At 70.4% G+C, this 44137-nt stretch carries 37 protein-coding genes, 2 tRNA genes and 1 pseudogene; 26 read left to right on the top strand and 14 right to left on the bottom strand.

From position 1 onward, the window contains the following. Positions 1 to 103: 103 nt before the first annotated feature. Positions 104 to 991 carry a cytochrome b N-terminal domain-containing protein gene (locus tag ACRDTB_RS18195; RefSeq protein ID WP_431431756.1) on the top strand — a complete coding sequence of 296 codons (888 nt, stop codon included), beginning with the start codon at positions 104 to 106 and terminating at the stop codon, positions 989 to 991. A gap of 1529 nt (positions 992 to 2520) precedes the next feature. Next, on the top strand, positions 2521 to 3645 hold the full coding sequence (locus ACRDTB_RS18190) for a reverse transcriptase domain-containing protein (RefSeq protein ID WP_431431754.1): 1125 nt from the start codon (positions 2521 to 2523) through the stop codon (positions 3643 to 3645). A gap of 18 nt (positions 3646 to 3663) precedes the next feature. Here ACRDTB_RS18190 and ACRDTB_RS18185 read toward each other — a convergent pair whose 3' ends face one another. From ACRDTB_RS18185 to ACRDTB_RS18170, 4 genes are all read right to left on the bottom strand, one after another. Further along, the gene (locus ACRDTB_RS18185) at positions 3664 to 4212 is read right to left on the bottom strand and encodes a hypothetical protein (protein WP_431431753.1); all 549 of its coding nucleotides are present in this window, start codon (positions 4210 to 4212) and stop codon (positions 3664 to 3666) included. A gap of 5 nt (positions 4213 to 4217) precedes the next feature. Beyond that, a complete protein-coding gene (locus tag ACRDTB_RS18180; protein WP_431431752.1) occupies positions 4218 to 4475 on the bottom strand; it encodes a hypothetical protein in 258 nt (85 codons plus the stop codon). Between the two features lie 1087 nt (positions 4476 to 5562). Then, on the bottom strand, positions 5563 to 5814 hold the full coding sequence (locus tag ACRDTB_RS18175; protein ID WP_431431751.1) for a hypothetical protein: 252 nt from the start codon (positions 5812 to 5814) through the stop codon (positions 5563 to 5565). Between the two features lie 591 nt (positions 5815 to 6405). Next, positions 6406 to 6481: transfer RNA gene (locus ACRDTB_RS18170), tRNA-Lys, on the bottom strand. 192 nt (positions 6482 to 6673) lie between these two features. Here ACRDTB_RS18170 and ACRDTB_RS18165 point away from each other — a divergent pair. Then, positions 6674 to 7879 (top strand): L,D-transpeptidase, encoded by a 1206-nt coding sequence (locus tag ACRDTB_RS18165; RefSeq protein ID WP_431431748.1) that lies wholly within the window; start codon positions 6674 to 6676, stop codon positions 7877 to 7879. Between the two features lie 371 nt (positions 7880 to 8250). On the opposite strand, the gene ACRDTB_RS18160 is transcribed toward ACRDTB_RS18165, so the two are convergent. Together ACRDTB_RS18160 and orn are read right to left on the bottom strand one after the other, a co-directional pair. Further along, positions 8251 to 8323: transfer RNA gene (locus tag ACRDTB_RS18160), tRNA-His, on the bottom strand. 63 nt (positions 8324 to 8386) lie between these two features. Further along, positions 8387 to 9004 carry an oligoribonuclease gene (gene orn / locus ACRDTB_RS18155; RefSeq protein ID WP_431431747.1) on the bottom strand — a complete coding sequence of 206 codons (618 nt, stop codon included), beginning with the start codon at positions 9002 to 9004 and terminating at the stop codon, positions 8387 to 8389. A gap of 57 nt (positions 9005 to 9061) precedes the next feature. On the opposite strand from orn, the gene ACRDTB_RS18150 reads away from it, so the two are divergent. Further along, positions 9062 to 10540, top strand: coding sequence for a glutamate--cysteine ligase (locus tag ACRDTB_RS18150; protein ID WP_431431745.1), 1479 nt, complete (start codon positions 9062 to 9064; stop codon positions 10538 to 10540). A gap of 7 nt (positions 10541 to 10547) precedes the next feature. Here the strand turns inward: ACRDTB_RS18150 and ACRDTB_RS18145 are convergent, their stop codons facing one another. Next, positions 10548 to 10724: a hypothetical protein gene (locus tag ACRDTB_RS18145; RefSeq protein WP_431431744.1), complete on the bottom strand. Its 177-nt coding sequence runs from the start codon at positions 10722 to 10724 to the stop codon at positions 10548 to 10550. A 145-nt stretch (positions 10725 to 10869) separates the two neighbouring features. Here ACRDTB_RS18145 and ACRDTB_RS18140 point away from each other — a divergent pair, with 145 nt between their 5' ends. The 3 genes from ACRDTB_RS18140 (at position 10870) to ACRDTB_RS18130 (ending at position 14518) form a co-directional block, all read left to right on the top strand. Next, the gene (locus ACRDTB_RS18140) at positions 10870 to 12102 is read left to right on the top strand and encodes an NAD(P)/FAD-dependent oxidoreductase (RefSeq protein ID WP_431431743.1); all 1233 of its coding nucleotides are present in this window, start codon (positions 10870 to 10872) and stop codon (positions 12100 to 12102) included. Positions 12103 to 12117: 15 nt separating this feature from the next. Continuing rightward, positions 12118 to 13272, top strand: coding sequence for a tetratricopeptide repeat protein (locus ACRDTB_RS18135; protein WP_431431742.1), 1155 nt, complete (start codon positions 12118 to 12120; stop codon positions 13270 to 13272). A 73-nt stretch (positions 13273 to 13345) separates the two neighbouring features. Then, complete coding sequence (locus tag ACRDTB_RS18130) at positions 13346 to 14518, top strand: lactate 2-monooxygenase (protein ID WP_431431740.1); 1173 nt, start codon at positions 13346 to 13348, stop codon at positions 14516 to 14518. A gap of 23 nt (positions 14519 to 14541) precedes the next feature. Here ACRDTB_RS18130 and ACRDTB_RS18125 read toward each other — a convergent pair whose 3' ends face one another. Further along, a complete protein-coding gene (locus ACRDTB_RS18125) occupies positions 14542 to 16284 on the bottom strand; it encodes a bifunctional 3'-5' exonuclease/DNA polymerase (protein ID WP_431431739.1) in 1743 nt (580 codons plus the stop codon). Positions 16285 to 16437: 153 nt separating this feature from the next. Here ACRDTB_RS18125 and ACRDTB_RS18120 point away from each other — a divergent pair, with 153 nt between their 5' ends. From ACRDTB_RS18120 to ACRDTB_RS18060, 13 genes are all read left to right on the top strand, one after another. Then, complete coding sequence (locus ACRDTB_RS18120; protein WP_431431757.1) at positions 16438 to 18024, top strand: acyl-CoA synthetase; 1587 nt, start codon at positions 16438 to 16440, stop codon at positions 18022 to 18024. 461 nt (positions 18025 to 18485) lie between these two features. Then, positions 18486 to 19676, top strand: coding sequence for a S8 family peptidase (locus ACRDTB_RS18115; protein ID WP_431431737.1), 1191 nt, complete (start codon positions 18486 to 18488; stop codon positions 19674 to 19676). 82 nt (positions 19677 to 19758) lie between these two features. Then, complete coding sequence (locus ACRDTB_RS18110; RefSeq protein ID WP_431431736.1) at positions 19759 to 20979, top strand: acyl-CoA dehydrogenase family protein; 1221 nt, start codon at positions 19759 to 19761, stop codon at positions 20977 to 20979. A 73-nt stretch (positions 20980 to 21052) separates the two neighbouring features. Beyond that, positions 21053 to 21850: an SDR family oxidoreductase gene (locus ACRDTB_RS18105; protein ID WP_431431734.1), complete on the top strand. Its 798-nt coding sequence runs from the start codon at positions 21053 to 21055 to the stop codon at positions 21848 to 21850. Continuing rightward, a complete protein-coding gene (locus ACRDTB_RS18100; protein ID WP_431431733.1) occupies positions 21847 to 22896 on the top strand; it encodes a phosphotransferase family protein in 1050 nt (349 codons plus the stop codon). The genes ACRDTB_RS18105 and ACRDTB_RS18100 overlap by 4 nt, the downstream gene beginning before the upstream one ends. A gap of 127 nt (positions 22897 to 23023) precedes the next feature. Then, positions 23024 to 23689 carry a histidine phosphatase family protein gene (locus tag ACRDTB_RS18095; RefSeq protein WP_431431731.1) on the top strand — a complete coding sequence of 222 codons (666 nt, stop codon included), beginning with the start codon at positions 23024 to 23026 and terminating at the stop codon, positions 23687 to 23689. Positions 23690 to 23711: 22 nt separating this feature from the next. Beyond that, positions 23712 to 25373, top strand: coding sequence for a serine/threonine-protein kinase (locus ACRDTB_RS18090; RefSeq protein ID WP_431431729.1), 1662 nt, complete (start codon positions 23712 to 23714; stop codon positions 25371 to 25373). A gap of 221 nt (positions 25374 to 25594) precedes the next feature. Continuing rightward, complete coding sequence (locus tag ACRDTB_RS18085) at positions 25595 to 26554, top strand: SMP-30/gluconolactonase/LRE family protein (protein ID WP_431431727.1); 960 nt, start codon at positions 25595 to 25597, stop codon at positions 26552 to 26554. Between the two features lie 586 nt (positions 26555 to 27140). Next, positions 27141 to 28457, top strand: a complete 1317-nt coding sequence (locus ACRDTB_RS18080; RefSeq protein WP_431431725.1) for an ABC transporter substrate-binding protein — start codon at positions 27141 to 27143, stop codon at positions 28455 to 28457. 73 nt (positions 28458 to 28530) lie between these two features. Continuing rightward, the gene (locus ACRDTB_RS18075) at positions 28531 to 29541 is read left to right on the top strand and encodes a carbohydrate ABC transporter permease (protein ID WP_431431723.1); all 1011 of its coding nucleotides are present in this window, start codon (positions 28531 to 28533) and stop codon (positions 29539 to 29541) included. After that, the gene (locus tag ACRDTB_RS18070; protein WP_431431721.1) at positions 29538 to 30377 is read left to right on the top strand and encodes a carbohydrate ABC transporter permease; all 840 of its coding nucleotides are present in this window, start codon (positions 29538 to 29540) and stop codon (positions 30375 to 30377) included. The genes ACRDTB_RS18075 and ACRDTB_RS18070 overlap by 4 nt, the downstream gene beginning before the upstream one ends. After that, positions 30378 to 32975, top strand: coding sequence for a hypothetical protein (locus ACRDTB_RS18065; RefSeq protein ID WP_431431719.1), 2598 nt, complete (start codon positions 30378 to 30380; stop codon positions 32973 to 32975). A gap of 58 nt (positions 32976 to 33033) precedes the next feature. After that, positions 33034 to 34119, top strand: a complete 1086-nt coding sequence (locus ACRDTB_RS18060) for a TolB family protein (protein WP_431431718.1) — start codon at positions 33034 to 33036, stop codon at positions 34117 to 34119. A gap of 168 nt (positions 34120 to 34287) precedes the next feature. Here ACRDTB_RS18060 and ACRDTB_RS18055 read toward each other — a convergent pair whose 3' ends face one another. The 3 genes from ACRDTB_RS18055 to ACRDTB_RS18045 all read right to left on the bottom strand — a co-directional run bounded on the left by ACRDTB_RS18055 (position 34288) and on the right by ACRDTB_RS18045 (position 36858). Next, positions 34288 to 34800 carry a hypothetical protein gene (locus ACRDTB_RS18055; protein ID WP_431431716.1) on the bottom strand — a complete coding sequence of 171 codons (513 nt, stop codon included), beginning with the start codon at positions 34798 to 34800 and terminating at the stop codon, positions 34288 to 34290. Positions 34801 to 35120: 320 nt separating this feature from the next. Further along, positions 35121 to 35897 carry an ABC transporter permease gene (locus ACRDTB_RS18050; protein WP_431431715.1) on the bottom strand — a complete coding sequence of 259 codons (777 nt, stop codon included), beginning with the start codon at positions 35895 to 35897 and terminating at the stop codon, positions 35121 to 35123. 4 nt (positions 35898 to 35901) lie between these two features. After that, positions 35902 to 36858, bottom strand: a complete 957-nt coding sequence (locus ACRDTB_RS18045; protein ID WP_431431713.1) for an ATP-binding cassette domain-containing protein — start codon at positions 36856 to 36858, stop codon at positions 35902 to 35904. Positions 36859 to 36974: 116 nt separating this feature from the next. Between ACRDTB_RS18045 and ACRDTB_RS18040 the strand changes: the two genes are divergently transcribed. The 3 genes from ACRDTB_RS18040 to ACRDTB_RS18030 all read left to right on the top strand — a co-directional run bounded on the left by ACRDTB_RS18040 (position 36975) and on the right by ACRDTB_RS18030 (position 39124). Continuing rightward, positions 36975 to 37742, top strand: coding sequence for a TetR/AcrR family transcriptional regulator (locus ACRDTB_RS18040; RefSeq protein ID WP_431431712.1), 768 nt, complete (start codon positions 36975 to 36977; stop codon positions 37740 to 37742). An 88-nt stretch (positions 37743 to 37830) separates the two neighbouring features. Then, positions 37831 to 38490: a DUF998 domain-containing protein gene (locus ACRDTB_RS18035; RefSeq protein WP_431431710.1), complete on the top strand. Its 660-nt coding sequence runs from the start codon at positions 37831 to 37833 to the stop codon at positions 38488 to 38490. 10 nt (positions 38491 to 38500) lie between these two features. After that, positions 38501 to 39124: a LysE family translocator gene (locus tag ACRDTB_RS18030; RefSeq protein WP_431431708.1), complete on the top strand. Its 624-nt coding sequence runs from the start codon at positions 38501 to 38503 to the stop codon at positions 39122 to 39124. A gap of 580 nt (positions 39125 to 39704) precedes the next feature. Here the strand turns inward: ACRDTB_RS18030 and ACRDTB_RS18025 are convergent. Next, positions 39705 to 39876 (bottom strand): annotated as a pseudogene (locus ACRDTB_RS18025) (IS481 family transposase); the annotation flags it as partial. Between the two features lie 75 nt (positions 39877 to 39951). Continuing rightward, on the bottom strand, positions 39952 to 40935 hold the full coding sequence (locus ACRDTB_RS18020) for a hypothetical protein (protein ID WP_431431706.1): 984 nt from the start codon (positions 40933 to 40935) through the stop codon (positions 39952 to 39954). Between the two features lie 138 nt (positions 40936 to 41073). Between ACRDTB_RS18020 and ACRDTB_RS18015 the strand changes: the two genes are divergently transcribed. Next, a complete protein-coding gene (locus tag ACRDTB_RS18015; protein ID WP_431431704.1) occupies positions 41074 to 41496 on the top strand; it encodes a DUF6319 family protein in 423 nt (140 codons plus the stop codon). Here ACRDTB_RS18015 and ACRDTB_RS18010 read toward each other — a convergent pair. Then, positions 41493 to 42077, bottom strand: a complete 585-nt coding sequence (locus ACRDTB_RS18010; RefSeq protein WP_431431702.1) for a DUF1361 domain-containing protein — start codon at positions 42075 to 42077, stop codon at positions 41493 to 41495. The two genes, ACRDTB_RS18015 and ACRDTB_RS18010, sit on opposite strands and share 4 nt — an antisense overlap. Positions 42078 to 42120: 43 nt before the next feature. On the opposite strand from ACRDTB_RS18010, the gene mgrA reads away from it, so the two are divergent. Further along, positions 42121 to 43158 carry an L-glyceraldehyde 3-phosphate reductase gene (gene mgrA / locus ACRDTB_RS18005; RefSeq protein WP_431431699.1) on the top strand — a complete coding sequence of 346 codons (1038 nt, stop codon included), beginning with the start codon at positions 42121 to 42123 and terminating at the stop codon, positions 43156 to 43158. A gap of 285 nt (positions 43159 to 43443) precedes the next feature. Continuing rightward, on the top strand, positions 43444 to 44137 hold a 694-nt coding region (locus ACRDTB_RS18000), incomplete at its 3' end, for a ribokinase (RefSeq protein ID WP_431431697.1).

The following is a 44137-nucleotide window of genomic DNA, read 5'->3' as shown; positions in this document are numbered from 1 at the left end:
CGGTGGTGCATCCCCTGGGACGAGGAAACCCAGGCCATCTACCGACAGCAAGCCGCCAAACCCACATCGCGCGGCAAGCGAACAACCCCAACAACCGCAGGAGGTGCAGTATGAAACGACCGTCGGGGTCCTGATCGGGCTGCTCATGCTGCGCACGGCCGTGCAGCGCCGCGCCGGGCCGGCTCAGTTCCGGGGACATCGGCGGACCGAACGTAACATCGTCGGCGTCCGGCTGGTGCCCGGGTTCGCACCCCGGATGGCGGCCATCTTCCTGGCAACGATTGGCGTGCTTGCCCTGATGGGAGGTCTGTTCCAGGTCAACCCGAGTTGGAACTACGGGCCGGGCAACGCGGCACACGTATCGGCGGGCTCGGCGCCGCCGTGGTATCTAGGTTGGGTCGACGGTGCGGTGCGGCTGTTCCCGGCGTGGGAGATCCACCTCGGTGAGTACGTGATACCGCCGTCGTTCTGGCCGTCGATGGTGTTCCTACCGTTGAGCTTCCTGGCGCTGGCGCTGTATCCGAGACTCGAACAGCGGTTCACCCGCGACGACGCTCCGCACAATCTGTTGCAGCGGCCGCGCGACGTGCCACGTCGAACCGCGCTCGGCGTGGCGGTGGTGGCCTTCTACGGCTGCCTACAGCTCGCCGCCGCCATCGACGTGCTGGCGTTCCGCTTTGACCTCGCGGCCGAGACGATGCTGTGGACCGCCCGGGTCGGGGTGCTCGTGCTGCCGCCGCTGGCGTTCCTGGCGACCTACCGGCTCTGCCTCGGACTGCGCCTGCAGGACCGCGAGGTTCTCGAGCACGGCATTCCGACCGGGATCATCAAACGGTTGCCGCACGGCGAGTTCGTCGAGGTGCACCGGCCCCTCGGCGGCCCGGTCACATTGGAGTACCGCGGCACCCCGGTGCCGAAGAAGGCGAACAAGGTTGGCGCCGCCGGCCGCCCGGTTGCCGGCTCCCTGCTCCGCCCGGATCCACCCGACTGAGCCAGGCCCGAACCGGCAACTCGTGGGGATCAGGAGAGCATGAGGAGGCAGTCGCCGCCTTCGACTTGTTGGAGGGAGCCATGGCTAGGCCGTGGACGGTGCCGGCCTCTTGGGGCGGCGATGGACGCTTTCCATTTCATCGCCTCGATGGTCGCGACGTGGCTCCGGCTTCGACCTCGCCTTCAGTGACGGCGACGCTCACCACGCCGGCAAAAGGGGGCCGCAATGCCGGTCAATGCCAACTCACCCGGTCATACAAGCCCAGCACGGCCCGGACCTCCGAGCACACACGACGACTCACAAGTACCGAGAGCCCGCATCGATCCACGGCCCAGCACCAGAGCGACCAGCGGCCGCAGCACTCCTATGTCCCGCTCCCAACTCCCGACCGCAGCGTAAGCACCCCGGCTGCGGGAGAGCCACATTTACGCTGGTCACAGCGACACTCGGGGTGCGACCGCCTACCGACACGTCGGTCCAGTTCACGTCGCTGCGCCTTCTCGCAAGGCCCTCGCCTGGTGGCGATGTGGCCACGCCGGTCAGTCGGCCGCGTACCTGGCCGCTGCTGCCTCGATGGCCTCCGCCGTCGAGGAGGCAACAGTCCGCGACGAGTTCCCGGCGCGGTGCCGGGCAGCCGTCGCAGTGCGTCCGTTCTGGGGATTCCCGCGATCGTTGCGAACCTCGACCACCCGAAGCGTCGGCCAGCTACCGCGACCGGGCCGCCGTGAAGCGCGGGTCTAGCGGGCCGGCGGGAGACGCACCTAGGTCGACCAGGACCACAGCGTCTCAGCACTGATCACCGAAGGCTCGAACTCCCCCGGCACTGGTGAAGTGTCAGTATTCGACATCTGCGGGTGCGACGCGAGGTCGCACGTGGTGAGTGAGCTGACTGATGGAGGTTCGTTGATGACGAAGGTTTAGCTCTGGGTCGGTGTTCGTGGACCTGTCCTCAGCCTGACGTGCGTTGCGGGTGACTGCGGGGTGCGGAGCTCAGGTGGTTAAGCCCAAGTGGTGCCTGTTCCATCCGGGTGTCACAGGTGAAGGGGAAGGCTGGACGGGCGAACGTGAGTGAACCCTTGATGATGCCTCGTAATTCGAGACCCCGGGGATGGGATGTGGGACCGGGGTGCAGGGCTGGCCGTTGGGAAGCGGCAGGCGCCGGCTGGGTATTGCAACACAGCCGGGAGGACACCGCAGCCCCGGGTAAAGAGGGCGTCCACCCCAGCCGTATCTCACACGTGCGGAACGCGGTAACCCCGTCGAGGTCCTGCGCTCTTGGTGAGTGTTCGGGTAGGCCGACCGTGAGGAAGGTTCAAACCCTCGGTGGGGACAGGATGACCCAGGAAGCGAATGCCGGTGCGTCGAAAGGCGACAGGAAACCGGGACAGCGTGGCCGATCCCTTCGTCGGCTGTCCTGGATAACTGGCCGGATACCGGGCCGGGTGCCTGGGCTCGAAAAGGGAGCTGACGTGGGTTGGGTGGGCCTGTGACGACAACGATGATCAACGACGCTGGCACCGAAGGACAAGTTGGACACCTCGAAAGTGGTGAACGGACCGGAGGACGAAGTCCTTGACTGGCACGGTATTGACTGGCGCCGGGTTGAGGAGGACGTACGGCGTTTGCGGCATCGTATCTTCACGGCATCGCAGGCGGGAGACCTGGCGAAGGTCAGGAATCTGCAGAAGTTGATGCTCCGTTCCCGCGCGAACACGCTGGTCAGCGTGCGGCGGGTGACGGAGATCAACGCTGGCCGCGAGACGGCGGGCGTTGACGGCAAGGTGGTGCTATTAGCCCAGGCCAAGGCGGAACTCGCTGCCTGGGCGCAGAAGCGCGGGATGTCGTGGACGCCGAAGCCCGTCAAGCGGGTGTACATACCAAAACCAGGCGGCAAACAGCGTCCATTGGGGATTCCGGTGATCGCCGATCGTGTCTTGCAGGCACGGGTGGTCAACGCGTTGGAACCCGAGTGGGAGGCCCGGTTCGAACCCCGTTCCTATGGGTTCCGGCCGGGTCGTAGCTGTCAGGACGCGATCTCAGCCATCTATCTGACGTGCAAGGGGAAGAACCCGGCGCGGCAATGGGTACTGGACGCGGACCTGAAAGCGGCGTTCGACCGCATCGATCACGACCTGTTGCTGGAATCGCTCGGCACGTTCCCCGCACGGGATCACATCGCCGGGTGGCTGACAGCGGGCGTGATCGACAAGGGCTGGTTCTCGCCGACCGAGCGGGGAACCCCGCAGGGTGGTGTGGTCAGCCCCGTGTTGCTGAACGTCGCACTGCACGGCCTGGAAACGGCTGCGGGCGCCCGGTATCGGCGTTACGGCTCGGATGCCGTCAACGCCAAGCCGGGTACTCCTGTGCTGGTGCGATACGCCGATGATCTGGTGGCCCTGTGTCATTCCCGAGAGCAGGCTCTCCAGGTCAAGGCGCGGCTTGCTGACTGGCTGGCGCCCAGGGGTCTTGTGTTCAATGATGACAAGACCCGGGTCGTGCACCTCGGCGAGGGGTTCGACTTTCTTGGATTTAACGTTCGCCGGTATCGTAACGGCAAGCTGCTGATCAAACCGAGCACGGCGGCCGTGAACGGATCAGGCAACGGCTGTCCGCTGAGATGCGGTCCCTTCGCGGGGCGAACTCGGCGGCGGTGATATGCGCCCTTAATCCCGTCATGCGACGTGAGACAATGCCTGGGTTTCGGGGGTGGCGATTCCGAGGCCGGTAATGAGGTGCGCGGCGGGTGGGCCCAGCGGTCCCCAGGGGAACGCGGCGATGGCGCTGCGGATCACACCGGGCGTGCTGTTGGTCCACGTTGCTGCCGAAGTTGCGAATACGAGTTGGTCGGCGCGGAGCCACGCTGCAACCTGACATTTCCTTTGTGGCCTCGTCCGTGTCTTGGTCTTGTCGGTTGCCAGGTGGTCGTTGCTCTTGCATTGTGCGACGGTGAGGGTGTCGTCGATGTAGGTGATCAGGTCCACTTCGACCTGCGGGATGCCGTTGATCGCGAACTCGAGTTCAGACACATCGTGGAAGTTGGCATTGTTGGTACCTTGGGCCGCGAGGTGCGCATTGGGCATGGCGGGAACGTCGCCATGGTCGCGGAGGAGGTGCCGGGCGACTGGGTGCAGGTCGTAGAACCAGACTGGCTCGTCTTCGGGCTTCTTCCATGCCGCGCGGCTCAGGTCGCCCGAGGCGTCGCATCGGGCACAGGTCCACATCTGACCTATTGTCGACGGGCGCGACGGAGCACGCCGGCCCGCAGCACGGCGTCGAGCTGGTCCCGCAGCTGGTCGAGGTCCAAGTCCGGTGCACGGCTGCTGAAGCCGGCGAAGCTGAGCACGCCCTCACCGGCACTGAGCGCGACGCCATCGTGGTTCGGATACGCCTCGCTGGTTGTGGAGCTTGCCGGAAGGAGGTCTCGGAGTGCGGGCAGCAGGGGACCGCTGAATAGGTCCACGAACTGCCGTCGACCGCCCAGCATGCGGGTCAGCAGGTTGGTTCGATGCCGGGCTGGGCTGGGTCGCGTGGCGAATTGGTGTTCCCGCCCTTTCGCCTCAATCCAGGCGGCGAGGCATAGGTCGCGCACGGCGGGTCGGGCGAGCTTGTTGACCTCGGTAATCCGTGGACGACGAAGTCGTACCGATGGGACTGGTAGGAGATCCCGTTGCGGCTGCTGCGGCCCCAGGTCAGCCGAGGCGTCGTCTCAGGGGTGAACACTTCCTGGCCATCCAAACCTTGGCCTCGCACCATCTGGTTGGGCCGCCATCCGAGGTCCACATGCCAGGTCAGCCCGGCGGGCGGCGCCAGGTAGCGAGTGTGCACGATCGGTGTGGGCAATGGCGCGGCCATGCTCCGTGTGCCCGTTTCGTCGCTAAACGTTGGAACAGTGTGGTAGCTGTCAAACTGCTCGCCAATACCAAGGTGAGTCGTCGCCGCTGCGTCCAGGCCAGGTCGGCAGCGGCCACAACCGTGGTGACCTCCCGGCCAGCGTCTGCCATCCAGTTGGTGCCGCCCAGGAGTCGTTCGTGTACCAGCGCGACCTGTTCTACTGGTCGTGATGTGGAGGTCAGCACGAGCGTGCTCGCCTCCCGTCGGTGGCGATAACCCGTGTCAGCCACGGCATGGGTAACCTGCCACGGCGGGTCGTCCTGGTCTGTGCCCAGTATCGAGGGCAGCCACCGTCCGAACCCAAAAGGTCAGCTGCCACAGTCGGGTGAGTGCGAAGTCCTCGGGCTCATCCCCCAGCACCAGAAGGCCGGTGCGCCGACGGGCTGCGCTCGTCACCGGCACTAGGCCGGCCATCGACCGAATGTGCGCGACGGGTGTCGGGTCCAGATGGACCCTCATTCCTTCGGCCTGTGTCCACAGCAGCTCATCCGGCGCGGATCCGCCGGGTACACCGAGCAGCCAGGACATGAGCTGAGCGCGCACCGTATCGCTCATACTCGGCTCGGTCGCGGCCGGATCGGGTGCTTCGACGACACCGGCAGACGACGCGGTCAGGGCTCCCAGCACACCGCCCCAGGTGGGCGGGCACGCCAAGACCGACAGGTCGGCCCCGCTCAGCATCATGTCTGAGCCAGGAAGATGCCCGGCACGGACAGCGCATCGTGGAACGACCGGTCGCCGGGCTGTAGGAAGCGAGCGTCTTCGTCCCAGGATTCGGCGTCGAGCTTGGTGCGATATGGCGAGCAAACCTCGGCGATCAGGTCCTGTGCCGCCATGTCGTCACCGGCCTGCGGCGCGGTCTGATCCTTGGCTTCCTCCAGCACTCGATCCCGCTCTGGACCGGTCAGGAGTTGCCCGTCTGCGCCCTTCACCGGCAACTACCCCGGCCGCAGCTGCTCAACCTCGCCGACCGTCGGTGGACAGACGACCACGTAGTCGGGTCATACGCGCGGCACGCACGCAGCAGTATCGGATCCACTTGCCCATTCCGATGCGGAACAAGCGCGAAGCCGCAGCCACCCCACACCTGCCCGCTCCGGAACAGGAAGCGACGAGCCCAATACGTCCAGTCGCCACCGTTGAACACCACCACGACCCTTGGCGGCCGTGGTGGCGCTTACCCAGCAGCCACAGGCGCGTGGGACGAACAAGGGATCATGGCCCGCGCCGCCGATGTAGCCGGCGAGTTACAGGAGTCGGGCGGCTGGCGAGATGCTCGCCCAGTGGGCCAAGCGTGGCCCTCCGGCGCGAGCGTCACCGTCTCCGCGGCCACGTCGCACCGCGCCGGCGGTTGCACAATCGTGATGGAACTCGCCAGGCGGGACAGCCTGTTGATCTTGCCCGTCTGCCGGGGAGCACCCACGGAGCACCCATCACGCCAAAGTGGACGAACAGGTGGATCATCGAAGATCGTTTACAATTACAAAACCGCAGGTCAGCATATCTGCTGACCTGCGGCTTGGTGGTACGCCGCCAGGGACTCGAACCCCGAACCCGCTGGTTAAGAGCCAGCTGCTCTGCCAGTTGAGCTAGCGGCGCGTGCGGAGGAAGTCTCCAACGCGACGGCGAAACGGTAACACGAGGCGTCCGAGCGCCTGAAACCGGATTGGCTGAACACGCTTGACGGTCCGTGTTCACCCTGTTGCCCACATCGGGCACACTATAGGGAGATCAGCATCAGGCGTCGGAGCGGATCGAGACGGGGTTCACATGGCGGGAAGGGCTGGGGGTGTGTCGCTCGGGCGGGTGGTCGCGGCCGCCGCGCTCGGGTTGGTCGTGCTGGTGATTACCGCGTGCAGTACCAGCACGGCGGCCGAGTCCAAGGACGATTCGGGCAAGAAGGATGACGACCGCACCTCGACCAAGCCCGCGCCGCCGGCGGAGCCGGTGAAGCTGTCGATCTCGCCGAAGAACAAGGCGGCCGAGGTGGCGCCGGGCGACCCGATCACGGTCGCCGCGATCGGCGGCACGCTCACGAAGGTCGTGCTGACCAACGACGCGGGCGAGCGGGTGAAGGGTCGCCTGTCCCCGGACGCCACCACGTGGCAGACCGCCGAGCCGCTCGGCTACGGCCGCCGGTACAGCGCGACGGCGACGGGGGTGAACGGGGACGGCAACCCGAACACGCTGCGCTCCTCGTTCTCGACGATCGAGCCGCCGCTGCGGGCGGACCTGTCGATGAACCCGACGGATGGCCAGACGGTCGGTGTCGGCCAGCCGCTGGCGTTCTACTTCGACGTGGACATCGCGGACAAGGCGGCCGCGGAGCGCGCTATCCAGGTCACGACGACGCCGCACGTGGCGGGCGCGTTCTACTGGTTCAGCGACAGCGAGGTGCACTGGCGGCCGCAGAGTTACTGGCCGGCGGGCACGAAGGTGTCGGTCAAGGCCGCGATCTACGGCAAGAACTTCGGCAACGGTGTGTACGGCAACGACGACCGCGTCGCCAACATCACGATCGGCCGGTCGGTGGTCGCGGTCGCGGACGGCCGCTCGCACAAGATGAAGGTGACCGTCGACGGCAAGATGACGCGCGTGATCCCAATCTCGATGGGGAAGCCGGGCCACGAGACGCCGCACGGCACCTACGTCGTGATGAGCGAGCACACGAACTACACGATGGACTCGAGCACCTACGGCGTTCCGGCGGACGCCCCGGAGGGCTATCGCACGACCGTGGACATCGCGAGCCGCATGTCGAACAGCGGGATCTTCTTCCACTCGGCCCCCTGGTCGGTCGGCGACCAGGGCCACCGCAACGTGAGCCACGGCTGCATCAACATGTCGACGGAGAACGCCACCTGGCTCCAGAGCATCTCGAACAAGGGCGACGTGGTAGCGGTCCGGAAGAGCGGCGGCCCGAAACTGGAGTCCTGGGACGGCCTGGGCGACTGGCAAATCCCCTGGAAAGAATGGCAAAAAGGCGGCGCCAAGTAACCCCGGCCCACACCCCACCGTCCCGAACGCCAACTCGCGCCCCCGGAACGCTGAACTCGCGGGTTCGGAACGCTGAACTCGCGGGTTCGGAACGCTGAACTCGCGGGTTCGGAACGTTGGACTCGCGTGTCCGGAGCGTTGGACTCGCGGGCAAAGGGAAAGCCGAGCGACTCGATAACCCGAACCAACAGACCCAAACCAAGCGAGCGAGCGACCCAGAACCAGATGTGCTGGTGAATGCGAAACGGGACCGCGCTGGGTCGGGAGGAGCTCGCACCGTGGGGGTCTGGGGGCTCGGCCCCCAGGGCGAAGGACGATACCCGCCAGACGGGAAGGTGGCCCCGAAGGACCACCGAACACGCGTCGCCGAGGGTGAGTGACGGGACTTGAACCCGCGACATCCTGGACCACAACCAGGTGCTCTACCAGCTGAGCTACACCCACCATTGCCGCCCGGAGGGCGGCGCGCACCATCCTAACGTGCCGTCTGACCGGGCTGGTACTCGGTTACGGTTCTAGCGGCTGGTCGGCGCCGAGGACGGCGTCGGCGACGGCTTTGGCCTGTTCGCTGGTGGGGCCCGGGGGTGGGACGAACGCCGTGCCGCGGTAGTAGATGAGCTCGCGGATGGACTCGCGGATGTCGGCCAGGGCGCGGTGGGCGAGGCCCTTGTCCGGCTGTGCGTAGTAGATCCGCGGGTACCAGCGGCGGCACAGCTCCTTGATCGACGACACGTCGACCATCCGGTAGTGCAGGTGCGCGTCGAGGGCGGGCATGTCGCGGGCGATGAAGCCGCGGTCGGTCGCGATGGAGTTGCCGCACAGGGGCGCGGTGCGTGCCTCGGGGATGTGCCGCCGCACGTAGTCGAGCACCTGCTTCTCCGCGTCGGCGAGCGTCACGCTGGACGCTCTCACGGCGTCGGTGAGCCCGGACTTGGCGTGCATGTCGCGCACGACGTCGGGCATCGCGTCGAGGGCGGTGTCATCGACGTGGATCACCACGTCGACCCCGTCGTCGAGGATGTTGAGCTCGGAGTCGGTGACGAGGACCGCGGTCTCGATCAAGGCGTCCTTGCCCAGGTCGAGCCCCGTCATCTCGCAGTCGATCCACACCAGATTGTCCGTCACGCGAGGGAGCTTAGCCCGGGTACGCTGGTTTGATCTCGGAACCGGAGGCGAGATGCGATGGGCAAGGACGTCGAGCGGACCGAGTTCACGCGGGCGGACCGGCAGCGGTTCCGCCAGAAGGTCCGCCAGTGCCTGGACGTGTTCGCACAGATGCTGGCCGAGTCCCGCTTCGACACCGATCGCCCGATGTCGGGTCTTGAGGTCGAGCTGAACCTGGTCGACGAGGCTGGCGACCCGGCGATGCGCAACGCCGACGTGCTGGAGGCCATCGCCGACCCGACCTTCCAGACCGAGCTCGGCCGGTTCAACATCGAGATCAACCTGCCGCCGCGCGAGCTGCGCCCGGACGGGCTCGCCGGGTTCGAGGACAACGTGCGGATGAGCCTGAACGAGGCCGAGGGCAAGGCGAACTCGGTCGACTCGCACATCGTGATGATCGGCATCCTGCCAACGCTGCGCCGCGAGCACATGAGCGCGGAGACGCTGTCCGCGAACGACCGCTACCGGCTTCTGGATGAGCAGATCTTCGCGGCCCGCGGGGAGGACCTGGAGATCAACATCTCGGGTGCGGAACGGTTGGTGACCCAGGCGGACACCATCGCGCCGGAAAGCGCGTGCACGAGTGTGCAGTACCACCTGCAGGTGGCGCCGGAGACGTTCGCGCAGTACTGGAACGCGAGCCAGGTGATCGCGAGCGTCCAGGTGGCGCTCGGCGCGAACTCCCCGTACCTGTACGGCAAGCAGCTGTGGGCCGAGAGCCGGATCGTGCTGTTCGAGCAGGCTACGGACACGCGGCCGGACGAGTTGAAGGCGCAGGGCGTGCGGCCGCGGGTGTGGTTCGGCGACCGGTGGATCACGTCGATCTTCGACCTGTTCGAGGAGAACGTGCGCTACTACTCCGCGCTGCTGCCGCTGTGCGACGACGAGAACCCGGCCGAGGTGCTGTCTCGCGGCCGGACGCCGCAGCTGAGCGAGCTGCGGTTGCACAACGGCACGATCTACCGCTGGAACCGGCCGATCTACGACGTGGTCGACGGGCGGCCGCACCTGCGGGTGGAGAACCGGGTGCTGCCGGCGGGCCCGACGGTCGTGGACGTCATGGCGAACGCGGCGCTGTACTTCGGCCTGGTCCGCGCGCTCACCGACCAGGAGCGTCCACTGTGGAGTCAGATGAGCTTCTCGGCGGCCGAGGAGAACTTCCACGCGGCGGCGCGCGAGGGCATCGGCGCGCGGGTGTACTGGCCGGGGATCGGCGAGGTGCCGGTGACCGAGCTGGTGCTGCGCCGGCTGCTACCGCTCGCGCACGACGGGCTGGACTCCTGGGGCGTGGCGTCGGCGGACCGGGACCGGCTGCTCGGCGTGATCGAGCAGCGTTGCATCAGCGGGCGGAACGGGGCGACCTGGCAGGTGGACACGGTCCACTCGCTGGAGCAGACGACGTCGGTGAACCGCGAGCAGGCACTGCGCGAGATGACCCGGCGCTACGCCACCCACATGCACACGAACGAGCCGGTGCACACCTGGCCGGGGGTCTGAGCGTGCCTCACGCACCGTCCTCCCTCGAGGCGTCGACAACGGCGTCGCGGAGGGCCGCCCGGAGCCGGCCGACGTCCAGGGGCGCCAGCACCGCGGTCTCGCCCGGCGGCGCCACCAGCACGACCCGGCCCTGCCGGACGAACACGGTGATGTCGCGACGCCGGCCGGCGACATCGCGACACATGATGGACCATTCTCTGTGGTTGCCCACTTTTCATTCCTCCGGCCGTTGCGGCGGTCTCGCTCGCTGGCGATGCTCATCAGAATGACGCCCGCACGCCGCGAGCGTGACGTTGTTTTCTCCGAATTCTCGAAGGGCTTGATCTCCTATGGGCGATCCTCGTCGCATCGTGATCGTCGGCTCCGGGTTGGCCGGCGCCACAGCCGCGGGCACGTTGCGGGACAAGGGGTACTCCGGACAGGTGCTGCTGCTGGGCCAGGAGCAGCATCGGCCGTACGAGCTGCCCGCCTTGTCCAAGGGCATCCTGCTCGGTGACACCAACGAGCCGGACTGGGTGCACGACGAGGCCACCTACGCCGACCAGGACATCGAGCTGCGTCTGTCCACGGTGATCAGCGAGCTGCGGCCGGACACGCGCGAGGTCGTGGAGGCGGACGGCACGACGCATCCGTTCGACCGGTTGCTGCTCGCCACCGGCTCCCAGCCGCGGCGGCCCGTCATGACGGGCGTGCACCTCGACGGTGTGCACCTGTTGCGCACCCTGGACGACGCGCGCACGCTTCGGGCGGAGCTGCTCGCGGGGCGCCGGGTGGTGATCGTCGGCGCCGGGTGGATCGGCTGCGAGGTCGCGGCGGCGGCGCGCCGCAACGGCTGCGAGGTGACGGTCGTGGAGCCGCTGCCGCTGCCGCTGTACCGGTTGCTGGGCGACACGATCGCGGCGGTGTTCCGTGACGTGCACGCCGAGGAGGGCGTGACCTGGAAGCTGGGGGTCGGCGTCTTCGGCTTCACCGGGGACGGCCGGGTGTCCGGCGTCAGCCTCGACGACGGCAGCGAGCTGCCGGCGGACGTCACGGTGGTCGCGGTCGGCGCGGCGCCGCGGGTCGAGCTGGCGCACTCGGCGGGCCTCGAGCTCGCCGGCGCCGTCACGAGCGGAGGGGTCGATGTCAACGCGTGCCTGCGTACGACGGCGCCCGACGTGTACGCGGCCGGTGACATCGCGGCGCACTTCCACCCGCGCTACGGCCGGCGGGTGCGGGTGGAGCACTGGGCGAACGCGAAGGACCAGGGCGCGCACGTGGCCGGCAACCTCGTCGGCGGGGCCGAGCCGTACACGGCGAGCCCGTACTTCTTCTCCGACCAGTACGACCTCGGTCTGGAGTTCCGCGGCATCGCCGACCCACTCGCCGACGACTTGGTGGTGCGCGGCGACCTGGCGGCTCGCGAGTTCACCGCGTTCTGGGTGCGCGGCGACGAGGTGCAGGCGACCCTGAACGTGAACATGTGGGACGACGGTGACGTACTGTCCGCCCTGGTGGAAGGTGATACGAGAGTGGACAGAACGAAGCTCGCGGATGGAGATCTCGCGAGCCTGTTGGGGTAGCCCCGGGGAGGGCGCATGGCGGGTCCGGGCGGGTCGATCGACTCGGTGCTGGTCCACGCCGCGCGCCTGACGGCAGAGGGCAGGCCGGAGTCGGCGATCGCCGTGCTGCGGCCCGTGATCGAGCGGTATCCGGACAGTTCCGCCGCGTGGTGCCGGCTGGCCGCGGCGCACCTGGACGCGGGCGCGCCGGCCGAGTCGCTGGCCGCCGCGAAGCGGGCGATGACGCTCGGCGAGCGGTCCTGGGCGCACCGGCTCGCGAGCCTCGCCCTACTCGAGCTCGGCCGGTACGCCGAGGCCGTGGTCTCCGCGCGCGAGGCGGTGCGGCGGGACGCGGCCGACTGGCGGTGCCACGTGGCGCTGGCCGAGGCGCTGGTCCACGACACGCCGGCGGAGGCGGTGCGGGTCGCCCGGGAGGCCGTCGCGCTCGAGCCGGACGAGGCCCGCGCACACGAGGTCCTCGGCGACTCGACGGTGGCGACGCACGACTGGCTCGCGGCGGAGCGCGCGTACCGGGCGGCGCTGCGACTGGACCCGGGCAACGACGTGGTCGCCGCGAAGATCAGCCGCCTGGCGCGGCGCCCGCCGGAGCGGCCCGCGCCCCGCCGGCGTCCTGTTCGGCCGGCCGCGCCGCCGTCGGCCGGCGAGGCTGGGGTTGGTTGGTCGCGCGTCGGGCGGGGGTTGTTCGGGCGGAAGCGGTCTGGTGGGGCGCGGTTTGGTAGAGCGTGGTTCGGCCGGGTGCTGTTCGGTCGGGGGCAGCGGTTCGGCCGAGCTCAGCGGGTCGCGCTGTACCTGGCCGTGCGCCGTGCGGCGGCGTGGGAGGCGGCCGGCACCCTGGTGTTGCTGATCGCCGGGCTGCCGTCGCCGAGCGGGCTGCTGGCGTGGGTTGGGCTGGGGGTCGTGGTTTTCGTCGTGGCGCTCGCCGTGCATGGGTGGCTGGGGCTGCCGGAGGGCGCGCGGGTGGCGCCGCGCACGCTGTCCACACGGGAGCCGCGGGCGGCGGTCGGCGCGGTGCTGCTGGGCGTGTCGGTGGTGGTGCTGCTCGGATGGACCGTTCTGCTGGCGCTGGGTGCCGGGGTGTGGCCGATTCTGTTGGCAGCACTGGTGTTCGCGGCAGCCGCGGTGGCCGCCTGCTCGCTGGGTCTGCGGCGGATCTGGGCAGCCGACCGCTGAGGCACGCCGCGGGCATCGGTCGGAGGACTCCCGGGGCTGACAGCGGTGCCCGACCCGCGAGAGACTCCCCGGCATGACGAGCTTCGGCAGCTACCAGAACGAGATCTACCTTCAAGGACTCGGCGACCAGGTGCCGATGTTCACCACCGACGGCACGCGGCTGGAGGACGCCGCGCGGGAGCGGCTGGATCCGGGGCCGTTCGGGTACGTGGCCGGCGGGGCGGGCTCCGGCGCGACGATGCGGGCGAACCGGGAGGCGTTCGACCGGTGGCGGATCGTGCCGCGGATGTTGTCCGACGCCACCAAGCGTGACCTCGCTACCACCGTGCTGGGCACCAGCATGCCGGCGCCCGTGCTGCTCGCGCCGATCGGGGTGCAGTCGATCGTCCATCCGGACGGTGAGTTGGCCACCGCGCGGGCGGCGGCGGAGCTGGGCGTGCCGATGATCCTCTCGACGGCCTCGTCCCACTCGATCGAGGACGTCGCCGCGGCCAACAAAGGGTCCAATGGGGACGGTCCGCGGTGGTACCAGCTGTACTGGCCCAACGACAACGACGTGACGATCAGCATCCTGTCGCGCGCGAAGGCGGCCGGCTTCACGACCCTGGTGCTGACGCTGGACACCTGGACGCTGGCCTGGCGCACGATGGACCTCGACCAGGCCTACCTGCCCTTCATCCGCGGCATCGGCACGGCGATCCCCTTCTCCGACCCGGCCTTCCGCGCCGGCCTGGAGAAGTCCCCCGAGGAGGACCAGACCGCGGCGATCCTGCGGTGGATCCCCACGTTCACCGGCACCGACAAGCGGTGGGACCAGCTGCCGTTCCTCCGCGAGCACTGGGACGGCCCGATCGTCCTCAAGGGCATCCAGCACGTCGACGACGCCCGCCGCGCCCGCGACGCCGGGATGGACGGCATCGTCGTGTCCAACCACGGCGGCCGCCAGGTCGACGGCGCGGTCGCGTCGCTGGACGTGCTGCCGGAGATCGCCGCGGCGGTCGGGGACGAGCTCGCCGTGCTGTTCGACTCCGGGATCCGGACCGGCGCGGACGTGGTGAAGGCGCTGGCGCTCGGCGCGCGGGCCGTCCTGGTCGGGCGGCCGTTCGTCTACGGGCTCGCGCTCGGCGGCCAGGACGGGGTTCGGCACGCGGTCCGGTCGCTGCTCGCCGACCTCGACCTGACGCTGGGGTTGTCGGGGCACCGGTCGCCCGCGGAGCTGACCACGAGCTCGCTGCGGCGCGGCTGACTGAGGTCTCCTCGCGCGGTCGCTTACTTCGCGTCGGCGTAGCAGTCGACTGTCGCCGCCTGTAAGGGAAAGCGCACCGGGGTGTCGCCGAAGACGAGCCGGCTCGCCTCCGCCGCCGACGCGGTCACCTCGGCCGCCACCCGGTCCGCCGTCGCCGCCGGGCAGTGGACCAGGACCTCGTCGTGCTGGAAGAAGACCAGCTGTGCGTCCGTGTTCGCCAGCCTGCGGCGCAGCGTGGCCAGCACGGTCAGGGCCCAGTCCGACGCGCTCGCCTGCACCACGAAGTTCCGCGTGAACCGGCCCCAGTTGCGCGCAGCCTCCCGCGAGCGACGTTCGGTGGCGGGGTCGGCCGAGCCCGCCAGCGCGCGCCACGCCTCGCTCGGCGGTGGGCTCGTTCGACCCAGGCGCGAGCGCACCATCCGGCCCTCCTCGCCGGCCCGCGCCGCCTGCTCCACGTAGTCCACCGCCAGCGGGAAACGCTTGCGCAGCCGTGCCAGCAGCGGTCCGGCGCCACCCGCGGTGCCGCCGTACATCGCCGACAGCATCGCGCGCTTCGCGTGGTCGCGGTTGCCCTCGAACGCCTCCGCGGCCAGCGTCGTGTAGAGGTCCGTCGCCGCCGAGACCTCCGCGAACGCCCGGTCGCCGGACAGGGCGCCCAGCACCCGCGGCTCCAGCTGCGCCGCGTCGGCCACTACGAGCCGCCAGCCCGGGTCCGCACGCACGGCCGTGCGCAGGGCTCGCGGCAGCTGCAGCGCGGCCCCGCCCCGCGTCGCCCAGCGGCCGGACACGACCCCGCCGACCACGTACTCCGGGCGGAACCGGCCACCGTGCACCCACGTGTCCAGCCACGACCAGCCGTTCGCCACCCAGAGCCGCTGCAGCTCCTTGTACCGCAGCAGCGGCTCCACCGCCGGGTGCTCGACCTCCCGCAGCACGTGCGCGCGGCTGGACGGCACGTCGATGCCCGCCCGGGCGAACGCGCGCACCACGCTCGCCGGGTTGTCCGGGTTGACCTGCCGCGACTCCGGCGCACCGACGAGCCCGAACGCCGCCGTGATCTCCTCCGCCAGCCCCGCGAGCACGCGCGGGCGCGCACCGGGGGAGGGCCGCGGACCGAGCAGTGACGTGAGCAGCTCGACGTGCACGTCCGCCCGCCACGGCAGGCCGTGGTGGCGCATCTCCGCGGCCGCCAGCGCACCGGCGGACTCCGCCGCGACCAGCAGCCGTAATCGGTCGGGCTGGGGCACGAGCGCGATGCGCCGCTGCTGGTCGGCGTACACCGCGACCGCCGCGTCCAGCGGATCCGCGCCGGCCGGGAGCGGCTCGCGGTCGGCCTCGAACAGGGCCGGCTGCTCGGTGCGGGACGCCGGCGGCGGATCGTCGGGCTCGGGCAGGCCGTGCAGCCGGGCCCAGGCGGCAGCCAGGTTCCGCGGGCGCCCTGGCAGGCCGGCGAACGCGAGCAGGATGCCCTCGGTCAGGTACAGGTCATGGCAGCGGGACAGCCGAACGCCGGCCTCGAGCAGGTCGGGGTACAGCGCGTCGGCCGCCGGCAGCACCCACCGCGGCGCGTGCGCCGCCTCGGTGGCCGCCATCCACGCCGCCAGGTCGTCGACCTTCTCGGGCGCACCTACCGCACCCGCCGCACCCGGCGCGCCAGCCGCGTCGGGCAGGCCGGGCGGATCAGGCAGGACGGACGGGCCGGGACCGTCCGGGAGGACCCGCACCCGGCCGGCACCATCGGCCTCCGGCACCACCACGACCTGCATGTCCGGCATTCTGCGCCACCCCACCGACAATTCCGCGGTGGACCGTTAGTTAACCAGCGAGTAGGTTCTGGGAGAGCCCGCGCGACGAGGAGGTCCCGCTTGCTGTCGAAGGCATTTGACCGGACCTGGGAAGCCGCCGCGCAGGTGCCGACCATGGTGCGCGGCCTCCACGTGATCCGCCGGTCCGGCCTGGTCCCGCTCGGCCGCCCGGACCGCGCCCTGCGCGCGCTGATCATGTTGCGGCGGCTCGGTCCCATCGCGGGCGCGGCCAACGTCGCGGCCCGCCGCGACCAGCGGGCCGTGGGCCTCGTCGACGAGCTCGGCCCGCTGACCTACCACCAGCTCGACACCCGCTCCAACGCGCTCGCCCGGGCCTTCGCCGACCGCGGCCTCACCAAGGACTCGGTGATCGGCCTGCTCGCCCGCGACCACCGCGGCGCGGTCGACACCATGGTCGCCTCCGGCAAGCTCGGCGCGCGGCTGCTGCTGCTCAACACCGGCTTCGCCAAGCCGCAGCTGGTCGACGTGGCTCGCCGGGAGAAGATCTCCGCGATCGTCCACGACGAGGAGTTCACCGAGCTCGTCGACGCCCTCGGCGAGGACCTGCCCCGCTTCCTCGCGTGGGTCGAGCCGGGCACCGACCCGCGCCACCCGACGGTCGACGAGCTGATCACCGGCACCGACGACCGCCCCGTCCCCACGCCGCCCGAGCCCGGCGGCATGGTCCTGCTGACCAGCGGCACGACCGGCACGCCGAAGGGCGCACCGCGCACCGTCAAGTCTCCGCTCGCCGCGGCCCAGTTCCTCGACCGCGTCCCGCTACGGGTGGGCGAGTGCACCGTGCTCGCCGCGCCGCTGTTCCACGGCACCGGCCTGTCCCAGTTCCTGCTGTCCTTCGCGCTCGGCTCGACGGTCGTGCTGTGCCGCAGGTTCGACCCGGAGGAGACGCTGCGCGCCGTGCGGGACAACCGGGCCACCGCGCTCGTTCTCGTGCCGACCATGCTGCGGCGCATCGTCGACCTCGGGCCGGAGGTGCTGAGCAAGTACGACACCTCGTCGCTGCGGATCGTCTTCTGTGCCGGCGCCGCGCTGCCGCCCGAGCTCGGCAACCGGGCCACCGAGGCGTTCGGCGAGGTCGTGCACAACCTGTACGGCTCGACCGAGGTCGCGGTCGCCACGGTGGCCACCCCGCAGGACTGGCGCGAGGCCCCGGGCACGGTCGGCCGCGCGCCGGTCGGCTGCCGGGTCGCGCTCTACGACGACGAGGGCCGCCGGGTGAGGGAGCCGAACACGGTCGGGCGGGTCTTCGTCGGCAGCATCCTCAGCTTCGAGGGCTACACCGACGGCCGCCACAGGGACGTCATCGACGGCCTGCTCGCCAGCGGCGACGTCGGCCACTTCGACGCCGACGGGCGGCTGTTCATCGACGGCCGGGACGACGACATGATCGTCTCCGGCGGGGAGAACGTGTTCCCCGGCGAGGTCGAGAACGTCCTGCTCGAGCACGACGGCGTGGCCGAGGTCTCGGTGACCGGCGTGTCGGACGACGAGTTCGGCCAGCGGCTCAAGGCCTACGTGGTGCCCCGGCCCGGCGCGACCCTCGACGCCGTCGAGGTCCGCTCGTACGTGCGGGCGAATCTGGCCCGGTACAAGGTGCCGCGGGACGTCGTCTTCCTTGACGAGCTGCCCCGGAACGCCACCGGCAAGATCCTCAAGGATCGGCTCGCCAAGCTCGGCTGACGTGCATTATCACACGAATTCCGTGAATGCAAGGCCCCATAGTTGGGGATTCGGTCGAAATGGGCCTGGAACTCGAATTGCGGCGAATCGAATCTGTATTCGCGATTTTTGGTGTTCTGGAGAGCGCAGTATTCTTGAGGTAAATTGCCGGGTCGCTGTCACCAACTGAATCCTGAGCGTCATAACCCCAGCGTGCGCCGCAAGTTACCGATCGGTCTACTGGCCGGTAGCAAATTGTCAATTGCCGCGACGAGCATTGTGTGAGCGCATTCACCGTACAGCCGGATACAGCAGTCAGATTGGTCTGTTCGGTCTAGTAGTGGCAACTGGCAAGCATTGCTAAATGTTTGTCCGCAGGAGTTGCATATCAATAGGACAACGATGCGTGGATTCATTCACGGGGCGCAGCAAATGCGACGCCATTGTCCACATTGGTCGGGGACAGGAAGGGTCAACTAGACATGACGCGCATGAGTCGGGGCCGGCTGTTGGCCGGCGTGGGTTTCGTGGCAGCGGCAGCGGCTGTCGCCGCGGTCGTCGCGATGCCCGCACAGGCGCAGGAAGGCCAGATCCGTCTGGCCGACACCGCGAACGCGGTGGACGGCCGCTACATCGTGGTCCTGAAGAACAACTTCACGGCCTCCGGGATCAGCACGACCGCCGACACCCTCGGTGCCGAGTACGGCGCCCAGGTCGGCTACAAGTACACGTCCGCGCTGCACGGCTTCTCGATGACCGCCACCGAGGCGCAGGCCAAGCAGCTGGCGGCGGACAGCAACGTCGCCTACGTCCAGCAGAGCCAGAAGTACACGGTCTCGGACACGCAGCCCAACCCGCCGTCGTGGGGCATCGACCGGCTCGACCAGCGGGACCTGCCGCTGGACAGCTCGTACACCTATGGCCCCTTGGCTGACAACGTCACCGCGTTCGTGATCGACACCGGTGTCATGGTCGAGCACCCCACCTTCGAGGGCCGGGCCACCGGTGGCTTCGACGCCATCGACGGTGACAACGACCCGGATGACGGGCACGGGCACGGCACGCACGTCGCCGGCACCATCGGCGGCGCGGAGTACGGCGTGGCCAAGGGCGTCAACATCGTCGGTGTGCGCGTGCTAGACGACAGCGGCAGCGGCACCACCGAGCAGGTCGTCGCCGGCATCGACTGGGTGAGCCAGAACCACACCGGCCCGTCCGTGGCGAACATGAGCCTCGGCGGCGGGGCCGACGAGGCGCTCGACACCGCCGTGCGCAACTCGATCACGTCCGGCGTGACCTACGCGATCGCGGCCGGCAACTCCTCGTCCGACGCCTCCGGCTTCTCGCCGGCCCGCGTCACCGAGGCGATCACCGTGGCGGCGTCGGACATCAACGACGCCCAGGCCGAGTTCTCCAACTTCGGCTCGGTCGTCGACCTGTATGCCCCGGGCGTGGACATCACCTCGTCCTGGAACGACGGTGCCACCAACACGATCAGCGGCACCTCGATGGCGACCCCGCACGTGGCCGGCGCCGCGGCGCTGTTCCTGTCGGCCAACCCGGAGGCGACTCCGGACCTGGTCGCCGAGGGCCTGTCCGGCGCGGCGACTCCCGACAAGATCACCAACGCCGACCCGAGCACGCCCAACCTGCTGCTTTACACGGGCGAGTGAGCTAGGCACGTGAGCTAGGTCAAACAATGCCGCCCCCGGGACGAGTCCCGGGGGCGGCATCTTGCGCCTATGGTCTTCAGACGTGGACTTCTCGCACTCGGCCCGCGCGGCCGACTACCTGCGACGCGTCGGTGACTTCGTGCGCACGGAGATCGAACCCGTCGAGGCCGACTACCACCGCACGCTCCGGGTGGCGCGCGACCCGTGGGTCGTGTTGCCCGTCGTCGAGGAGCTCAAGGCCAAGGCCCGCGCGCAGGGCTTATGGAACCTCTTCCTCCCCGACACCGAGCACGGCGGCGCGGGGTTGTCCAACGCCGAGTACGCGCCGCTCGCCGAGCAGATGGGCCGCTCCGCGCTCGCGCCCGAGATCTTCAACTGCAACGCGCCCGACACCGGCAACGCCGAGGTGCTGGTCAAGTACGGCAGCCCCGAGCAGCAGCAACGCTGGCTCGCCCCGCTGCTGCGCGGCGAGATCCGCTCCGCGTTCTGCATGACCGAGCCGGGGGTCGCCTCCTCCGACGCGACCAACATGGCCGCCACCGCGGTCGTCGATGGCGACGAGGTCGTCCTCAACGGACGGAAGTGGTGGAGCTCCGGGGTGGGCCACCCCAACTGCGGCTTCGTGATCTTCATGGGCCTGACCGACCCGGACGCGCCGCGTCACCAGCGGCACTCGATGGTCCTGGTGCCCATCGACGCCGACGGCGTGAAGATCGAGCGGATGCTGTCGGTGTTCGGTGGCCAGGACGAGCCGTACGGGCACGGCGAGGTCACCTTCACCGACGTCCGGCTGCCGCTGTCCGCGGTGATCGCCGGACCCGGCCGCGGGTTCGAGATCGCGCAGGGCCGGCTCGGGCCCGGTCGCATCCACCACTGCATGCGGTTGATCGGGCTGGCCGAGCGGGCCCTGGAGCTCGCCTGCGCCCGGGCCACCAGCCGGGTCGCCTTCGGCAAGCCGCTCGCGAACCTCGGCGGCAACCGGGAGCGGATCGCGCGGGCGCGGATCGCGATCAACCAGGCCCGGCTGCTCGTGCTGCACACCGCGTGGCTGCTCGACACCGAGGGTCTGGCCGGTGCGCGCAGCGAGGTGTCGCAGATCAAGGTGGCCGTGCCGAACACCGCGCTGGAGGTCATCGATATGGCCATCCAGCTGCACGGCGCCGCCGGGGTGTCCGACGACTTCCCGCTCGCGGCCGCGTACGCGGCCGCGCGGGCGCTGCGGCTCGCGGACGGCCCGGACGAGGTGCACCTGAACCTCGTGGCTCGGTACGAGCTGGCGCCCTACGTCGAGGAGCCTCGGTGAGCGGAGCTTGCGGAGCGAACCATCAAACACAGGGCGACCGCGAGCGGCGACACCGAGCCTGCGAGGGGTCGTCGTGAGGGTTCTCGTCACCGGGGCGGGATCCGGGCTCGGCCGCGCCATCGCCACGCGGTTCGCCGGTACCGGGGCACGCGTCCTCGTGTCCGATGTGGACCTCGCGGCGGCCGAGACGGTCGCGAAGGAGCTCGGGCAGAACGCGATCGAGCTGGACGTCACCACCGACGCCGGCTGGCGGGCCGCGCTGGAGCGCTGCCAGGAGGACTGGGGCGGGCTGGACGTGCTCGTCAACAACGCCGGCGTCGGTGCGGGCGGGCGGTTCGAGCGGATCCCGCTCGAGGACTGGGACTGGATCTGGGAGATCAACCTCAAGGGCGTCGTGCGCGGCTGCCGGACGTTCGTGCCCCTGTTCAAGGACCAGCACGCCGGCCACATCGTGAACATCTCCTCGCTCGCCGGGATCATGAACCTGCCCGCGATGAGCTCCTACAACGTCACGAAGGCCGGCGTGATCGCGCTGTCGGAGACGCTGCGCCACGAGCTCGAGCCCTACGGCGTGCACACCACGGTGGTCTGCCCGGCGTACTTCCGGACGAACCTGGGGGAGCGGCTGCGCAGCCCCGACGCGGGCCTCGCGGTGCTCATGGAGAAGCTGATGGCCTCGTCGAAGGTGACGGCCGACGACGTGGCCGGCCAGGTCGTGGATGCGGTGGCGCGCAAGCGTTTCCTGGTGCTGACTCATCCCGACGGGCGCCGCTCGGCGCGGCTCAAGCGGCTGCTGCCGCGGCTGGTCGACGGGCAGGTGCGCACCTACTGGTCGCGGCTTCGGTCCAGTTTGGAACGGGAGGGCTCATGACGACGCTGGCGGACCAGCCGGGCGAGGTGCGCGACGAGGACGCGTTCGACACCGCCGCGGTGACGGCGTGGCTGGAGTCCCATGTGGACGGTCTGGGTGAGCTGCGCGAGGTGCGGCAGTACCCCGGCGGTGCCTCGAACCTGACCTACCTGCTGCGCTACGCCGGGCGCGAGCTGATCCTGCGCCGCCCGCCCGCCGGCCAGAAGGCCAGGTCCGCGCACGACATGCGGCGCGAGTACCGGGTGCAGAGCAGGCTGCGCCCGGTCTACCCGTACGTGCCGAACGTGCTGGCGCTGTGCACGGACCCGGCCGTGCTCGGCTCGGACTTCTACGTGATGGAGCGCATCGACGGCATCATTCTGCGCGGTGACCTGCCGGAGGGGATGACGCTGTCCCCCGCCGCCGCCCGCGATCTCGCGTTCCGGACCTTCGACCGGCTGATCGAGCTGCACGAGGTCGACGCCGAGGCCGCCGGGCTCGGCGACCTCGGCAAGGGCGCGGGCTACGTCGAGCGGCAGGTGCGCGGCTGGTCGGACCGCTACCGCAAGGCCCGCACGCCGGACGTGCCGGAGGCCGAGAAGGTGATGGCCTGGCTCGCCGCGAACCAGCCGGACGACGTCCGGATCTGCGTGATACACAACGACTTCCGGTTCGACAACGTGGTGCTCTCCGACGCGCTCGAGGTGGTCGGCGTGCTCGACTGGGAGATGGCCACGCTCGGCGACCCGCTGATGGACCTCGCGGGCAGCCTCGCGTACTGGACGCAGGCGGACGACGACGAGCTGGCGCTGGCGATGCGCAAGCAGCCGAGCCACCTGCCGGGCATGCCGACCAGGCAGGAGCTCCTCGACCACTACCGCGCGCGGACCGGGCTGTCCGCGCGGAACTGGACGTTCTACGAGGTGTTCGGCGCGTTCCGGCTCGCGGTGATCATGCAGCAGATCTACTACCGGTTCCACGCCGGCCAGACGCACAACCCCGCGTTCGGGCAGCTCAACCGTTTCGTCGAGTACCTCCTAGCGCGCTGCGACGCGGCAATCGCCTGACGGCGACGAGGTCTCGTATCGACCAACGTAACCTCAGGGGACCGTGACGGCACCCAGCCACAATCAACCGGACATCCGCAACGTTTGGCTGGGACGCAACCAACACTTCGAATTCCGGGGAGGCGGGATGGGTGCGGTCTACCTGTTGCGGCACGGGCAGGCGTCGTTCGGCACCGCCGACTACGACGTGCTGTCGCCGGCCGGGGCGTTGCAGTCCAAAGTGCTCGGTGACGAGCTGTGCCGCCGCGAGGTGCCGGTGCACGCCGTCTGGTCCGGCACGCTGCGCCGCCAGCTCGCGACCGCGGCGGCGTGCCTGCCGGCGGCCGGGATCGACCTCGACGTGCGGCAGGACCCGCGGTGGAACGAGTACGACCACGTCAACCTCGTCCCCGAGGGCCAGGCGGCGGACCCGTCGGACCTGGCCGCGTCGGCCCGGCGGTTCCAGGAGCAGCTGGACGACGCGCTGCGGGTGTGGATCGGCGGCGGCTCGCCGGCCGGCGGGTCGGGCACGTGGGCGGAGTTCTCCGGCGGCGCGCTCGCCGCGCTCGACGCGGTGTTCGACGACCTGCCCGGCGGCGGCAGCGCGCTCGTGTTCACGTCGGCGGGGGTGATCGGGGCGGTGTGCGCGCGGCTGCTGAACCTGCCGCTGGACGGCTACCTCGCGCTCAACCGGACGATGGTGAACGCGGGCATCACGAAGCTGGTCCGCGGCCGGTCCGGGACGAGCCTGCTGACGTACAACGAGCACGCCCATTTCGAGGGCGAACACCGCGAACTGCTCAGCTACCGGTAGTGACGTGGGTATCGTTCGGCCGGTGCAGGACCTGCGGACCGAGGATCCGGCGAAGATCGGTGAGTACACGGTGCTCGGCCGGCTCGGCAACGGCGCCATGGGCATGGTGTACCTGGCCCGCTCGCCCGGGGGCAGACCGGTCGCGGTGAAGGTGGTCCGGCCCGAGCTCGCCGACGACCCGGGGTTCCGGGACCGGTTCCGCCAGGAGGTCGCCTCCGTGCGGGCGGTCGGCGGCTTCTGGACGGCGGCGGTCGTGGACGCCGACCCCGACGGGCTGTGGCTGGCCACCGAGTACGTGCCCGGGCCGACGCTGCTCACCGCGGTCTCCTCGCACGGGCCGCTGCCGCTGCCGGCGCTGCGGCGGCTAGTCGCGGGTCTGGCGGAGGCACTGCGGGCGATCCACGGCGCGGGCCTCGTGCACCGGGACCTCAAGCCGGGCAACGTGCTGCTCGCCGCGGACGGTCCCCGGGTCATCGACTTCGGCATCGCGAAGGCGCTGGAGAGCGTGGGCCTGACGGCGACCGGCATGTTCGTCGGCACGCCGGGGTTCCTCTCGCCGGAGCAGATCGAGGGGCGCGACGCCACGCCGGCGAGCGACCTGTTCGCGCTCGGCGCGGTGCTGGTCTACGCCGCGACCGGCGAGGGCCCGTTCGGCTCGGGCGACGCGGCCGCGCTGATGTACCGGGCGGTGCACGCCACCCCGGACCTCGACCGCGTGCCGGCCGAGCTGCGCCCGCTGGCCGCGCGCTGCCTGTCCCGCACGCCGGCGGACCGGCCGACACCGGCGGAGCTGCTGGCCGAGGTCGGCATGCCGGACGCCGCGGAGTGGCTCCCGGAACGCGTGCGCGCGATGGTGACCGAGCAGGAGACGGAGCTGGGCCGGCCCACGCCGCGACCGCCGACGAAGCCCTACACGAAGGTGGGTTCGCCACCGCTGCCGTTCGGCGGTCACCGCCACGACGGCCACTACGGCCGGTCGCCGGGCACCCCGGCGCCGGACCAGGCCCCACCGGTGACTGGGCCACCGCCGGACCAGGCCCCACCGGTGACTGGGCCACCGCCGGACCAGGCCCCACCGGTGACCCCGCCCGTTCCCCAGCCCGGAGTCCAGCCGGTGGCCCAGCCGCGCAGTGGCCCGGTGGCGGCGGCGCCGTCAGGTCCGCCGACCGGTGGGCCACCCGCCGCGGGGAGCCGGGCGGTGTTCCGGGTCTCCCGGGTGTCCGCGCTGGTCCTGGGCACACTCGCCACGGTCGGCGCGATCGTGTGCCTGTTGATTTACCGGCATGCCGAGGTCGTGAAGGACGACGGCACCGCGTTGCTGTCCTTCGCCGGCGTCGTGCTGCTCGTCGTGTCGGCGGTGCGGATGTGGTGGATCCTGCTTCGCCCGCGGCGGTGGATCGAGGTGTCCGGCGACGGGCTCACGGTCGGCCGCGGCACCCGGTCCCGGCTGGTGCCGTGGGGCCAGCTCGCCCGCGTGCGCGTGGTCGAGCACGGCCGCCGGCCGTGGCTGGTCGTGTGGCCGCACGACACGTCCCAAGTGGACCTCGGGCCGGAGTACGCGGGCGGGTTCCGGGTCTTCCCGGTCGGCCACGAGCGGCGCCGGGTGAGCCGGCTGCGCGAGACGCGGGAGCTGCGGGCGGCCCTCGGCTGGTACGGCCGGGCCGCCTACGACCCGAGTCCGTGAGCTTGCTGGCCGGCGAACCGTGAGGTAGGCAGGGGTCATGACTGTGCCGCCTCCCCGGATTTCAATGTGTTGGTCACCTTGGCGGAGGGAAGGTGCCGTTGGTCACGTACTTGGGGCTGGTTTGCGTCACGGTCCCCTGAGGTGCGGTTGCGAAGCCCTCGGCCTGATTCGATGTCGAGGTTGAGACAAGGGGTGCCATGCGACGTCCACCGATTGACCCAGTGGTCTGGCGGCCGGCCAAGGCGGTGGGACGGCCGGCGAAGAACACGTTGCCGCCGCTCACCGTGGTCCAGGTCAACGGGCGGGGCACCGAGGACGTGCTGGTCGACCACGGGAACGTGTTCACCGGCGTCGAGGACGGGCGCATCCTGCGGCTCACCCGGGACGGGCGGCGGCTCGACACGATCGCGGACACCGGCGGGCGGCCGCTGGGCATCGAGGCATACCCCGACGGCCGGCTGCTGGTCTGCGACGCCGCGCGCGGGCTGCTGCTTGTCGAGCGGGTCAGCGGCGACATCGAGGTGCTCGTCGAGCGGGGTGAGGACCTGCGGGTGTGCAACAACGCCGCGGTGGCCGCCGACGGCACCGTCTACTTCACCGACTCCACCAACCGGTTCGACCTCGAGCACTGGAAGGCCGACCTGCTCGAGCACCGCGGCACCGGCCGGCTGCTCCGCCGCGACCCGGACGGCACCGTCGAGACGCTGGTCGGCGGCCTGCACTTCGCCAACGGCGTGGCGCTCGCGGCCGACGAGTCCTATGTGGTCGTCGCGCAGACCGGGGCGTACCAGCTCGACAAGGTCGAGCTCACCGGTGACCGCCAGGGCGAGGTGGACGTCTTCGCTGCCGGGCTGCCGGGCTTCCCGGACAACCTCGCCACCGGCTCGGACGGGCTGATCTGGATCGCCATGGCGAGCCCGCGCATCGTCGCGCTCGACATCTCCAGCCGGCTGCACCCGGCCCTGCGCAAGGCGGTCTGGGCGCTGCCCGAGGCGTTGCAGGTCAAGGAGAAGCGGATCGTCTGGGTGCGCGCCGTGGACGGCGCCACCGGCCGGGTCGTGCACGACTTCTGCGGTACCCGCCCGGACTTCCACATGGTCACCGGCGTCCGCGAGGTGGCTGGCACGGTGTACCTGGGCAGTCTGGACGAGCGCGCGATCGCCCACTTCGAGATCCCCTGACTTTCTCGCGAAGACTTCTCGTGAACCGCGCGTGTTCGCCACACTGCGGAGCGGTAATTGGCGGGGACGATGCATCATTGTTGTCGAATAGCAACCATGCACCACCCGTGATTAGCGCACCGACACGCGGACCGGCTCCCATACCACCGATCATGGGCTCACGTGCGCTGCCGCGCCCCGGAACCGGTGGCGGAAGGACACGGGACGGTGTCGGAACGATGTCGCGGTCGCGACCGGTGGGCTGTTCGGTCGCTACCTGGCCTCCCTTCGGGCGGATGGGGCCAGCTCGGGCTTGACGCCAAGGCGCGCGCTGGTCCAGGCTAGTCCGCCATTAACCGATCAAGTGCCTACTCGTGCACTAGGTTGTGCAATCGCATCGGAGGCCGGGTCCGAAAAGGACCGGGCGTAAGGGAGTCGAGAATGACTCAGGCGGTGGATCCGCACCCGGAGGCGGACGCCTCCCCGGTGCCTCTTGATGCTGCGGAGTCTCCGCGAACCCTTTCAGGAAGCCCTTGACTGTGCACTTGATCCACGTGGCGGAAATTCAAGGTGCGGTGCAGTCACGGATCGACAGGAGTAAACAGAAATGAGTGCTGGAGCAAGGGCGCGCACTGCTGCCATCCTTGCTGTCGCGGCCGTCGCGCTGGCGGGTTGTGGCGACGACGGTGGCGGCGGTAGCGGCGGTGACTCGGGTGGCGGGGGTGCGGCGCCGGCCCTCGAGGGTCGCGGGCCCATCACGTTCGCGACCGGCAAGGACACGTCGGGCAACATGCAGAAGCTGGTCGACCAGTGGAACACCGACCACCCCGACGAGAAGGTCACGATCACCGAGCTGCCCGAGGCCGCCGACGAGCAGCGCAACCAGATGATCCAGAACGCCCAGGTCAAGTCGGACGCGTACACCGTGCTCAACCTGGACGTCGTCTGGACCGCGGAGTTCGCCGCGAACCGCTGGGTCGTCGAGTTGCCGCAGGACGAGTTCGACGTCGACAACTTCCTCGAGCCGGCGATGGACACCGCGATGTACCGCGACAAGATGTACGCGGTGCCGGTGTACTCCGACGGCGGCCTGCTGTACTACCGCAAGGACCTGTTGGACAAGGCGGGCGTCGCGGAGCCGCCGAAGACGTGGGCCGAGATGTCCGACGCCTGCGCCAAGGTCAAGGCGCTGCCCGAGGGTAAGAACATTGGCTGCTACGCGGGCCAGTTCGACAAGTACGAGGGCCTGACGGTGAACTTCTCCGAGGCCGTGCAGTCCGCGGGCGGCACCGTCGTGGACGAGAGCGGCAAGCCGGACGTCAACACCGATGCTGCCAAGGATGGGCTGAACTTCCTGGTCGAGGGCATCAAGTCGGGTGAGATCCCGAAGGCGGCCGTCACGTTCCAGGAGGAGCCGGGCCGGCGCGCCTTCCAGGACGGCCAGCTGATCTTCCACCGGCAGTGGCCGTACCAGTGGGCGCTGGCCAACGCCACCGACGGCACCTCGAAGGTCGCCGGCAAGTTCGACGTGGCCCCGCTGCCCGGCAAGGACGGCCCCGGCGTGTCCTCGCTCGGCGGGCACAACTTCGCGATCTCGGCGTTCGCGCCGAACAAGGCGACCGCGCTGGACTTCATCAAGTACTTCTCCAGCGAGGAGTCGCAGAAGTCCAACCTGCTCGCCACCTCGCAGGCGCCCACCCGGGCCAGCCTGTACGACGACCAGGAGCTGATCGACCAGTTCCCGTACCTGCCGACCCTGAAGGCGTCCATCGAGAGTGCGGTGGCACGGCCCAAGGTCGTGAAGTACGGCGATGTCACGGCGGCCATCCAGGAGGCCGCGTACGGCGCGATGAACGGCGAGATGACGACCGATCAGGCGCTGAGTGATCTGCAGTCCAAGCTCGAAGAGCTGACCGCGGAGTAAGGGACGAGGTGTCCGGCCGGGCGGCACACCGCCGCTCGGCCGGAGGCCCCCTGAACACCTACGGGAGATCGTCGTGACCGCGCCTGCTCTGCCGCCCGCCGCGGGCGGAAACGCCACCACCAGCCCACAACGTCACGGGCGGCTCGCCATCCTGCTGCTCTCGCCGACGTTCGTCGTGCTGGCACTGGTGATCGTCTACCCCCTCATCGCCGCCGTCCGTGAGTCGATGTACCGCAGACAGGAAGGGCTCGACGAGAGCGGGTTCGTCGTCGAGGGCGACCAGTTCGTCGGCGCCGACAACTACGCCGACCTCGTCACCGGCGAGGTCGCCTCCCGGTTCTGGAACGCGTTCTACAACACCACGTTCTTCACCGTGGTCGGAGTGACCATCGAGGTCGTCCTCGGTGTCGCCATGGCCCTGGTGATGCACCACGCGCTGCGGGGCAGGGGCCTGGTCCGGGCCAGCGTCCTGGTGCCGTGGGCGGTGCCGACCGCCATGTCCGCCCTGCTGTGGCAGTGGATCTTCCAGGCCGACGGCATCGCCAACGAGATCCTCAACACCCAGATCCTGTGGACCACCGAGGGCTTCGAGGCGAAGATCGCGGTACTGGTGGCGGACACGTGGAAGACGGCACCGTTCGTCGGCCTGCTCGTGCTGGCCGGTCTGCAGATCATCCCGAACGAGGTCTACGAGGCGGCCCGGGTCGACGGTGCCAACGCCTGGGCCCGCTTCTGGCGGATCACGCTGCCGCTGGTCAAACCGGCGCTGCTGGTCGCGGTGCTGTTCCGGGTCATGGACGTGCTGCGGATCTTCGATCTCCCGTACGTGCTCATCGGCGCGCGCAAGGAGTCCGTGGAGACGCTGTCCATGCTGGCGTTCGAGGAGGCGCGCCAGCTTCGGTACGGACCCGCGGCGGCGTACGCGACGGTCCTGTTCGTCTATGTGGCGATCGTCGCCTACGTGTTCGTCAAGCTCCTCGGCGCCGACCTGATCGGTGAGGCGAGGGAACGCACCCGCGCCGAGCGGCGGCGAAAGTCGAGAGCGCCGGCGGAGCCGGAGGAGAAGGAGGCGGTGCCGGTATGAGCAACGCGAAGAGCCTCGCCGGCCGTCGCTGGCTCTCGACGCTGGGCATCGTCCTCATCGTCGTCTACTGCCTGGTGCCGTTCTACTGGATGGTCGCCTCGGCGCTGCGCCAGCCCAACGACCAGGCGGACAACTCCCTGTTCCCCAACCCGATCTCGATGGACAACTTCGAGGCCGTGTTCGGCCCGGGGGTCGGGTTCGGCCGCAACCTGGTCAACAGCGTGGTCGTCGCGGGTGTCACGACGCTGCTCACGCTGGTCATCGGCACGTTCGCGGCGTACACGCTGGCGCGGTTGAACTTCCGGTTCAAGAACGTGGCCGCCGGGATCATCATCGCGACGTCGATGTTCCCGGGCATCTCGCTGATCGTGCCGCTGCTGAAGCTGTTCACCGAGATCGGCTGGATCAACACCTACCAGGCGATGGTCGTGCCGAGCCTGTCGTTCGCGCTGCCGCTCGCGGTGTGGGTGCTCGCCACGTTCTTCCGGCAGATGCCGAAGGAACTGGAGGAGGCGGCCATGGTGGACGGTCTCACCCGTGGCCAGGCCTTCCGCAAGGTGATCCTGCCGCTGGCCGCGCCGGGCATGTTCACCACGGCGATCATCACGTTCATCGCCGCGTGGAACGAGTTCATCATCGCACTGTCCATGGTGAACGAGAAGGAGATGAAGACCGCGACGGTCGCGATCTCCCAGTTCACCGGTATCTCCGGGTTCGACAGTCCGTTCGGGACCAAGATGGCCGCCGGTGTCGTGGTCACTGTTCCGCTGGTCATCGTGGTCCTGATCTTCCAGCGCCGGATCATCGCCGGCCTGACCGCTGGAGGCGTCAAGTAGATGCGCAGGAGCAAGACTTTCTTAGCCCTGGCCGTACTGGCCACCGTCGCGGGGCTGGGTGCCCCGACCGCCGCGACCGCCGCACCGCAGTCCACTGTGGACTCAATCACGGGAGGTGCGCTGGCGGGCCGAAGCCTGGTCGAGCTGTCGGAGACCACCCGCCTGGCCGACCGCCGGGCACTGGTGACCGGCGACCGCGTGATCGCGATGGGCGACGAGACCGGCCTGTACCCGGCCACCGGCTGGCACATCCGCGGTGAGATGGGCGGCATCTGGACGCCGCCGCTGAAGCTGCTCGACGGCATCTGGTTCGCCGTCGACGACGCGTGGCTCGGCGCCGACGTGGCCGCCACCAAGTACACGTCGGGCTGGGGCTACCAGCGCTTCGACTACGCCGGTGCGGACGGCCTGTCGGTCGGCCGGATCGACTTCGCACCGGACGGCGCGCGGGGCAACGTGATCGGCCTGACGCTGCGCAGCGACACGCGGCGCGACGTGCGGCTCGCGATGGACGCGCACTCCGAGCTGATGCCGAACTACCCGTGGGGCTGGACCACGCCCGGTGCCGCCGAGGTGAACCTGGCGGACACCGGCGCGTACGCCGACGGCACGCTGACCTTCCGCGAGAAGGGCACGTCGCCGGGCACCGGCGCGCACGACTACGCCGCCGTGGTGGGCTCCTCCGCGCGGCCGTCCGGCCACGAGCTCGGCCCGGACCACCGCGGTCCGCAGGATCCGGCCGTGGTCTGCCCGGCCGAGGGCGAGGCGCCGCCGAAGTGCGACGACTCGGCGTTCGGCAAGGGCACGGGTGGCCGGCTGACCTACGACGTCCCGCTCAAGCCGGGCAAGGAGACCACGCTGTGGTTCACCGTGGCCGGCTCCGACGCGGGCCCGGCCGCGGCGCGCGCCGAGTTCAGGCGGGCGTCGAAGAACCCGGTCGCCGCGCTGCGGTCCAAGGTGGACGGACGAATGGCGCTGGCCGGCAACACGAAGGTCGACATCCCGGGCGACCGGCTGCTGCAGCGCAGCGTCGACTGGAGCAAGCAGAACCTGGCCGACTCCGTGCAGGAGGCGCACGACATGCGGCTGCGGGACGTCGACGAGGGCAACGCCTTCCCGGAGCCCGCCGGCACGCTGGAGGAGGCGCGCTTCTACGGCGCCGGCTTCCCGGACTACCCGTGGATGTTCGGCACGGACGGCGAGTACACGGCGTTCGCCGCGGTGGCCGCCGGCCAGTTCGAGCCGATCAAGGCGCACCTGCGGGCGCTCCGTGACGTCAGCGAGGTCGTCAACGAGGGCAGCGGAAAGCTCGTGCACGAGGTCATGCACACCGGCGACGTCTACTTCGGCGCGAACGACGACGCGGGCAACACCGACGAGACGGTGAAGTTCCCGAGCGCGGTCGCCCTGCTGTGGCGCTGGACCGGCGACGACCGCTTCCGCGACGACCTGTACGACTTCACGGTCCGCAACCTGCGGTACGTGGACGAGACGCTCGACGAGGACGGCGACGGCTGGCTCGAGGGCCTCGGCAACGTCGAGCGTGCGGGCATGGGCGAGGAGAAGCTGGACAGCACCGCCTACTTCATCCGCGGGCTGCTCGACCTCGCGGACATGGCGGCCAGCTTGGGCGACGACGCCACGGAGACGTGGGCGAGCGAGCGCGCGGCCGACCTCCGGTCGCGGTTCGAGGCGACCTGGTGGACCCCCGGTGACGCGAAGGCCTACGCCGAGTCGATCGACGACCCGGAGAACCCGGCCAACGACAACGCCCCGGTCTTCCAGCGGCACTGGACCGGCGTGTCCCCGATGGAGATCGAGCTGCCGGGCGGCAGCCCGCTGGCGAGCCCCGAGCACGGCCCGGTCGCGCTGGCCCAGCGCGAGAAGGACTGCTACACGGGCGAGTTCGGGCTCTACCACACCGGCAGCGGCCCGACCTCCGCGCCGGAGGGCAACCCCGGCCCGTCGTGCGACAGCGTGGTGTCCACGGTGAAGAGCGAGCGGTCGACGTTCTCCCTCAACACCGGCGTGATGGCGGTGGCGGAGGGCAACTTCGGCCGGCTCGGTCCACAGCGGACGTACACGACCGGCAACGCCCGCATCCAGCTCGACCCCACGGTGTGGGAGACGCCGGGTGCGATGCCGGAGATCGCGCCGTCGCCGGACTTCCCGGCGAACATCGGCCGGCCGTTCTACGACCGCTCGATGTCGTTGCAGGCGTGGGGTGCCTACGGGATCCTGTGGCCGGTCGTGCACCAGCACCTCGGCGTCGCGCCGGACCTGGGCAACGGCCGGCTGTCGGTGATCCCGCAGCTGCCCGACGGCCAGGAGCGCATCGCCGGGTCGGACATCCGGCTGGGCCGGGGTTCGGTCGACGTCAAGGTCTGGCGCTCGGGCGACACGCTGGCCACCTCGGTCCGGCTCGACCGGCTGCGCACCGACCTGACCGTCGGCACGGTGCTGCCGGCGGGCACGCGGCCGTCCAGCGTGACCTACAACGGCCGCGCGGTCGACTACGAGGTCGTGACGACGACGCGGGGCACGGAGGTCCGGGCAGCCGTCGCGAGGGACGGGACACTCGAGGTCTCGTTCCAGTAGGCGAAATGGGCCGGCCCGGGTGGCGACACCCGGGCCGGTTCGGTCGGGGGAGGAAGTCGTGCGGCGTGTCGCTGTGCTCGCGGGCTGCGTACTGCTCGCCGGTTGTACCCAGTCCACGGCGGGCGGCGCCGGCCCCGATCGGCTGGACCCGGAGACGTTGCGGGTCACCGGCAGCACCCCGGTGACCGCGAGCGGCCCGCTGCGGCTCTCGCCCGACGGGAGCCGGGTATTGCGGCTGGACGAGCTGGACCTGTGCGTCACCGCGCTGGACGGCTCGGACGAGCGGTGCGCGGGCCCCGGCGTGCACGCGGACCCGCGGGGCGCGCAGTGGTCGCCGGACGGCTCGATGATCGCATTCACCGAGGACTTCACGAGGCAGGGGTTCGACCCGGACGTGTGGGTGTTCGACCTCCGCACGGGGAAGACGCGCAACCTCACCGACGACGGCGTGGCCGAGGCCTCGGCCGGCGATATCGCGCCGCCGTCGATGATCGACATGCTGCCGTCGTGGTCGCCGGACGGCAAGTCCGTGCGTTTCGCCCGCGGCACCCCGTCCAAGCTGGAGTCGACGGACCTGATGTCGGTCAGTGTCTCCGACGGCAAGCTGACCACGGTTCGCGAGGTCCGCTGCGAGCGGCCCGCGCTGACCGCGCTCGCCTGGTCGGCGGAGCTGATGGCATGGACGTGCGGGTTGCGCAACGCCGAGGTGGTCGCCGCGGACGTGGCCGGCGAGCGCGACGAGTGGACGGTGCTACCCGGGGCCGATGAGGACCGCATGCTGCTGTCGTTCTCGCCGGAGGGCCGGTCGCTGCTCGTGGACTCGCTGGAGTCGTACTCCTCGGTCGAACCCGAGGGCGGGCGGGCGAAGGTCGTGCCGGTGGAGGGCGGCACCGCGCGCCCGGTGGCCGAGGGCGAGGTCGCGTACCCGGCGTGGGTGCCGGGCTCCGGCGCTGTCGCCTACGTCGAGCTGCCCGGCACGCTGAAGGTCGCGCCCGACCCGGCCGGTGGCGAGGGTTCGTCGCCGCGGGAGGTGCACGCCGCGGGCGACCTCGCGGGCTCCGACGGCACGCGGCTGAACTGGGGCGAGGGCTCGTTGCTGGCCTTCGAGGACGGCAGGGCCACTTTGCTCAAGATGTCCGACTAGTCCGCCTCCCCGGAACCAGCCCGCCTCCCCGGAATTCAAAGTGTTGGTTGCGTTCGGGCGAACGGTGCGGATGTCCGGTTGACTGTGGCTGGGTGCCGTCACGGTCCCCTGAGGTTACGTTTGGCCGGCGCGAGACCTGGCACGATGATCCACGAGACAGGCCCTGGCTCAGAAGCCGAGAGGCACGCCCGGCGGCACGAGCTCGGCCTCGACGCGGAACGTGACCAGGAAGTGCTCGGGCGCGCCGCACGCCACGTCCCCGCCGCCGGTGAGGGCGGCGGTGATCCGCTCGCGGGCGAGCAGCAGCACCGCCGCGGTGTCGGCGCATCCGGACATGACGAACGCGTACCCGCGATGGCCCGGCGGCGGCCGCCGCTCCAGCGCGACCGTGACGGCATCGGTCAGCTCGACACCCGCGGCCGCGAGCCGCGTGCGCAGTGCGGCCGTGTCGCCGAGCTCCACCGCGGCCGGGTCGAGCCGCGAGGTCCCGATCGGCACGAAGTCGGTGAGCCGGCCCGGTCCCTCGGGGGCCACCGGCACCTCGCCGTTGACGGTCCGCACGGACCGCGTCCACTCGCCCGGCACCGCCACGTGGGCGACCGGGCCGACCGCGCGGACGCACTCCTCGTGATCCGTGCCGCCGACGAACCGCACGCGCAGGTCCGTGTCCACGAGCGACACCCGCACCGCCTCCGGTGTCCGGCAGCCGGTCGAGTCGGTGGCCGCGACGTATGTGGTGTCCGGCTCGGCAGGTCGTTCCTCGGGAGGCGGCTCGACCGAGTCCGCTCCGCCGAACCAGCTCGCGAACGCGTCCAGCCGGATCGGCTCGGTGCTCAGCGCGGCGAGGCGTTTCGGGGCCCAGCCGTCGGGTTCGAACGCGAGGTGTCCCCGTCCGATGCGAGCCGCACGCGATGACCAAGGTGAGCAGGGTCGTCACCGCGACGACGAGCACGGTCGGTCTCATGCCTGGGGTGGACGGGACCGGCCGTGGTTTGGTTCCGTCAGGAGATGCGGCGGTGGAACAGGAAGCCGGACGCGGCGACCGCGACCGCGAGGATCCCGCCGCACCAGGCGATCGCGAGCCACGGTGCGTTGCCGACCGGCGTGTCCAGCAGCAGTCCACGCATCGACTCGATGACCGGGGTGAACGGCTGGTGCTCGGCGAAGCCGTGGATCCACGACGGCATCGTGTCGATCGGCACGAACGCGCTCGACGGGTAGGGCAGGAACATCACGAAGAACGTGAACCCGCCGGCCGCCTCCGCGGAGCGGGTGATCAGCCCGACGGCCGCGGAGACCCACGAGAACGCGAGCACGAACAGCAGCAGCACGCCGACCGCGGCCAGCCACTGGGCCGCATCGGCCTGCGGGCGGAAGCCGATCAGCAGGGCGACCGCGACCACCAGCACGGTGGACAGCAGGTTCCGCGCGACGCTCGCCACCACGTGCCCCGCGAGCACGGCCGCGCCGCTGACGTCCATCGAGCGGAAGCGGTCCATGATGCCGCCGTTCATGTCCTGGGTGACGGCGACCGCGGTGAGCGAGGAGCCGAAGCCGGCGCACAGCAGGATCACGCCCGGGACCACGTAGGTGACGTACTGCGTGCCGGTCTCGATGGCGCCGCCGAACAGGTAGACGAACAGCAGCATCAGCATGACCGGCAGGAACAGGGCGGTGAGCAGCGCGTCCATGTTGCGGACGGAGAGCCGGACCGAACGGGCGGCCATGGCGCGCATGTCGCCGGTGAACGACGGGGGGCGAAGGGCGAGCTCAGACATTTGATCAGACACTGACCGGCTCCTTGTCGGTGGTGTGCCCGGTGAGGGCGAGGAACACGTCGTCGAGGGTCGCGCTGTGGACGGTGAACCGGTCGACCGCGCGGCGGCTCGGGTCGAGCTCGTCGAGCAGCGCGCGCACGTGGCCCGCGCTGCCGTCGGTGGCGACGGAGACCGCCAGCCGGTCGGCGGCCGGCTGCACGGCGCGCGGGCCGAGCGCGAGAACGAGCTCGTCGAACGCGGCGCGGTCGGTGGCCGTGAGGTCCAGCCGGTGCCTGCCGACCTCCTGCTTGAGCTCCGCGGAGGTGCCCTCCGCGACGATCTCGCCGCCGTCCATCACGGCCACGCGGTCGGCGAGCCGGTCGGCCTCCTCCAGGTACTGGGTGGTCAGGAGGATCGTCACGCCGTCGCGGGTGAGCCCGGTGACGACCTCCCACACCGACTGGCGGCTGCGCGGGTCGAGACCGGTGGTCGGCTCGTCGAGGAAGAGCACGGCCGGCCGGATGATCAGGCTGGCGGCGAGGTCGAGTCGACGGCGCATGCCGCCGGAGTAGGTGCCGACCCGGCGGTCGCCGGCCTCGACCAGATCGAACCGCTCGAGCAGCTCGTCGGCCCTGGCCCGGGCTCGGGCCTTCGGTAGCCGGGAAAGCCGGGCCATCATCCGCAGGTTCTCCGCGCCGGTCTGCAGCTCGTCGATCGCGGTGTCCTGGCCGGTCAGGCTGATGCTGCGGCGGACCCGGCCACGCTCGCGGACGGTGTCGAAGCCGGCGACCCGGGCGGTGCCGGCGTCCGGGCGCAGCAGCGTGGCGAGGATGCGCACGGTCGTCGTCTTGCCGGCGCCGTTCGGTCCGAGCAGCGCGTACACGTCGCCGCGGGCCACGGCGATGTCGACACCGCCGAGCACCCGCACCTCGCCGTAGGACTTCTCGAGACCAGTAGCCTCGATGGCTGGCTCGTGGGACATGGGTTCCCTCTCCTGTTGACCTACGAGAATCACAGTGCGCACTGCGTATGGCATAAACTGTACTGCGTAGGTCGTAAACAGTGGATCGGGGCTTTCCCTGAGATGAGGTCGGGGTGATGGGCCAGGTGATGGACGGCGAGACCGGGCTGCCGGCCAGCTTCGAGCTGGCCTGGGGCGTGCGCGAGCGGCCGACCAGGGGCCCGAAACGCGCGCTGAGCCTGGAGCGGGTCGTCGCCGCCGGGGTCGCGGTCGCGGCTGGTGAAGGCATCGGCGCGGTGTCGATGAGCCGGGTGGCGAAGGAGCTCGGCACGTCGGCGATGGCGCTCTACCGGTACGTGGCGTCAAAGGACGAGCTGATCGCGCTGATGGTCGACTCGGCCCTCGGGGATGCCCCGGACCTGTCCGCCGGCCTGGTCGGCCCGGACGGCTGGCGGGCGGGCCTGGAGCGGTGGGCATGGAACGAGCTCGCGGCCTACCGGCGGCACAAGTGGGTGTTGCAGGTGCCGATCACCGGGCCGCCGGTCACCCCCAAGTCGATCGCCTTCCTCGAGCAGGGCCTGCGCTGCCTGGCCGGCACGCCGCTCGAGCCGCACGAGAAGATGTCGGTGATCCTGACGTTGACCAGCTACACGCGCAGCTGGGCGACGCTGAGCGCGCAGATCGACGCGGCGCTCGCGGCGGGCGACCCGGCCGCGACCCACGTGCTGACCAACTACGGCGCGATCCTCGGCGCGCTCACCGACCCGGCCGACTTCCCCGCACTGCACGAGGTTCTCGCGGCGGACGTGTTCACGCCGGAGGAGGACCCGACGGACGAGGACTTCGTGTTCGGCCTGGCACGGCTCATGGACGGCTTCGCGGTCCTGATCAACTCCCGCACCTGACCCCGCGAGTCCCCGTTCCCGGCTCGGCCAGCGGTGTCCGGTATGTCGTCTTACGGTCCTCTCACCTTCGCTGATTAATGTCGAACGCATGGCCCCGGGAAGACTGGTGACACTGGCGAGCCTCGGTGCGCTCGTAATCGGCGTCGTGCTCATGTTCGCGCTGCACGTGCTGCCGCCGACCAACGAGATCAGCCCCATCCGCCGGACCATCAGCGAGTACCAGCTCGGGCCCGGCAAGTGGATCTTCGACCTGGCGGTGCTGCTGGTGGCCGCCGGCTCCGCGCTGGCGTTCGCCGCGCTCGTCCGGCGCCGGTTGGTCCGGCCGCTGTCCGCGCCGGTCGTGCTCGGTGCATTGTGGACACTGAGCCTGCTCGTGGTGGTCACCTTCACCAAGACCGACTGGACGATCGGGCCGAGCTTCGGCGGCGTGATCCACCGCTACGCCAGCGTGGTCGGGTTCGTCGCGCTGCCGCTCGCGGTGCTGCTCGTGGCCCGGACCGTGTTCCGCGCCGCGCCGGGCTGGCGGCTGCTCACGCAGGGGCTCGGACTGATCTCGCTCAGCGGGCTGGGCCTGCTGCTCGTCGGCGTGGCGCGGATGGCCGCCGGCGGTGGGCCGTGGTGGCGGTTCGTACCGCTCGGCCTGGTCGAGCGGACGATGGCGACGACCGCGGTGGCGGCGATCGTGGTCGTCATGCTCGGCGTGCTGGTGCGCGCAAAATCCGGTGACGCGGTGCCGGTGCCGGCCTAGTGTCGGCGGCGTGATGTCGCCGAGCGAGGTCCTCGCGTTCGCCGTCCTGTCGCTGGTCATGATCGTGATCCCGGGGCCGAGCGTGTTGTTCACCATCGGCCGCGCGCTGACCGTCGGCCGGCGGGAGGCGCTGCTGACCGTCGTGGGCAACGCGGCTGGCGCGTACCTGCAGGTGGTCGCGGTGGCACTCGGCGTCGGCGTGGTCGTGGAGCGGTCGGCCGCCGTGTTCACCGTCGTCAAGCTGGCCGGTGCCGCGTACCTGGTCTATCTCGGCGTACAGGCGATCCTGCACCGCCGCCGGGTCACCGGCGCGCTCGCCGACTCGGTCCCGCGGATCGGCCCGGTCCGCGCGCTGCGCGACGGTGTCGTCGTCGGCTTCACCAACCCGAAGACGATCGTGTTCATGGTGGTGGCGCTGCCGCAGTTCGCCGACGGCGCCGCGCAGATGCTCCTGCTGGGCATGCTGTTCCCCGTGATCGCCGTGCTGTGCGACAGTGTGTGGGCCCTCACCGCGGCCACGGCTCGGACGTGGTTCGCCCGCTCCCCGCGCCGGCTGGCGGCGATCGGCGGCACGGGCGGCCTGATGATGATCGGCTTGGGCGCGAGTCTCGCCCTGACCAACCGCAAGGACTAGACGGTATGGCGTGACTGGCTCGCTGTGAGTTGGTTGCGGGGCCGGGGCCTCGCTCAGAACATTCGTGGGTTGCCGGGCGGGGGCTGCCTGCTCGGCCTGTCCGACATTTGTGGGAGGCCCCGGGTTTTACCGAGCGTACGAGTGTGGGGCTCGATGTGCATGCACGGTCGGTCGCGGCGGCGGCGATCGATGGCGTCACGGGTGAGCTGTTTGAGTCCAGACTGACCCCGTCGCACGAGGACATCCGGTGTTGGCTGGAGAGATTGCCGGGGCCGGTGGCGGTGGCGTATGAGGCCGGGCCGACCGGGTTCGGGGTTGTATCGGGCGTTGGCAGCGGCCGGGCTCCGCTGCGAGGTGGTGGCGCCGAGCAAGCTGCAGAGACCGGCCGGTGACCGGGTCAAGACCGACGCCAAAGACGCACGTCACCTGGCCCGGTTGTTGCGGTTGGACGAGATCACGCCGGTGTCGATCCCCTCGGTCGATCAGGAAGCCGCTCGTGATCGGTGCGGTTGGTGCACCGGTTGAGGGGGGTCGTCCGCCGAGTGCGGCGTGGTAGCGGCGTTGGTAGGCCATCGTCGAGCAGGGTGCGGTTGAAGCGTTCGACGTTTGCCGTTGGTTTGTGGTCGGCGGATGCGGGTGCGGCTGTGCCGGATGCCGCGTGTGGTGAGGTGGTCGCGCCAGGCGTGTGAGCGGTAGCGGCTGCCGTTGTCGGTCAGGACGCGTGCGATGTGGGTGATGCCGTGGCCGGCGAAAACGTAGCAGCAGCCGATGTTCGGGCGGCCGTGGACCTTGCGGGGTCGGCCGCGGTGGGCCTCCGAGCAGTACAACTAGTCGCCGGCCGGGAGCTGGGTCCACGCCGTGGCCGCCAGGTCCCGGCCGATCGCGCAGGCGTCCTTTCCGGACGATGCCGGGACGCTCACCCGCAGCACGGCGTACTCCCGCAGGTCTCGGCCGAGCCCGAACGGGATGTGTTCGGTGGCCACGGTGCACACGAGGAGCTCGCTGGTGCTGTTGGCGACGACCCAGGTCGGGCGGCCGGCGACCGGCTCGCCGCGGGTCCGGTCCGACACGCCGGCCACGTTGGGCGAGTGGCCGACCGGGAAGTCCAGCTTCAGCGTCGCGGTGTCGCCGCCCGGCCGGCCCCAGCGGCACTGGTGCTCGGCGGGGTAGAGGGAGACCCGGTCACTGGTGATGCCCAGCTGCGTGGCGACCTTGTCCGCCGGCAGGAGCCCGCACGCCGACACCCTGGCCAGCGAGTTGTGCGCGGGCTCCCAGTGCCGCACCAGGTTGTTGCCCACCGCGTGGAAGATCCCCTCGGCGCCGGCCTGGGCGAGCGTGCACAACGTCTCCTGTGGCACGGTGTCCACCAGCTTCGCCGTGGCGGTCGCGGACATGGCCGTGTCGTCGGCCAGCAGCAACGCCATCGAGCAGGCGCCCCTGATCTGCGTCGGCACCTCGGCGACCGTCGCGCCTCGGGTCAGCTGCCGGACGTCCTGCCGGCCTGACGGGAGCGCGTCGACGTGCTGGAGCTGCCCGAGCTCGATGATGGCGTCCTCGTCGTCGATCGTCACCGTGATCAGGCACGCGTCCATGGTCGGTTCGGCCGGCAGCTGCGCCTCGCCGTACTCCTCGAACGCGAAGGGCCCGGTCAGGCTGCACGGGTTGATCGTGCGTAGGTCGCCGAGCTCCTCGGCGGTGAGCCTGCCGGTGGGCCGGCCGTCGTCCTTCGGGGCACCCTCGACGCTCGTCGAGCAGCCGGTCAGAGCCAGACCGGCGGTCAGTGCGAGCAAGACGAACCGGGCGAATCTCATGTGACACTCCTTCTCCGCGTGCACCGTACTGGACGAGCCGGACGAGCCCGGCGGTTCCCGCGGCGGGGCGCCGGTGCGCCTGGGGAACGGATGTTCTAATGTTGCTTCCCCAGCCGTAGTCATGATCGAAGGAGCGTGATGGTGTCCACCCCGAGCGAGGCGCAGGAGCCGACCGACGCCGCCCCGGCCGCCGAAACCGCCCCGGCAACCGAGGCCGTGGCCGACGCCGAGGCACCGGCGGAGGCGCCCCGCAAGCGCGGTCGCAAGCCCGGCAGCACCGCCCGCAAGACCCGGACCGTCGAGCTGACGCTCACGGTCACCGGCACGCTGGACGGGGAGTGGCAGGCCGAGCTGACCCAGTCCGGCAGCCGCCTGCTGCAAGGCCTGTCGATCCCGGCCGCCGCGGTCTCCCGGGCCGCCGCCGAGCTGCACGAGGACATCTCGAAGGCGATCGAGAGCGTCCTGGACACCGCCCGCCAGCAGCACCAGGCCCGCCTCGCCGAGTTGGAGGCCGAGCTCACGCGGGTGAAGGAGAAGCTCGCGAACCTCCAGGACGGCTAGACGGACCGAGCGGCGCGGTCGACGACCGCCGGCAGGGCGCGCAGTACCGCCGCCCCGCCGGCGAGCGCCGCGAACAGCACCAGCAGCACCGCGACCGTCCGCGGCTGCGGCACCGTGAGCACGTCGACGAGCCCGTGCGGGTCGGTCACCAGGTCCCACGAGTTGAACCGGAACACCCGGCCCAGCAGGATCCCGAACGCGCACAACGCGTGCAGCGACAGGTCGACCGCGAGCACCGCCCGGAACGAGAGGCCCCCCGCCTTCAGCCACCGCTCCAGCCGGACCAGCGACAGCACGTACGCCACGAACCCCACGCCGATGAAGCACGCGTACTGGGCGGCCAGTGCGGCCGCGAGCCACGGCGAGCCGTGCGCCGCGGACATGTCGTACGGCAGGTGCAGCACGTCGGTCAGCACGTACGGCGCGTTCGGCAGGAACGCCACGAACACCGCGCCGCCGGTCCACAGTAGCCACACCGGTCGCGGCCGGTGACCGAACAGGAACCGTGCGAGCACGAGCGGAACCAGGGCCAGCACAAGGTTCCAGCCCATCCAGCCGACATTGCCCACCAGTGCGGACATACCATGCACGCTACCCGCGAATCGCAAGTCGAGGAGGCGCGAGATGACGATCCCGGCCTACGGGGCCGCGGCGGACCGCTACGACCAGATGTCCTACCGGCGCAGCGGTGACAGCGGCCTGGACCTGCCGGCGATCTCACTCGGCCTGTGGCAGAACTTCGGCACCGAGGTCCCGCTCGAGCGGTGCCGGGAGATCCTGCGGCGCGCGTTCGACCGCGGCGTCACCCATTTCGACCTGGCCAACAACTACGGCCCGCCCTACGGCTCCGCCGAGGAGAACCTCGGCACGCTGCTGGCGCAGGACTTCCGCCCGTACCGGGACGAGCTGATCATCTCCACGAAGGCCGGCTACGACATGTGGCCCGGCCCCTACGGCCAGGGCGGTGGCTCGCGCAAGTACCTGCTGGCGAGCCTCGATGCGAGCCTGGCCCGGATGGGCCTGGACTACGTCGACATCTTCTACTCGCACCGCTTCGACCCGGACACCCCGCTCGACGAGACCATGGGCGCGCTCGCCTCGGCGGTGCGGCAGGGCAAGGCGCTCTACGTCGGCATCTCGTCGTACTCGCCGGCCAAGACCCGGGAGGCGCACGCGCTGCTCGCCGGCATGGGCGTGCGGCTGCTGATCCACCAGCCGTCGTACTCGATGCTCAACCGCTGGATCGAGCCGGAGCTGCTGGACACGCTCGGCGAGCTCGGCGTCGGCTGCATCGGGTTCTCGCCGCTGGCGCAGGGCATGCTGACCGACCGCTACCTCGACGGCATCCCGGAGGGGTCACGCGCGAGCCGGGACGGGTCGCTGTCGAAGGACTTCCTGAACGAGGAGAACCTGAACCGGATCCGCACGCTGAACGAGATCGCGAAGGGGCGTGGGCAGACGCTGGCCCAGATGGCGCTGGCCTGGACACTGCGCGACGAGCGGATGACCTCGACGGTGATCGGCGCGTCGAGCGTGCGGCAGCTGGACGACAACCTGGCCGCGCTGCACACGCTGGAGTTCACCGACGACGAGCTGGCCGAGATCGACCGGTTCGCCGAGGACAGCGGGATCAACCTCTGGGCCCAGTCGAGCGCGGAGTGAGCGGAGCGAACCATTCAACACTGTGAGCGGGAGTGACGGAGCGTTCGCCGTCTGGACTGACGGTCGCGCGCAGGCGCGTCAGCGCCGAGCACGTGAGGAGGGAAGACGGCGGGTAGCGCAGAAGCGGAGCGAACCATTCAACACTGTGAGCGGGAGTGACGGAGCGTTCGCCGTCTGGACTGACGGTCGCGCGCAGGCGCGTCAGCGCCGAGCACGTGAGGAGGGAAGACGGCGAGTAGCGCAGAAGCGGAGCGAACCATCCAACACAGTGAGCGCAGCGACCCAGTGAGCACCGTCGTCGTTGTTGGTTCCTGCAACGTCGACTTCGTCGTTCCCGTCTCGGTGCTGCCGGGGCCGGGGGAGACCGTGCTCGGCCGGGACCACCTGCGCATGCCGGGCGGGAAGGGCGCGAACCAGTCGGTCGCGGCCGCCAAGCTCGGCTCGTCCGTTGCGTTCGTGGGCTGTGTCGGGGACGACGCGCTCGCGCCGACCATTCTGTCCGCTTTGGACGGTGCCGGGGTGGACACCTCGTGGCTGCGCCGGGTGCCAGACGTGCCGAGCGGCATCGCGCTGATCACGGTCGCCGACGGCGGTGAGAACACGATCGCGGTCAGCCCGGGCGCGAACGCCCGCCTCGGCCCGGACGACATCGCGGCCGCGGCCGCGCCGCTGTCCGGGGCGGCGGTGACGTTGGTACAGCTGGAGATCTCGCTCGAGGCCGTCGCCGCCGCCGTGCACGGCGCGGGGGGTCGGGTCGTGCTGAACCCGGCCCCGGCCCGCGAGCTGCCGCCGGAGATCCTCGGCGCGGTCGACGTCCTCGTGCCGAACCGTTCGGAGCTGGGCGTCCTGGCCCGGGCCCCCGAGCCCGAGAGCCCCGGCGAGGCCGCCGCGCTGGCCGCCGCGCTGGCCGGCCCGTCCGCCGTGGTGGTCACGCTCGGCGCGGACGGTGCCCTGGTGGTTCAGGACGGCACGGCCACGC

The organism is Actinophytocola sp. (assembly GCF_050699935.1).
Taxonomy (GTDB): Bacteria; Actinomycetota; Actinomycetes; order Mycobacteriales; family Pseudonocardiaceae; genus Actinophytocola.
This window is presented reverse-complemented; position numbering and strand designations above follow the sequence as displayed.

Excerpts from the sequence above, each read along its gene's own strand:
- ACRDTB_RS18185 (WP_431431753.1), bottom strand. The coding sequence starts at position 4,212 with ATGTGGACCTGTGCCCGATGCGACGCCTCGGGCGACCTGAGCCGCGCG.
- ACRDTB_RS18180 (WP_431431752.1), bottom strand. The coding sequence starts at position 4,475 with ATGCTGGGCGGTCGACGGCAGTTCGTGGACCTATTCAGCGGTCCCCTG.
- ACRDTB_RS18150 (WP_431431745.1), top strand. The coding sequence starts at position 9,062 with ATGGGCAAGGACGTCGAGCGGACCGAGTTCACGCGGGCGGACCGGCAG.
- ACRDTB_RS18145 (WP_431431744.1), bottom strand. The coding sequence starts at position 10,724 with ATGTGTCGCGATGTCGCCGGCCGGCGTCGCGACATCACCGTGTTCGTC.
- ACRDTB_RS18140 (WP_431431743.1), top strand. The coding sequence starts at position 10,870 with ATGGGCGATCCTCGTCGCATCGTGATCGTCGGCTCCGGGTTGGCCGGC.
- ACRDTB_RS18135 (WP_431431742.1), top strand. The coding sequence starts at position 12,118 with ATGGCGGGTCCGGGCGGGTCGATCGACTCGGTGCTGGTCCACGCCGCG.
- ACRDTB_RS18130 (WP_431431740.1), top strand. The coding sequence starts at position 13,346 with ATGACGAGCTTCGGCAGCTACCAGAACGAGATCTACCTTCAAGGACTC.
- ACRDTB_RS18125 (WP_431431739.1), bottom strand. The coding sequence starts at position 16,284 with ATGCAGGTCGTGGTGGTGCCGGAGGCCGATGGTGCCGGCCGGGTGCGG.
- ACRDTB_RS18120 (WP_431431757.1), top strand. The coding sequence starts at position 16,438 with ATGGTGCGCGGCCTCCACGTGATCCGCCGGTCCGGCCTGGTCCCGCTC.
- ACRDTB_RS18115 (WP_431431737.1), top strand. The coding sequence starts at position 18,486 with ATGACGCGCATGAGTCGGGGCCGGCTGTTGGCCGGCGTGGGTTTCGTG.
- ACRDTB_RS18100 (WP_431431733.1), top strand. The coding sequence starts at position 21,847 with ATGACGACGCTGGCGGACCAGCCGGGCGAGGTGCGCGACGAGGACGCG.
- ACRDTB_RS18095 (WP_431431731.1), top strand. The coding sequence starts at position 23,024 with ATGGGTGCGGTCTACCTGTTGCGGCACGGGCAGGCGTCGTTCGGCACC.
- ACRDTB_RS18080 (WP_431431725.1), top strand. The coding sequence starts at position 27,141 with ATGAGTGCTGGAGCAAGGGCGCGCACTGCTGCCATCCTTGCTGTCGCG.
- ACRDTB_RS18070 (WP_431431721.1), top strand. The coding sequence starts at position 29,538 with ATGAGCAACGCGAAGAGCCTCGCCGGCCGTCGCTGGCTCTCGACGCTG.
- ACRDTB_RS18065 (WP_431431719.1), top strand. The coding sequence starts at position 30,378 with ATGCGCAGGAGCAAGACTTTCTTAGCCCTGGCCGTACTGGCCACCGTC.
- ACRDTB_RS18050 (WP_431431715.1), bottom strand. The coding sequence starts at position 35,897 with ATGTCTGAGCTCGCCCTTCGCCCCCCGTCGTTCACCGGCGACATGCGC.
- ACRDTB_RS18045 (WP_431431713.1), bottom strand. The coding sequence starts at position 36,858 with ATGTCCCACGAGCCAGCCATCGAGGCTACTGGTCTCGAGAAGTCCTAC.
- ACRDTB_RS18040 (WP_431431712.1), top strand. The coding sequence starts at position 36,975 with ATGGGCCAGGTGATGGACGGCGAGACCGGGCTGCCGGCCAGCTTCGAG.
- ACRDTB_RS18035 (WP_431431710.1), top strand. The coding sequence starts at position 37,831 with ATGGCCCCGGGAAGACTGGTGACACTGGCGAGCCTCGGTGCGCTCGTA.
- ACRDTB_RS18020 (WP_431431706.1), bottom strand. The coding sequence starts at position 40,935 with ATGAGATTCGCCCGGTTCGTCTTGCTCGCACTGACCGCCGGTCTGGCT.
- ACRDTB_RS18015 (WP_431431704.1), top strand. The coding sequence starts at position 41,074 with ATGGTGTCCACCCCGAGCGAGGCGCAGGAGCCGACCGACGCCGCCCCG.
- ACRDTB_RS18010 (WP_431431702.1), bottom strand. The coding sequence starts at position 42,077 with ATGTCCGCACTGGTGGGCAATGTCGGCTGGATGGGCTGGAACCTTGTG.
- mgrA (WP_431431699.1), top strand. The coding sequence starts at position 42,121 with ATGACGATCCCGGCCTACGGGGCCGCGGCGGACCGCTACGACCAGATG.